Raw genomic sequence first — 56,017 nt, 5'->3', positions numbered from 1 at the left:
CGTGACGTGCCGCAGGTCGGCAAGCTGTTCGAGACGATCGGACCGCGCTACGCCGACCGTAACGGCGGCTACATCCGGATCATGAAGGCCGGCTATCGCCACGGCGACAACGCCGCCATGGCCGTGATCGAGTTCGTCGATCGCGACGCCGACGCCAAGGGCCTGGACTCGGGTCCGGTCTACGCCATCGAGGGCGACGACGAAGCGTAAGCTTCTGCCGTTGGGGCTTGAGAAAAGGGCGACCGGTGCAAACCGGCCGCCCTTTTTCTTTGGCCGCACCTCCGTCAGATTGGGTCGAACATAAGGAAGCATCGTCGTCGTGAGCGTTGAGATCGTTCCTTTCCGTCCTGACCACTCAGCGGCATGGCGCTCATTGAATGAGGACTGGCTGCTGGCCGGCGGCTATGTGCTGGAGGCCAAGGACCAGCTGGTGCTCGGCGATCCGCAGGGGGCAATCCTCGACAAGGGCGGCGTCATCTTCATGGCCGAGCGCGACGGCACGCCCATCGGCTGCTGCTCGCTGATGGCCATGGCCGGCGGCGGCTATGAGGTCGGCAAGATGGCGGTGGCGGAGGGTGCGCGCGGCCTCAATCTCGGCTGGCGGCTGCCTGAGGCGTGCGAGGCAGCGGCGCGGTCGGCGGGGAGCTCGTTCCTCTATCTGGAGACCAACCGCGCCCAGACGCACGCGATCGCCCTGTATCTTCGCTTCGGATTCGTCGACCTGCCGCCCCGGTCGACGCCCTATGCCCGCTGTAATGTCTGGATGGAGAAGCGGCTCTGACCGCTATTCCTTCGACAGGTCCTGTCGGGGAAACCACGCCAGTGCCGCACCCAGCGGGCCGAAGGTCCAGAGCGCCAGGCTGAACCACGCCTTGACGGTGAGGCCGTCAGGCAGAGCCGCTGCGCCGGGGCCACCCTCGATCGTGGTCTTGACGACGTCTGCCGCCGCACCCGGATTGATCAGGATCGCCAGCCAGGCGTCGGGCATGACGCCCATTGGCCCGAGCATCTGGGGCGTGAAAAACTGGGCCACGCCGAACACCAGCGGGGTGAACAGCGCCGCCAGCAGGGAACGCGTCACAACTGCCGCCAGCATACCCATCATCGTGAACTGAACGATGCGCAGCCACGACAGGCTGGCGAAGCCCAGGAACTGACCGGCCATCTCGCCTGTCATCGAGAACGTCAGCCGGCGTTCGAACACGCCGACCTTGATCAGGCTTTCGGCCACCGCCGCGACCAGCATCAGCGCCATCGCCGCCAGCGCCAGCCCGGCGACCGTCACCAGCTTGGCCAGCAGCAGGTTGGTGCGGCTGTTGCGTGCGCTGATCAGACGCCAGGTCTCCCAACGATAGTCGCCCGCGTACAGGGTCGCCGCGCCGATCAGGACGAACAGCAGCACCAGCGGATTGGCGAAATTGCCCGCCGCCGTGACCAGAGCCTCGCCCATGTCCAGTGCGCCGCGGGTCAGGGCTTCGCGGACCTCTGGCGGCATCTTGGTGTCGCCAAGGATCTTGGTTTCGCTGCCCTTGAGCACGAAATTGGTCAGGGCCCCGATTGCCACGGAGATGATCGGCACGAAGGCGAGGCTCCAGAACAGGGCGGTCCTGTTCTTCGACAGGCGGAAGCCTTCGGCGCGAATAGCGTCAACCAGCATGGATCGTCTCCGGCGCCTGCACGGCACCCGTCTCGGTGAAGAAGATGGCCTCGAGGTCCGTCCCGACCCAGCGCGCCTCGCTGATGTCGACCCCGGCCTCGACCAGGGCGCGGATCAAGGCTGGTCCGTCCGCGCGCGAGATGTCGGCCAGAACGGCGTCGCCGTCGCGAACGCCCCTGGTGCCCAGCACGGACAGAACCTTGTCGACCGGTCCGGCGGACACGCGCAGGCGTTCGCCGACGGCGGTCAGTTCGCTGACCGCGCCCTCGCGTACCAGCTTGCCCTTGTTCAGGATGGCGACGCGGTCGCAGACTCGCTGGACCTCCAGCAGCTGGTGGCTGGCCAGGATCACGGTCAGGCCGTCGTCATTGGCGAGGCTGCGGATCAGGGCCCGCATCTCCTGGATGCCGGGGGGGTCCATGCCGCTGGTCGGTTCATCCAGAATGATCAGCTCGGGCTTGCTGATCAGCGCCGCGGCGACGCCGAGGCGCTGCATCATGCCCACGGAGAAGCCCCGCACCTTGCGGTCCGCCGCCTCGGACAGCCCGACCCGCTCCAGCCAGTAGGGAATGTCCGCCGTGCCGGCGATGCCGTGCTCCAGCGCCAGCCAGCGCAGCACCTGCCTGGCGGTCAAATAGGGGGGGTAGCGCGGGGTCTCGATCATCGAGCCCGTCAGGCGCATGTGGGCGATGTCGCCGACCGGCCCGTTCATGATGGTCGCCGTCCCGTCCGTCGGCCGGATCAGGCCCAGCAGGATGCGGAACAGTGTCGACTTGCCGGCCCCGTTCGGCCCCAGCACGCCATAGACCCCGCCTCGCGGGATCGACAGGTCCAGCCCGTCGAGGGCGCACACGGTTCCGTAGGTCTTGGTCAGTCCACGGGTTTCGATCACGGTTGTCATGCCGTCAGCTTGGCCTTGTGCCGCCGGTTCGCGCAAGGCGTCGCTGCATTAAGCTTTCGCAACCCCGGCTTGCGGCGTCGCCATGCCGAAGGCGATCAGCTCGCCGTCGGGAGCCAAAACCAGAAGCTCCCTCTGGCCATAGGGCTTGTCCGCCGGTCCATGGACGTCGCCGGGGGGCAGGGTGTCGAGCTTCGGCTTCAGTTCGGCATAGAGGGCGTCCACGTCGCGTACGTCGATATAGTAGGCGAACCGCCGATGGGCCGGCACCGTCGCGCCGCTCTCCGCCTGCAGCAGCCGGAAGCCCACAGTCTCGCGATGGATGTAGGCGTAGCCCGGCTGCCGGAACGGGACAGCGAACCCGAGGATGTCCGTGAAGAAGTCCAGCGCCTTCTGCAGGTCCGCGACGTGCAGGAAGGGCGTTACCTGAAGGAAGTTGGTCATGGAGGCCTCCGCCGTGATGATACCACAGGGCTGACGGGCGCACCCGGGTCGGCTAGAAGGCCCGTCCCGTTGTCGAGCCCGCCATGTCCGCCCTGTCCCGTCTCCGCACCCACCGCGCCGCGCTCGCCTTCATCTTCGTGACGGCTGTGCTCGACATCGTGGCCATGGGGATCATCATTCCGGTCCTGCCGCAGCTGATCGAGGATTTCGTCGGCTCGAACGCCCGGGCCGGCGTCATCAACGGCGTTTTCGTCGCCCTGTGGGCGGGGATGCAGTTCATCTGCTCGCCGATCATCGGCTCGCTGTCGGACAAGTACGGACGCCGCCCTGTCATCCTGATCAGCTGCGCCGGTCTGGCCCTCGACTATGTGCTGATGGCGGTCGCGCCGAACCTGTGGTGGCTGGCGGTGGGTCGGATCATCGCCGGGATCACCTCGTCCAGCTTCACCACCGTCTATGCCTATATGGCCGACATCACCGCGCCGGAAAGGCGGGCCAGGGCCTATGGCCTGATCGGGGCGGCCTTTTCATTCGGCTTCGTGCTGGGGCCGGTGCTGGGTGGTTTCCTCGGTGAGTTCGGGCCGCGGGTACCGTTCTGGTTCGCCGCCGGCCTGTCGACCGTGGCCTTTCTTTACGGCCTGCTGGTGCTGCCCGAGAGCCTGCCCGTCGAGAAGCGGATGGCCTTCAGCTGGAAACGCGCCAATCCCGTCGGGTCGCTGATCCTGCTGCGCCGTCACCCCGAGCTCAGCGGCCTGTCGGTCGTGAATTTCCTGCTCTATTTCGCCCACCACGTCTTTTCGGCGGTGTTCGTGCTGTATGCGGCCTGGCGCTATGGCTGGGGCCCGCGCGAAGTTGGCCTTTTGCTGGCCCTCGTCGGGGTGCTGGACATGGCGGTGCAGGGCGTCCTCGTCGGGCCGGTCGTCAAGCGGCTGGGCGACCGGGCGACCATGGTGCTGGGTCTGGTCGGCGGCACGGTCGGGATCGCGGCCATGGGCTGGGCCCCGGACGGCCTGATGTTCATCCTGGCCATGCTGCCCAACGCCCTGTGGGGTCTGGCCATGCCGACGCTGCAATCCCTCATGACCCGCCGCGTCGGCGAGGACGAACAGGGCCAGCTTCAGGGCGCAAACATGAGTGTCGCCTCGATCGCCGGGGTCTTGTCGCCGCTGTTCTTCGGCTGGATCTATTCGCTGTCGGTGGGCGAGTTCGCGATCATCCAGATGCCCGGCCTGGCCTTCTATCTGGCCGCTGTGGTTCTGTTGCTGGCGGCGATCATCGGCTGGCTGGTCGGGCGGGGGGCGGAACGGCGCGACGCCCCGCCCGTTGAGGCCCCGCCCTCGCCTTGATCCGGTCGAAAAGCCGGTGCGGAATGGCGGCGCTCCAAAGCCCTTCTGACCAGACCGGATGACCATGACGCCCCGCACGCTCGCCATCGCCGCTGCCCTGACGCTCGCCGCCTGTGGCCAGCCCAACGATACAAAGGCCCAAGACGGGGTCTTCGCCGACAACCGCGTCGTTCCCGGCGACGCCATGACCATGAAGGCCAGCTTCGCGCCTGTGGTGCGCACGGCGGCGCCGGCCGTGGTCAATGTCTCCGCCCGCGGGGTGCAACGGGTCCAGGATCCGTTCTGGTCCATGTTCGGCCAAGGGGTCCGGGCCCAGCAGGTCGGTTCGGTCGGCTCGGGGGTCATCGTGCGCCCGACCGGTGTGGTGGTGACCAACTATCACGTCATAAACGGCATGCAGCAGATCAAGGTGGTGCTGAATGACCGCCGCGAATTCGACGCGCGGATCATCCTGGCAGACGAACGCTCCGACATCGCCGTGCTGCAGCTGGAGGGCGTCAGCGAGCGCCTGCCGACCCTCAACATCGACGATCGCGAGGAACAGCAGATCGGCGACCTGGTCCTGGCCATCGGCAATCCGTTCGGCGTCGGTCAGACGGTGACCAACGGCATCATCTCGGCCCTGAACCGGACCGAGACGGGCATTTCGGATTCCGGATCCTTCATCCAGACCGACGCGGCCATCAATCCGGGCAATTCCGGCGGGGCGCTGGTCGACATGGACGGCGACCTGATCGGCATCAACACCGCCATCTTCTCGCGCTCGGGCTCGTCGTCGGGCGTCGGCTTTGCCGTGCCGGCTGCGGCGGTGAAGCGGGTGGTGGATTCGGCTGTGGGCGGAGCCACCGCCGTGATCCGGCCGTGGCTGGGGGTGAAGGGCGACAGCGTCAGCGCCGACGTCGCCCGCAGCCTCGGCCTCGAGCGGCCGCAGGGACTGGTGGTCACCAAGGTCTGGCCGGGTGGACCCGGCGCGCGCGCGGGACTGCAGGAAGGGGACGTCATCACGGCCATCGACGGGGCCGAGATCAACGACCAAGGCGGGCTGAATTTCCGCGTCGGCACGCGCGAGCCGAACGACACGGTGCAGGTCGCGGTGCTGCGTGACGGGCGGACGGAGACGTTGAGCGCGCGGGTCCAGCGCCTTCCGGGGGATGCGGACGTCAAGGACGCGGCGGTAATCCAGTCCGGTGCGCTGGCGGGGGCACAGGTGCTGGCCCTCAATCCGGCGCTCGCCGACAGCCTGGGCGGCGATCCGTTCGCCACCGGGGTCATCATCGGCCAGGTGCAACGCGGGGCCTATGCCCAGCGCGCCGGTCTGCAGGGCGGCGACATCGTCCTGTCGGTCAACGGCCGCGCGGTCACCTCGGTCCAGCAACTGGGCAATATCGCGCGCGGTTCGGAACTGACCATCAGCCGCCGGGGTCAGCGGATCAGCGGCACGATCCGCTGACCGGTTCCCGAAGGATCTAGGTCGCGATCGGCGAGGCGATCGACCATGTGTGGCCGAACGGGTCCATCAGCCGCCCGTAACGGTCGCCCCAGAACTGATCCGCCAGGGGCATCAGCGGCACGCCGCCGACGCGGATGGCGCGGTTCCACCACTCATCGGCGTCATCGACCTGCAGATGCATGGCGACGCCCGTGGGGACGACATCGGCAGGGTGGCCGTATTCGGGGAACTCGTCGGACAGCATCATCAGCCCGCCGTTGATCACCAGCCGGCTGTGCATCAGCCGCTCGCCGTCATCGGCCAGATTGCGGAACAGCTCCTCGGCCCCAAAGGCGGCGCGATAGAATTCGACCGCCGCCTGGCCGCCGCGCGAGGGAATGGTCAGATACGGGATGACGCCGCCGGACGGGATCTGGTTCGGGTCGGCCATGTCTGTCTCCTCGGGCTGAGCGATACTAACGCGTGAAATGCCTGCCCGGAACGCCTATCTGTAGCCGTCCATGACCGACCTGTTTGAAGCCTCCGGCATCCACCCTCCAGACGCGCCGCTGGCCGACCGCCTGCGGCCCCGCACCCTCGACGAGGTGGTGGGTCAGGACCACCTGCTGGGGCCGGGCGGGCCGATCCGGCGCATGGTCGAGGCCGGGCGGCTGGGGTCGATGATCCTGTGGGGCCCGCCGGGCACCGGCAAGACCACCATCGCCCGCCTGCTGGCCCAGGCCGCCGGCTACCAGTTCCAGCAGATCAGCGCCGTCTTTTCGGGCGTCGCCGACCTGAAGAAGGCGTTCGAGGCCGCCCGGATGCGCCGCGCCGCCGGCCAGTCGACGCTGCTGTTCGTCGACGAGATCCACCGCTTCAACCGTGCCCAGCAGGACGGTTTCCTGCCGTTCGTGGAGGAGGGGATCATCACCCTCGTCGGGGCCACGACCGAGAACCCGTCGTTCGAGCTGAACGGGGCCCTGCTGTCCCGATCCCAGGTCTACGTCCTGAAAAGACTGGATGATTTCGCTCTCGATCAACTGTTGATTCGCGCTGAGGCGCAGGAGGGAAAGACCCTGCCTCTGACCCCCGAGGCGCGTCACGCGCTGGCGGCGCTGGCCGACGGCGACGGCCGCTACCTGCTGACCATGTCAGAGGTGCTGTTCGACCTGACGTCAACGGAGCCGTTGGATGTACACGCCCTTGCCGGCATCTTGCAGAAGCGTCCGCCAGCTTACGACAAGAGCAGAGAAGAACACTACAACCTCATATCAGCGTTGCATAAATCGGTTCGAGGGTCTGATCCGGACGCGGCGCTCTACTGGCTGGCGCGAATGCTGAACGGGGGCGAGGATCCGCTGTATCTGGCGCGCCGGATCGTGCGTATGGCGGTCGAGGACATCGGCGAGGCCGACCCCCTGTCGCTGCTGGTCGCCAATGCGGCCAAGGATACCTACGACTTCCTCGGCAGCCCCGAGGGCGAACTGGCGCTCGCCCAGGCCGTGGTCCACCTCGCTACCGCGCCCAAGTCGGTCGGCGTCTATGAGGCCTTCAAGGCGGCGAAGCGAGCGGCGGCGGAGACCGGCTCCTTGATGCCCCCGGCCCACATCCGAAACGCCCCGACGAAGCTGATGAAGTCGCTGGGCTACGGGAAGGGCTATCAGTACGACCCCTCGACGCCCGAAGGCTTCTCGGGCGCGAACTTCTTCCCCGACGGGATGGAGCGCCGCGTCTTCTACACGCCGAAAGGGGAGGGGCATGAGGCCAAGGTCAAGGAGCGGCTGGAACGCTGGGCGGCGATGCGGGCCGAGGCACCGGGGGAAGGCGAAGCCGGAGGCTAGCGTTGCGGCTGAGGCAGGCCGGGCGTAGCCTTTCCGCCGTCAACCTTGGGAGGGGTCAATGACGACCATGACTGTGAAGACGCCGTGGCACCTGTGGGTGGTCGGCGGACTGGCGCTGCTGTTCAACGCGATCGGGCCTTACGATTATGTGCGGACCATGCTGGAAGGCTCGGCCTATCTGGCCAGCGCCGGCATGACAGCGGCGCAGATCGCCCATTATGAGGCCTTGCCGATCTGGGTTCATGCCGCCTGGGCGATCGGCGTGTGGGCCGCCATCGCGGGTGCCGTCCTGCTACTGTTGCGGCGCAAACTGGCCCTGCCGGTGTTCGCGGTGTCGCTGGGTGCCTTCATGCTCAACATGCTGCACACCTATGGGCTCAGCGATGGCGGCCGGATCATGGGCCAGCAGATGGCTGTGACCAACGTCATGATCGCTGTCATCCTGCTGGTTCTGATCGGGTATTGCTGGATGATGTCCGGGAAGCGGGTCCTGCGCTGACAGCCGCGGGCGATCCAGCGTTGCCGCCGGGCCGTAATCCGGTCTAGCCTTTGGTCATCGGTCAACCTTGGGAGGGGAAGATGACTGGATTGAACAAGTCTGCGGTGCCGTGGCACCTGTGGGTGGTGGGCGTGATCGCCGTGCTGTGGAACGCCTACGGCGGCTATGACTACACGATGAGCATGACCCAGGGCGCGACCTATATGGCTGCGTCCGGTATGACGCCGGATCAGATCGCCTATTACGATACCATGCCGGTCTGGATGACGGCCGTCTGGGCGATCGGCGTATGGGGCGGGGTGCTCGGCTCGCTGCTGCTGCTGATGCGCAACAAGCTCGCCTTTCCGGTGTTCGCGGTGTCGTTCGGGGCCTTTCTGCTCAGCCTGCTGTACGTCTACGGACTCAGCGACAGCGGCAAGATGATGGGCTTCATGATGAAGGACGGGGTCAAGGTGGCCTCGTCGATGATCATCATCATGAACGTCGTCATCGCCGCCGGGTGCGCCTTCTTCACCTGGTACGCCTGGGCGATGAGCAAGAAGGGCGTGCTGCGTTGACCATAAGCCGGCCGGCGGCACCCTGGCACCTGTGGGTGGTCGGGGTTGTCGCCCTGCTGTGGAACGGCCTCTGGTGCTTCGACTACACCATGACGCAGACCCGGGGCGACGCCTGGCTGGCCAACATGGACCCGACCGCGCTCCAGATGGACTGGTTCCATGGCATGCCGGCCTGGACGGACGGTGCCTGGGCGTTCCATGTCTGGGGCGGCGCGCTGGGCGCGGTCCTGCTGCTGCTGCGGCGCAACTGGGCGCTGCCGGCGTTCGTCGCCGCGTTCCTCGGCTGGGCCGCGGGCGCGGTCTATACGTTCGGGCTGTCAAACGGAATGGAGGCCATGGGTGCGTACTGGCCGATCCTGATCGTCAAGGGCGGAGTCTGCGCCTTCTTCACCTGGTACGCCTGGACGATGGGCAAGACGGGCGTTCTGCGTTGAGGGGCTGACGGACGGTCGGTCTTTCGCCTATGCAGGCGCGGTGACCGACCGTTCGCCTGCCAACCTGTCCGAAGATGACATCGCCGCCGCCCGGTCATGGGTGATCCATGAGGACGAGGCCGTGATCGCCTTCAACAAGCCTGCCGGCCTGTCCAGCCAGGGCGGCCGCATCCAGGCCCACACCCTGGACGACCTGTTGTGGGCCTTTGCCCGCTCGAACGGCAAACGGCCCGATCTGGTGCATCGGCTGGACCGTGACACCTCGGGCGTCATTCTGGCGGCGAAAACAAAGCCGGCGGCGGGCTTCCTCGGCAAGGCCATTCAGGCGCGCCGGTTCAAGAAGACCTATCTGGCTCTGGTTTCGGCGGCCCCGGAGCCGCGCGCCGGAACCATCGACCGGCCGCTGCTGCGCCAGGAGATCGGCCGCGAAAGCTATATGCGCGCGGTCGAGGCCGACACGCCCGGTGCCCAGGCGGCGCTGAGCCGCTATCGCACACTGTCCGCGTCCGAAGACGGGGCGCTGGTTGAACTGGATCCGGCGACGGGACGGATGCACCAGCTGCGCGTGCACATGGCCGCGATCGGACGCCCACTGGCCGGTGACGCCCGCTACGGTGGGGCGCTGACCTTCGCGGGCCGCGCCGCGCCGCGCCTGATGCTGCACGCGGCGAAGCTGGTCTTTCCCCACCCGGAGGGCGGCTATCGCACCGTCGAAGCGCCCCCGCCCGAGGATTTCGAGGCGTTGAAGGCGGCGGCGGATCTCTGACGGCAGCGTATGCCAGCGGACACAGGAACCTCTGTCAGCGCCCGGCGCTATTTGAGACATACCCGGAGACCCGTCATGAACCGTTTAAGCCTGCCCCTGATCGTCGCTGCCGGACTGGCTATGTCCGCCTGCGCCAGTCTGGCCCCCTATGGCGCACAGATGTCGCCCGGCGGCCAGGGCTATGCCGAGCAACGCATTGAATCCAATCGTTTCCGCGTCACCTACAGCGGGGTCGGCGCGCCGGGGCCGGTGGCCGACATGGCGCTGTTGCGCGCGGCTGAGCTGACGACGTCGCAGGGTTATGACTGGTTTGAGGTCACACAGCGCTGGATCGACGGCCGTTCCGACAGTGCCGGCGGCCTGCAGCCCAGTCTCGGCCTCGGCTACGGGTCGGGCCGCTCGTCCGGTCGTTATGGCAGCTATTCGACGTCAGGCGTGGGCGTGGGGGTCGGCCTGAATTTCAGTGGTCCATCCCCGACCGCGACGACACTTGAGGTCGTGATGGGCAACGGCACCAAACCCGACCGCCCGGATGCCTATGACGCCCGCGGTGTGCAGGACGCCCTGCGGCGGTAGGATTTACAGCCGTGCATCCCCGCCTTCGCGGGGATGCACGGAGTGAGATGGACCTTACCGCCCGCCGCGCGTCAGCGCCCTGTATTCCACCAGCCGCTCCTTGTCGCGCCGCACCTGATCCGAGACGGCGTTGTCGACGTCCAGCGAGGCGTAGCGGACCCAGCCGTCGACCCCCAGCTTGTCCTGGATGGCGGCCACCGGCGTGCGCCAGCGGTAGTAGGACAGCCAGCTGACCAGCACGCCCAGCACGGCGGCCAGACCCTGCAGGGCGCGGAAGCCTGCTTCGCCGCTCGCAGGTGCCGGCTCAAGGGCCAGCACCACGAGGCCCACGATCAGCACCAGCGGCGTCATGATCCGTTGCGCCCAGCGCATCCAGTAGCGCTCGCGGCGCACCCGCCACAGCTCCATCTGGACGTGCTTTTCGAGATATTCCATGCGGGCCCCAAGCCACATGGTCAGCCGCGTCAGATACATGGCGCGCTGGCCCCAGGCCTTGCCGTCGTTGGCAAACTGGGTCTCGGCCTGGTCTGCCAAGGCGCGGGCGCTGGTGAACAGATTCTGCAGTTCACGGGTCCGCTGCACGATCTCGCGCGACAGTTCGTAGGAATCGTTCTCGAGCTGGAACCGGTACTGGATGAACAGCACGGCCTGCAGGCCCCAGTACAGGCCGAAGGCGGCGATCATCGCGCCGGCGGCGAGGGCGAGGCCCATGGGGGCCGATCCTGTCCAGCCGGTGAACAGGCCTGACCCGAGGATGGCCAGGGCGGCGAAGGCGGCCAGCGCCCCGGCCTGGCTCAGCCGCTTGATCGTCACATGCACCAGCAGGGCGCGGAACACGCGCCGGCCATAGCCGTGGATGCGGCTGCGGATATCGGTGTCGACCGGGAACCGCTCCTCGATCTGGCGGCTGTACAGGACGTGGAACCGGTCCGGCTTCCCGTCGGTCTCCCAGAACGGAAAGATGTCGAGCGGCTGGTTGAAATATTCGTCGATATGCGACGAGACGATCGCCTCCGCCTCGGGCGTGGAGGCGAAATACTCGCTTTCCTGAATCGGGCGCAGGATGCCGTCGCCGCCACGCAAGGGCGCGCGGCTGTGGCTCGGCGTCGCCTGCGGTATGGCCCGATTGGGGCTGTCCTCTGCGCCGCGTGGCGGGGGATTCGGCGCGGCCTGCAGCCGGGCGTCCTCGCCATGGCCGCCGTGGCCGCTGTCGTGCGAGGGGGCGTCGTGGCCGTGGTTGTGATCGTCGTGCGACATGGCGCTTCGGCGGTCCCTTGAATCGTCAGCCCTACAGTATGGCAGATCGCGCCGCCGGGCCGACGGCGTTCCCCTCGGACGCGAAGCGGCGCCGCTGGTCAGGTATCACCGTTAACCGGCATCCGGGGCAAGTGAAGTTTCAGACAGACGCCCCGTCCGTCCTTGCCCGCCATACCTTCGCTTCCCCGCCGAGTCCGGTATAAGCCCCGCAGCATGACACGTTTTCTGATCGTCGCAGCCGGGGGTGCCCTCGGCACTGTCGCCCGTTACGGGATCGGACGGCTGCTGCCGGCGACCGCCTGGCCCTGGGCGACGCTGACGGTCAATCTCGTGGGCGGTCTGCTGATGGGCCTTCTGGCCGGCTGGCTGGCCTTCCGCGGCGGCGTCCATGGCGAGTCCATCCGCCTGTTCGCGGCCGTCGGCGTGCTGGGCGGCTTCACAACCTTCTCGGCCTTTTCGCTGGAGACGGCCCTGATGATCGAGCGCCGTCAATTGGCCATGGCGGGTGGTTATGTCGCCGCCTCGGTGGCGCTTTCGGTGCTCGCCCTGTTTATCGGCCTGATGGTCGCCCGCCGCGCCTTCGGAGCCGCCCTTTGACCCCCCCTGAAACAAACGAACCGATTCAAGAGTCCGAGCCCGCTCCCAAGCGCGAGGTGCTGACGATCTATGTCGCCGAGGCCGAGGACGGTATCCGGCTGGATCGCTGGTTCCGCCGGCGCTGGCCGCACCTGTCCAACATCCAGGTGCAGAAGATGGCCCGCAGCGGCCAGATCCGCGTCGACGGTGCCCGCATCAAGCCCGAGGGCCGCCTGACCGCCGGTGCCGCCGTGCGCGTGCCGCCGATCCCCGACGACACCTCGCGTCAGGCCGGCGACGTCCACACCCTCAGCGCCCAGGACATCAAATTCGCCAAGTCGCTGGTCCTCTATGAGGACGACATGGTCATCGCCATCAACAAGCCGCACGGGCTGGCGGTGCAGGGCGGCACCAAGACCAGCCGCCATGTCGACCGGCTGCTGTCGGCCTGGGGGGAGGGGATGGACCGTCCGCGTCTGGTGCACCGCCTCGACCGCGACACCTCCGGCGTCCTGCTTCTCGGCAAGGGCCCCGAGGCGGCCAAGCGGCTGGCCGGGGCCTTCGCCCGGCGTCAGGCCAAGAAGACCTACTGGGCCATCGTCATCGGCAACCCCAAGCCCGCCGCCGGCCAGATCGACATGCCGCTGAAGAAGACCGGCATCAACGACTTCGAGATGATGCGCCCCGCCGACCGCAAGGATCCCCGCGCCGAGCCGGCCGAGACCGGCTTCGCCACCATCAGTCGTGCCGCCCACCGCGCCTCGTGGATGGCCCTGCGCCCCTTCACGGGCCGGACGCACCAGCTGCGCGCCCACATGGCCGGCATTGGTCATCCGATCCTCGGCGATCCCAAATACGGCGACGAGAAATCGAAGGAGCTTTCCGGCCCGCTGAAGCTGCAGCTGCATGCCCGGAGCATCGAGCTCGAGCATCCGCGGGGCGGCATGCTGAAGGTGGAGGCACCCCTGAGCCCCGAAATGCTCGCCGGCATGGCCCATTTCGGCTTCGAGGAGGCGGAAGGGGACGAGAGCGATCCGTTCGAAGGGGTGAGGCGGCAGCGTTGATCACGACGGCGTCCCAACTGCAGCAGGCACGCTCGCTGGCAGCCGAAGGCCGGATGCCGGAAGCCGTCGCCCTGTTGAAAGGAATCGGCCGCCTCGACGTGGCGCTGGATCTGCGCCGTTCCGAGGTCCGGACGCGCCCGACAAGCGCCGTGGCTGAACACAATCTGGCTGGGCTTCTGGGAGACATGGGTCACGCGCCAGAGGCCGAGCGCGCCGCAAGGCGGGCCTTTGCCAAGGGCGGTGACGCGCCGGAGACCTGGCTGGTTCTGGCGCGGGTCCTGGTGGCCCAGGGCCGGTTCGACGAAGGCGAAGCCGCCTATCGCCAGGCCTTGGCGCGTCGTCCTGCATATGCCGAAGCCGTTCGTGATCTGGCCCAGCTGATCTGGATGCAAACGGGCGACGCCGAGGCGGCCTTGCAGCCGTTCGGGGCGGCATTGGCGGTCGCGCCCGGTGCCGCCGACCTGCGCATCGCCCGAGCCACCGTCATGACGTATGTGGGGGTCACACCCGACGCCGTCCATTCGGCGCTCGGCGCGAATGGTGCCGACCCCGGCATCGAGCTTGCCGCCACCCAGGCTGCTCTCGGCTTCGACAAGAGTCGCGCCCTGGCCCATGCCCGTGCCGCCCATGCCTTGCGCCCGGATGTCCGCAGTGCCCTGGCGCTGGCCGAGGTCCACCTCGCGCGCGCGGAGCCCCATGCCGCCATGCCCTTGATAGACGCGGTGCTGGCGGCCCTGCCTGACGATCAGGCTGCCCTCAGCCTGCGGGCCGTCGGATGGCGGCAGGCCGGCGATTCCCGCGCGACCGCGCTGTATGACTACAGCTCAATGGTCGGGGGATGGACCATCGACACACCGTCGCCCTGGAAAACGTTGTCAGCCTATCTCTCTGATTTGTCGAAAAGTCTGCGTAGCCTGCACGGCCTGAAGACTCATCCCGTCGGCCAGAGCCTGCGTCACGGCACCCAGACGGCCGCCAGTCTCCTGCGCAGCCGCGACCCGGCCATCCGGGCTTTCTTCGGCGCGATTGACCGTCCGATACGCGCGTATATGGAGCGGCTTGGGACCGGATCGGATCCGTTGCGCCGCCGCGCGACCGGCGACTACCGGCTGTCCGGGGCGTGGTCCGTTCAGTTGAACCCTGGAGGTTACCACGCGGCCCACATCCATCCCGAGGGCTGGCTGTCGTCAGCCTGCTATATCGATCTGCCCGATGCGGTGGAGGCCGAAGGGCAGCAGGGCTGGATCGGCTTCGGGGGTCCCCCGTTCGCGCCTGATCTGCCGCATCAGCATTTCGAAAAGCCCGAACCGGGCAAGCTGGTGCTGTTTCCCTCCTACATGTGGCACGGCACCGTGCCCTTTGAGGGAGACCAGACCCGTCTGACCATAGCCTTTGATGTTGTCCCCGCATGACCCGGCCCCTCGCGGTCTTTGACATCGACGGCACCCTCGTGGACAGCCGGGCCTCGATCTTCGAGGCGGCGACCGAGGCGTCGCGGGCGCTGGGTCTGCCTGATCCTGAATACGACCGGGTCCGCAAGATCGTCGGCCTGTCCCTGCCGGTGGCCCTGCGCGAACTCGAGCCGCATCTGAACGACGCCGACCTCACCCGGTTCGTGGAGGCCTTCAAGGCCGTCTTCCTGCGCATGAAAAGCGATCCGGATTTTCACGAACCACTCTATCCGGGTGCCATGGAGACGGTCCGCCGCCTGCACCGCGACGGCTGGCGGCTCGCGCTGGCCACGGGTCAGTCGCGCCGCGGCGTGGCCCGCAATCTGGCCCGCGAGGGCTGGGCCGACCTGTTCATCTCGTCCCACTGCGCCGAGGACGGACCGGGCAAGCCCGATCCCGCCATGCTGCACGCCGCCATGGCCGCCTGCGACGCCGAGCCCGCGACCACGGTCATGATCGGCGACACCGCCCACGACATCACGATGGCGATCAGCGCCGGCGTCCTGCCGCTGGGCGTCGCCTGGGGCTTTCATACCGTCGAGGAGCAGCGGGCCGCCGGGGCCCGCCACGTCGCCGGATCCTTCGCCGAACTGACCCTGGTGCTGGACGGTTTCGCCGACCTGACCCGCGCCGCCTGAGACCCCTGATGAGCCACATCCCGCCGCTTGATCCCAATGTCGCCGCCCGCAAAGGCTTCCGCGAGTCCGAAGAGCGGCTGAAACGCTTCTGGACGGCCGTGGATGTGGCCGAAGGTGAGGACGGCTGGAGCGTCACCCTCGACGGGCGTACGCCGAAGACCCCCGCCCATGCGAAGCTGACCCTGCCGACCGAAGCCGCTGCCCGGCTGGTCGCGGCGGAATGGGCCGCCCAAGGTGAGTTCATCGACCCCGGAACCATGCCCGCCACCCGCCTGGCCTCGACCGCCATCGACCGGGTCAGCCAGGTGCGCGAGGCCGTGGCCGAGGAGATCGCCGCCTTCGCCGGCTCGGACCTGCTCTGCTATCTCGCCGACCATCCGACATCACTGGTGACCGAACAGGCCCGGGCCTGGGGTCCGTGGCGCGACTGGGCTGCGCGCACCCATGGCATCACCCTCGAATTGGCCGAGGGGATCGTCCACCGGCCGCAGGACCCGCAGGCGGTGGCCCGGACGCGCGCCCTGGCCTTGGCTCTGGATGACTTCGCCCTGACCGGCCTGGCCACGGCGACCCCCTTGCTCGGCTCGGCCGTGCTGGCCTTGGCCCTCCAGCAGGGCGAGATCGGCGGCGAGGCGGCCTTTGAACTGTCCCGTCTCGACGAGGCCTTCCAGGAACGCCAGTGGGGCGTCGATGCCGAGGCCGCCGAACGCACCGCCGCCCGCCGGGCCGAGGCGGTGATGCTGGACCGCTGGTTCCGGGCGCTGGGCTAAAGTTCCTTCCGCGACTCGGGAGGATTGCCACCTCCGCGCGCGGCTTCTAATCCCGTGGGCGACACACGGAAAGCGACCGGACCATGAACACCATCCTCGACCAGCTCGAAGCCCGCCGCGCGGCCGCCAGGCTTGGCGGCGGCGAGGCCCGCATCGCCAGCCAGCACGCCAAGGGCAAGCTGACCGCCCGCGAACGCATCGACGTGCTGCTGGACGAGGGCAGTTTCGAGGAAACCGACATGTTCGTGGAGCACCGCTCCCACGACTTCGGCATGCGCGACCAGCGTATCCCCGGCGACGGCGTGGTCACCGGCCGGGGCACCATCGGCGGCCGGCTGGTTTATGTCTTCTCCAAGGATTTCACAGTCTTCGGCGGAAGTCTGTCGGGCGCGCATGCGGCCAAGATCGTCAAGATCCAGACCATGGCCCTGACCAATGGCGCGCCGATTATCGGCCTGTTCGACGCCGGCGGTGCGCGCATCCAGGAGGGGGTCGAGAGCCTCGCCGGCTATGCCGACATCTTCCTGCAGAACACCCTGGCCTCGGGCGTCATCCCCCAGATCAGCGTCATCATGGGGCCCTGCGCCGGCGGCGACGTCTATTCCCCCGCCATCACCGACTTCATCTTCATGGTGAAGGACACCTCCTACATGTACGTGACCGGCCCCGATGTGGTGAGGACCGTCACCAATGAGGTCGTGACCCACGAGGACCTGGGCGGTGCCCGCGTCCATTCGCAGAAGTCCGGCGTGGCCGACGGCGCCTTCGAGAACGATCTGGAGGCCCTGTCCGAGGTCCGCCGCCTGATCGGCTTTTTGCCTTTGTCCAACCGCGAAAAGCCGCCGGTCCGCGACAGCTACGACGATCCCGACCGCGACGAGGCCAGCCTCGACACCCTGGTCCCGGCCAATCCGAACCAGCCCTATGACATCAAGGAACTGATCCTGAAGACGGTCGACGAGGCCGAATTCTTCGAGATCGCCCCGGACTTCGCGAGGAATATCGTCACCGGCTTCGGCCGCCTCGACGGCCAGACGGTCGGCGTCGTCGCCAACCAGCCGCAGGTCCTGGCCGGGGTCCTGGACATCGACTCCAGCCGCAAGGCCGCGCGGTTTGTGCGTTTCTGCGACGCCTTCGACATCCCGCTGGTGACCTTCGTCGACGTGCCCGGCTTCATGCCCGGCACGCGTCAGGAGTACGGCGGCCTGATCAAGCACGGCGCCAAGCTGCTGTTCGCCTATGCCGAGGCCACCGTGCCCAAACTGACCGTGATCACGCGCAAGGCCTATGGCGGCGCCTATGACGTGATGAGCTCCAAACACCTGCGCGGCGACGTCAACTACGCCTGGCCCTCGGCCGAGATCGCCGTCATGGGGGCCAAGGGTGCCGTCGAGATCATCTTCCGCAAGGAGGCGGGGGACCCGGAAGCCCTGGCGGCGCGCGAGGCCGAGTACAAGGAACGGTTCGCCAACCCCTTCGTGGCCGCGGGCCTCGGCTATATCGACGACGTGATCATGCCGCACGGGACCCGACGCCGGCTGATCCGGGCGCTACGGACGCTGAAGAACAAACAGCAGAGCAATCCGTGGAAGAAGCACGATAATATTCCGCTGTAGAGGATGTCCTGACCAACCTCCTCTTCCTCTGTTCCCGCAACCGCCTCCGCTCGCCCACGGCCGAGCAGGTGTTCGCGTCATGGCCCGGCGTCGAGACCGCCTCCGCCGGCCTGGCGCCCGATGCGGAGGAGCAGTGCTCCGCCGAACTGGTGGAATGGGCCGACATCATCTTCGTCATGGAGCGCGCCCATCGCGCCAAGCTCCAGCGCCGCTTCAGGGCCCGGCTGAAGCGTGCCCGGGTCATCTGCCTCGACATCCCCGACGACTACGCCTTCATGCAGACGGAGCTTGTGGCGCTGCTGGAGAAGAAGGTCGGGCCTTTCCTCTGACCCTTCTCCCCCGCCACGCCATCCTCGCAGGCAAGGCGGTGTGCCATGAAAGCGAGAAAAGCCTCGCGACCTCCCGCAAATAGTGATAACCAAAGGTTGTATCAACCTGATCCAAGGCCCGATCCAAGGGAGGTCATCATGCTCTATCAAAACATCGCGGCGCAGTTCTTCACCTCGGCCGACGACGACCGCGGGACCAGCGCCTATTTCGTCTATCCGGACGGCATTATCCGCGCCAAGACGGCGACACAGACCCTGCATGTACGGCCGGGCAACAACCTCTGCTTCATCCGCGCCGCTGACGCCGACACCGTGCTGGCTCGCGGCGTGGCCAGCGTGGCGCACAACGGCGGCGACGTGACCATCACCCTCGGCAACGCCGCCACGGTCGCGGGCAAGAAGGCTGCGGGCGGCGCCTATGACACCACGGTCGACTTCGTCCTCGCCGTCAACGGGAATTACATCGGCGGCCAGCATGTGGGCCACGAGATCACCGGAGCCTTTGACGCGGGGGGCAGCGGCATCACCCTGACCGACATCAACCGGGTCAAGGCGACCGAGGTGAATGGCACGGACACCGCCATCACCGGCGCCAACGGCGATGTGGACATCGACCATCAGTAGGTGGCGGGCAGGGGGCCCGGGTCTCCGTGCATCTCCGCGAAGGTGGGGACCCAGGTTTGGGCGGCAACGAGGCTGCCTGACTGAACCGACTGGCGCGATCTGGCGGCCGACCGGTTCCCCGAGAATGATCCCGACGGGTCTCCACCGGAAGAGCCGGACGCCTGCGACCGTTCCTGACGCACCCGCATGGCAGGCTGTCGCGTCCGGTCTTTGACAAGCGAACACGCCGACGGCGATTTCAGACGATTCAGACGATTCAGACCCGGTTTTTCATCTGGCGGGAGTCTGAATCTCCCCGTCAGCCGACCAGCGCCGCCCGCTCTTCCGGGGTCAGCATCCGCCACCGACCCTCGGGCAGATTGTCGAGCTTCAGTGGTCCGATCCGTACACGGATCAAGTCGATAACCTCGAGGTCGACCATCTCGCACATGCGCCGGATCTGACGGTTGCGGCCCTCGCGCAGGATGAATTTGAGTCGGAAGGACTCCATCCGGCTGACGTAGGCGGGCTTCAGCTGGCGGCCGTCCAGCATCAGGCCATGGCGCAGGATCTTGAGCTTCTTCTCGGTCACGTCGCCGGCGATGCGGACCAGATACTCCTTGTCCAGATCGGATTGTGGTCCGATCACGGCCTTGGCCACCACCCCGTCCGACGACAGCAGCAGAAGGCCGCGCGAATCCTCGTCCAGCCGGCCGATCGGGGGCAGGGAATGGTCGTCGGCGGGCACCGTTCCGGGACCGACCCGGTTGCCCTCGGTGACCAGCCGCACCGCCGGGAGCTTGTCGGGCTCGGGCTGGCCCGAAACATAGCCCAGCGGCTTGTGCATGACGATGGTGACGCCCTCGGCCAGGGCGGCGGTGGCCCGGTCGTTCAGGGTCAGGGTCTGGCCGGGCTCGAGCTTGCGGCCGGCGTCGGTGACCACCTCGCCGTCGACCGACACCAGGCCGTCGGCGATCAGGGCGTCCGCCTCGCGGCGCGAGCAGACGCCGGTCTGGCCCAGCCATTTGTTGATCCGGACCGGCTCGTCGCCGTCATAGGTTCTGGAAAACGCCATGCCGGTCCCTAGACGCAGGGCGGCACCGGGTCCAGCCGCGCGATCAGCGGCCCGGGGCGGTCGCCAGGGCCGCCCTGGCGATCTCGTCGTCCTGGGCCGAAGACGCCCCCGAGACGCCGATGGCCCCGATCACCCGGCCGTCGACCACGATGGGCACGCCCCCGGCGACCGGGATCATGCCGTCGATGGCCAGAAGCGCCATCCGCCCTCCGGCCAGCCGCTCCTCCGACACCGAGGTCGCCGTCCGGAACAGGGCCGCCGACCGCGCCTTGGCCTGGGAGACGGCGATGGAGCCGTACTGCACATCGTCCATCCGCCCGAAGGCGACCAGGGTGCCCGAGGGCTCGACGACCGCGAAGGCCATGCGGAAGCCGCGCGCCGAAGCGGCCGCGATCGCCCGGTCGATCAGCGCCTGCGCCGCCTCCAGCCCGATCGGCGCGCCATAGGGCGGTGCGGGTGCGGCGGGGGCCGCGGGCGCAACCGGCGCGGCCGGGGGCGTCTGATTCTGCGCGGCGGCGGGCGTGGCGAGCAGCGCCACGGCGAGGATAAGCGGTTTCATGATCGGGCCCCTGTCTGTGGGTCCTGACGTCTCACCCCGGCGCGCCGGGCGCAAGTCCGGCTCACACCCGGCGGAACAGCAGCATCAGATTGTTGGAGGGCATTTCTATCCGCATCGTGAAGGCCAGCCGCTCGTCTCTGGCCAGGGCCACGACCGCGTCCCGGTCGCGCAGGCCCCAGGCCGGATCGCGCGCCCTCAGGCTCTCGTCAAAGGCCGCGTTCGACGGGGCCAGTGGCACATTCGCCTCGCGATAGGGCCCGTACAGCGCCAGCAATCCGCCGGGCCGCAGCCCGCGTCCCGCCAGCGCCATCAGCCCCTCGGTCGCCGTCCAGGGGCTGATGTGGATCATGTTGATGCAGACCAGCGCCTGAAACGGGCCGTCCGGCCAGCTGGCCGTGTCCAGGACGTCCAGCGCGATCGGGGCGCACAGGTTGGGCAGGCCCGCCGCTCCGGCCCAGGCCGCGATACTGGCGCGGGCCTCGGCCGACGGATCGCTGGGCGTCCAGTCCAGACCGGGCAGGGCCGTGGCAAAGGCGACGGCGTGTTCGCCGGAGCCCGCCGCGATTTCGAGCACCACGCCCCGGTGCGGCAGATGGGCGCGCAGCACCTCGAGGATCGGCCCCGTATTGCGCGCCACGGCGGGCGAGGACCGGCCGCCGGCGGGAGTCGCGTCCATCGCATCCATCGTCTGCATGGCCGCCCGGATACAACGCCGGGGCCCGCGCGGCGACCGGAAATATGCAGCCGGTCCCGGGACCCTCGTCCGTGAAAGGTTGAATCATGCATCGGTTGACGCCGCGTCTCCTTAGGTGTCATTCCGGCCAAAACATTGCGTGATCAGTCACGCGGGGAAGGCCACGGCGGCGTCAGATCGCCGGGCGACGATCAGGAGAGTGCGCGTGACCCAGTCGATTCCCGGCCTGCATCCGGCCCCCACACGTCACGCCGGCCTGGTGGCCTGGGTCGAGCAGATCGCCGCCCTGACGAAACCCGCCCGCGTCCACTGGTGCGATGGCTCCGAGACCGAAAAGGCGGCCATCGTCGCCGATCTGATCGGCAAGGGCACACTGCGCGAACTGGACCAGGGCAAGCGCCCCGGCTGCTACTACGCCGCCTCGGACCCCAAGGACGTCGCGCGCGTCGAAAGCCGCACCTTCATTTGCTCGGCCGACGAGATCGATGCCGGCCCCACCAACAACTGGGCCGATCCGGTCGAGATGCGGGCCCGCCTGAACGGCCTGTTCGACGGCTGCATGGCCGGCCGCACGATGTATGTGGTGCCCTTCTCGATGGGCCCGCTGGGCTCCGAGCTCAGCGCCCTTGGTGTCGAGATCACCGACAGCGGCTATGTCGCCATCTCGATGGGCATCATGACCCGCATGGGCCAGCCGGTGCTGGACCTGATGGGCGAGGACGGCGTCTTCGTGCCGGCCGTGCACACCCTCGGTGCCCCGCTCGCCGAGGGCCAGGCCGATGTGCCGTGGCCCTGCAATGAAGACAAGTGGATCGTCCACTATCCCGAGACCCGCGAGATCTGGTCCTATGGCTCGGGCTATGGCGGCAACGCCCTGCTGGGCAAGAAATGTTACGCCCTGCGCATCGCCTCGGTCATGGCCCGCGACGAGGGCTGGCTGGCCGAGCATATGCTGATCCTCAAGCTGACCGATCCGGCAGGCCGCGCCAAATACGTCGCCGCCGCCTTCCCCTCGGCCTGCGGCAAGACCAACCTGGCCATGCTCCAGCCGACCATTCCGGGCTGGAAGGCAGAGACCATCGGCGACGACATCGCCTGGATGCGGTTCGGCGACGACGGCCGCCTGTATGCGGTGAACCCGGAAGCCGGCTTCTTCGGCGTCGCGCCGGGCACCAGCCGCAACACCAACGGCAACGCCCTTGCGACGATGGGCTCCAACACCGTCTTCACCAACACGGCCCTGACCGCCGACAACGACGTCTGGTGGGAAGGCCTGTCGAAGGTCGCCCCCGAAGGCATGACCAACTGGAAGGGCGTGCCTCACGACCCGGCCTCGGGCGAGCCTGCCGCTCACGCCAACGCCCGCTTCGCCGCCCCGGCCTCGCAATGCCCGACCATCGCGCCGGAATGGGAAGATCCGAAGGGCGTGCCGATCGACGCCATTCTGTTCGGCGGCCGCCGCGCTTCGGCCGTGCCGCTGGTGACCGAGGCCTTCGACTGGGAGCACGGCGTGTTCATGGGCTCCTCGGTGGCCTCGGAGGGCACGGCCGCAGCCGAGAACGCCATCGGCACCCTGCGCCGCGATCCCTTCGCCATGCTGCCCTTCTGCGGCTACAACATGGGTGACTATTTCGCCCACTGGCTGTCGATGGCCGGCAAGACCGAGGCGGCGAAACTGCCGCGCCTGTATTTCGTCAACTGGTTCCGCAAGAACGACGACGGCCAATTCGTCTGGCCCGGCTTCGGCGACAACGTCCGGGTCCTGAAATGGATTTCGGAACGTCTGGACGGCGAGGCCGAGGCCTTTGATACGCCCGTCGGCCGGGTCCCGACCCGCGACGCGCTGGACCTGTCCGGCCTGACCCTGTCGGACGCCGATCTGGCGACGCTGCTGGATGTCGACGCCGACGTCTGGGCCGAGGAGGCGGCGCTGATCCCGGAGTTTTACGCCCAGTTCGGCGACCGCCTGCCGCAGGCCCTCTGGGACCAGCACGCGGCCCTGACAGCCCGCATCGACGCCAGCCGTGCCGCCGCCATAGCCGCCGAATAGGACCGCGAAACTGCGCTCAAACGGCGAGCGGCCGCGCCGCTCGTCATAGCGCCCTTGCAAAGACGCTCCGGGCGGTCGATCAGATCGCTCGTGGCTTCCTCTCCAGATGTGATCGTCATCGGCGCCGGCGTGCTCGGCCTCTGCACCGCGGCGGAGCTTGGCGCGCGCGGCCATGCCGTGACGGTTATCGACCCCGGGGGTGCCAACGCCAGCTCGATCGCCGCCGGCATGATCGCGCCGGCGCTGGAATCGCTGCTCGACGATCTCTCGCCCGACCGCGCCGCCCTGCTGAAGCGGGCTCGAGACCTCTGGCCGTCGGTCGCCGGGAGTTATGGCCTCAAACTTCATCGTGACGGTGCGGACTGGCGAGGGGCAAATGCCCAGGCGGCGTCGGCCCGACTGCAGGCGCTGGGCTTCGACGCCCGCCCGTCGGAAAACGGCCTGACGACTTCGGATGACTGGCGGATCGATGTCGGACCGGCGCTGACGACTCTGGCGCGGGCTCCCGGCGTGACAATGGTCCGGGGTCGGGTCGCTCGCCTGTTGGGAGAAGGCCGCCGCTGGCGGGTCGAGGGCGGTGACGGGCGCGTTTGGTTCAGTTCGACAGTCGTTCTGGCCACGGGCGCGGACCCCTCCATCCCCGGTCTTGCCGACGGCGTCGCTGCGATCGTCTCGGGTGTGCAACCGATCCGGGGACAGCTGACCGCCGTCGTCACGGCCGCGCCGCCGCGGGTGGTCCGCGCGGCGGATGTCTATGTCGCGCCGGGCGAGGGCGGCGTGGTGATCGGCGCGACCATGGAGCCGGGCCGTCGCGATCTGGAACCGGATGCGGCCGAATCCCTGCGTCAGGTCAAAGCCGGTCTGGCCTTGCTGGGGGGGGATGGCGAGGCAGGCGCGGTCCGGGTCGGCGTCCGGGGTGCCACGCGAGACGGGCTGCCGCTGGCGGGACCCACCGGCGAGCCGGGCCTGCATCTGGCGCTGGCCCCCCGTCGCAACGGCTGGCTGATGGGGCCGCTGGTCGCGCAGGTCGTGGCCGACGGAATCGAGGGCAGGGCACCCGTGTCGGATGCCGCCGCCCTCGATCCGCTCAGGTTCGCCTGATCAGTCTTCCGGCAGGTTGAAGCGCAGACTCATGCTGACGCGCGACCCCTCGGCCGCGCCGTTGACCGTGCGCGGATTGACGCGGAAATAGCGCGACAGGCTCTGCGCCGCCCGGCCGAAGCCGTAGCTGCCCGGTGCTTCCCGCGTCACATTGCAGTCCGTGACCGCACCGTTCGGCAGGACCAGACAGTTCAGCGACGCCGAGCCTGACACCCCGCCGGCGAGGGCGCGTTCAGGATAGGCCCGCATCAGCTGCTCTGCCGAGGGCTGACGCGACCAGGTCGGGCTGGTGATGACCGGTGCCGGGGTCGCAACAGGCTCAGGTGCGAGGCTGTCGGGCGTGACGATGTCCACAGGCCGGTCCGTCGTGAATACGGTCGTCTCGCCTGTGGGCTTGTCAGAGGAAGCGGTTGAGAGCGTCTCCACCGGCGTCCGGGGCAGCGGCGTGTCATTGACGTCGGGATTCGGCGCCGGGGGCGTCCGGGCGGTCTTCACCGGTTCGGGCGGCTTCAGCCGATAGGTGATCACGTCCATGATCGGCCGCTCGGGCGGGGCTTCCGCTACCGGCATCTCGAAGCGCTGGTAATACAGCACGGCACCCAGTCCGACGTGGGCCGCCACCACAATCCCTGTTGCGATCCAGGTCGCACGGGAAGAACGCGGTCGTTTTCGGTCGTTGAAGTCGAGCGGATACACCCGTCCATGCCCGCCAGCGGTCGTCAACCTCATGGCCGTCACTCCCTGTCTCTCGCCGCGCCCACAGCGTCCCACGGCCAAGTTGAGCGCTGACGTTACGGCAAGTTTTAGGCATGTCTCGCCACGGAAAGGCCACGCGCAGCCATCGGGCGAAAGTTAAGGGTCTGTGGACGTTAATCTCTACGTTAGGATTTGATTAACCACGGTCCCCCAGCCTCATGAGTCATGAACCTCGGAGCGATTCCATCCTCGGGCGGAGTCGAGGCGGCCATCCGGCGCGCCTCGAACGCCACCGGCGTGGATGCAGATTTCCTGGTTCGGACGGCCCGCCGCGAAAGCGCGATGAACCCGTCCGCCAAGGCCCGAACGTCATCGGCCGCCGGCCTTTTCCAGTTTGTCGAACAGACCTGGCTTGGGACCGTGAAGGCCCACGGTGCCAAGCATGGATACGGCCAGTATGCCGATCTCATCTATCGCGGGGGCGACGGTCGCTGGCGGGTCGAGGGCTCGGCGCGCAATGTGGTGCTGGATTTGCGGTTTGATCCGCAGGCGGCCTCGACCATGGCGGCTGAACTGACGGCGTCCAATGCCGCCTATCTGCGCGGTCGGTCTGGCAAAGAGCCCGGGGCCGGCGATCTTTACGCCGCCCACTTCCTGGGACCGGCGGGCGCGGCGCAGCTGATGGACGCGATGGAACGCCGGCCCGGCAGCAGCGCGGCAGCGATCTTCCCGGAGGCGGCCTCGGCCAACCGCTCGATCTTCTATCGGGACGGCCGCCCGGCGACCGTGGCCGAGGTTCACGCCAACCTGCAACGCAGCGCCGGTGACGGTGCGCCGGCCGCCGCTGTCCGCCCCGATCAGGCCGCGCCCGACCTGAGCGAACGGGACCGCCAGCTGGCCGCCCGACTGGATCGGCTGAAGCAGGACCAGAGTCTGCTGTCGCTTTTGCTTGGGCAGGATGGGGACGGCAAGGCGGGCGGCTTCGGCGGTGCCTTCGGACCGGATAGCAACACGCGCACCTGAGGCCGAATCCGGCGATGGTGAACCGCCCGTTAAGGATGAGGGGCCAATGTTGACAGGCCACCCTTGGACCCGCCCATGACCGCCTATCGCGCCCGCCTTACCGAGATCGACATCCATCGCCTGATCAAGGCGACCGACGAGGACGAACGCGCGGCTGCGGCACACAAGCTGTGCCGCAGCATGGACAAGGCCGAGCTGGATGACGCCGATCGCGCCGCGGCGCAGAAGATTCTCAGAATGCTGTCCCAGGATGCGGCCGAACTGGTCCGCCGGGCCATGGCGGTGACACTGAAAGCGTCGGACCTCATTCCCCGGGACGTGGCCCGGCGGATGGCGGCCGACGTCGACAGCGTGGCTCTGCCGATGATCAATTTTTCGCCGGTCTTCACCGATGAGGATCTGATCGAGATCGTGCGGGCCGGATCGGCCGTGCGTCAGGTGGCGGTCGCCAGCCGGCCCAACGTGGGTCGTGATGTCGCCGAGGCCGTCTCAGAGGTCGGATGTGAGCAGTCCGTGCGGGCCCTCGCCGCGAATGACAATGCTGATGTGTCGGAATCCGCGCTCGGCCGATGCGTGGACCGGTTCGGAAGCTCACGCGAGATCGTGGCGGCGATCGCCTATCGTCAGGTTCTGCCGTTGTCCGTGACCGAGCGTCTGGTCGAGCTGGCGTCGGATGCCGTGCGCGAGCATCTGGTTACCCGCCACGCCGTGGCTCCCGAGACCGCCATTCGTCTGGCCGCATACGCCCGTGAACGCGCCACGGTCGACCTCGTCGACCAGGCCTCGAACCAGTCTGACCTGGCGCAGTTCGTGGCCAGCCTTAATGCGCGTCGGGCCCTGACGGCTTCCCTGCTGCTTCGGGCCCTTGCCCGGGGGCAGATGGCGTTGTTCGAACATGGGATGGCCGAGCTGGCCGGCACGCCGCTGGCCCGTGCCTCACTGATGATCCACGATGCCGGATCCCTTGGATTGAAGGCCGTCTACGATCGTGCCGGCCTGCCGCCCCGGCTCTTCCTCGCCTATCGCGCCGGCGTGGACACCTGGCGTCAGCTTCAGGCCGAGGGTGTGGATACGTCCGGCGACGAATTCCGCCACCGCATGCTGGAGCGGTTCCTGACCCAGCGCCCCAACGCCCCGCGTGAGGATCTGGCCTATCTGATGGAGCGGCTGGATCACGACCCGCTGGCGTCCAGGGCCCGGCTCAGCGCCGCCGCCTGACAGCAAGACGCCCGCCGGTAAGGCGGGCGTCAGAGTGTGTCAGAACGGGGATCGGGACCTAGCCGAGGTGATCGGTCACGCGGGCTTCAAGCGTCTCCGCCAGCGCCTTGCCGACCGGGTGATCGTCGGTCTGGATTCCGTCGCGAACGACGGCCTTGATGGCGTCGATATGGGCGTCGAGGATGAGAATCGGTGCGGCCATGCGTTTGACGGGGTCGTCCATCATCTTGCAGAGCGATCCGGCCAGCCGGGTCACCAAAGGATATTGATAGGTGCTCCCGAGGCCCTTGAGGTCATGGGCCCGGAAATACAGCGCCTCGGCCGTCCGGGGATTAAAGCCCTCGCTGCGGATGTCGGCCTGGGCCTTGTCCAGCTTGACGATCTCATCCTGCAGCCATTGGCCGAACTGGGACGACATGGCCTTGAGAGCGGCCTCGGCCTTGGCGATGGCACCGGCGTCTATCCCGCCGAAGGTTCCGCCGACCTTCATGCGAAGGGTGTTGGGCGGGCGAATGACCTGGGCCGGGTTGCTCACGGCAGACTCCTGAAGACGAACAGGTACACTGTGAGGCCACGTTCCTAAAAAACGGTGCATGCCTCAGGAGGCGAACTGTTCCGCCAGAACCCGTTCCTCAAACGAGCGTCCCGCGTCGAACAGCATCGTCAGGGCAATGTCGCGCCGCTCCCGAACTTCGACGCGGGCGACCCGGCGGACCTCGAAATTGTCGGCGGTGGCGCTGACCGGCCTCTTGTCTGCCTCCAGAACCTCGAAACAGACCTTGGCCTGATGCGGTAGCAAGGCACCGCGCCAGCGGCGGGGCCGGAAGGCGCTGATCGGGGTCAGCGCCAGAACGCGCGAATCGAGGGGGATGATCGGCCCATGCGCCGACAGATTATAGGCCGTCGACCCCGCCGCCGTGGACAGCAGGCAGCCGTCGCATGACAGTTCTTCCAGCCGCACGCGGCCATCCACGGAAATTTTCAGCTTGGCGCTCTGCCTGGTCTGGCGCAGCAGGGACACTTCGTTGATCGCCAACCCGCTATGGACCTGACCCGCCTCGGTCCAGGCGTCCATCTGCAGCGGATGAATCACGGTCCGTCCAGCGGTGGCCAGACGTTCCAGCAGTCCCTCTTCCTCATAGTCGTTCATCAGGAAACCGAGCGAGCCCTGGTTCATCCCGAAAACGGGCGCGCGCCGGTCCATGACTGCGTGCAGGGTTTCGAGCATGAACCCGTCACCGCCAAGGGCCACGACGACATCGGCCTGGTCAGGATCCACCGACCCATAGAGGGAAGCCAGCCGATTTCGAGCAGCCCGGGCCTCGGGCCGGTCTGAAGCCACGAAGGCGAGGCGCAGGTCGGGGGCGGTGGGGTAGCTCACCCGTCTACGCAAGCCGAGCCGGACGGTGAAGTCAAACGGCGGCTTGCAAATTTCCGAAGCTGTCGGCGATCAGGGCGCGGAAGGCACGGGCAGCCGAGGTCTGGGACAGTGATCCCCGAAGCCAGACGGCTTTGCCACGATCTCCTGGCAGGGACTGGTTCAGCGCCCGCAGCTCGATCAGCATGGTTGGGAATACAGAACGGTCGATGCCGACGGCGCTGCAGGCATAATACAGCGCTTCTGGCGACGGCGCGTTGAGGGCTTGGCGAATGTCGGGGGCAGAGAACCCTCCGAGGGTGGCGAGCCCATGGACGAACAGGCTCAGACGCTTTTCTCGAACGGCGCGGACCAGGAAGCCGGCCCGGAGCTGGCCGGCGGCCTGCAGCTTGTCGATCAGCCGCCGTTCCATCTCGTCCCGCTCAGCCTCATCGGCGGAGCTCTCTCTGGTGCGGGCCGGGCGCATTATGCCCTCTACGGCATCGTAGACCGCAATGCCGATGGCCGCCTCGTCGACGGTGAAGCGGGCGGATATCGACTGGCGCAAGGCGGCACCGACCCAATGGTACATCTGTTCTGCCAAGGCCTCGGTCAGGCGCGGGTGTCTGGTCAGGGGGCCTCGCAACGCGGCGATGCGGCGCGAGTGCTCGACCAGTCTGCGCATGCCTTCAACGCTCAGCTCCGCGGTTCGGTTCGTGGCCAAGGCAGTCAGCACCGCAGGCTCACCGCGTTCGATCACGGCGTCAGCGACCCGGCCGCTGATCCGGGGGCGACGAGCAACCGCGATCTGATGCTCGAGTGAGGCCTCGATCATCACGCGCAGCAGGTCTTCGTCCTGCAGTATGGGGCTCAGAGCCAGGATCGGGCGCGCGATTTCGATCTCGTCCAGGGCCAGGACATTGACCAGCGCGGCGGGCGCCCAGTCGGCCTGCGCCAGCTTTTCGGACAGCACCTTGCGAACCTCGCGCTCCGCCTGGCGCGCGAGCGTCAGAAAGATTTCCCCGAGAACCGGTGAAAGCTCGCCCGAGGGTGGGCTCGCGTCGCAGAGGGCTATGACCCCCAGCAGGAGACGTTGCCGCGCGTCCGGGCTGGCGTTGCGGGCCAGGGCCAGCAGGTCGCTGGCGCGAGGGGTGTCCGCTTCCGGGCGGGCTGCGGGAACCAGTTGGACGAGGACCACGGACGCCTCCGGTGAGCCGACGGAAAATCGACGTCCCTGATCCTTACGGAACCGGAGCCTAAGGCGCGGTTAACGGAAGCTGAATCTTGACGCCGGCGGCCCACGGCGCGAGCGTAAGCCAACACAAGGAAGACGATCATGGCCGACGGCGCGACAACCACGCTCAAGTCGAGGGTATCAGAGGCAGAATGGACCGCCCGTGTCGAACTGGCGGCCCTTTACCGCCTGGTCGCCCTGCACGGCTGGGACGACATGATCTTCACCCATATCTCGGCCCGCGTGCCGGGGCCCGAGCATCATTTCCTCATCAATCCCTACGGCTACTATTTCGAGGAAATCACCGCCTCATCGCTGGTGAAGGTCGATCTGGAAGGAAACGTCGTTCAGGACACCACCAATTTCATCAATCCGGCCGGCTTCACCATCCATTCTGCGATCCACGCAGCCCGCGAGGATGCGCATTTTGTGATCCACCTGCACACCGTGGCCGGGGTGGGCGTGGCGGCGCAGCAGGAGGGCCTGTTGCCGATCGGGCAGAACGCCTGCCTGCTGCAGCATCAGGTGGCCTACCACGGCTATGAGGGGGTGGCGCTGAACCACGATGAGCGTGAGCGGCTGGTGGCGGACCTCGGCAACAAGCCGCTGATGCTGTTGCGCAATCATGGCACGCTGGCGGTCGGCCAGACGGCGGCCCAGGCCTGGATCGGCATGTTCTTCCTCGAACGCGCCTGTGCCCAGCAGGTGGCGGCACTGTCGGGCGGACGCGAACATGTGCTGTTCGCCCCGGACGCTGCCCAGGCCGAGACCAAGGAGCAGGGCCGTGGCATCGGACTGATCTCTTCGCTTGCCTGGCCAGGTGCCCTGCGCATGCTGGACCGGAAATCCCCGGGCTACGACGCGTGAGCCGGACGCCATGAAATCGGCCGGGGGGCTGCTGGTCGGATTGGCGGCTCTGGCCATGGCCGGAGCCTCGTACGCGGGCCCCTGGGCCCAGCCCCAGGGGCGTGGGCAGGTGATCCTGAAATATGAGGATATGCGGGCCGATCGCGGCTTTGACATGGACGGCTCGCTGGCAGACTTGCCGGCGGACCGCCGTGACTCAGCCCTCGGGCTCTTCGCCGAATATGGCGTCACTGACCGCTTCACGATGCAGTTCAAGGGCGACTGGCAGTCCGGTGAGGACGCCTTCGTCGACTATGAGGGACGCGGTCCGATCGAGATCGGCGTGACATGGCAGGCCTGGCGCAACGACGATACCGCCATCAGCCTCTACGGGGGCTATGCCGACGGAGGCGAGGGCCGCAACGCCGGCTACGCCGCGCCCGGGCAGGGCGAAAGCGACTGGGAGGCGCGGGCCTCGGTCGGCCGGTCGTTCGGCGGCTGGAGCGGCGCATGGGCTCCAGACGGCGGCTTTGTTGAGTTTCAGGCGGCACGCCGGATGCGTGAGGGCCTGCCCGACGAAACCCGCGTCGACGCCACCGTCGGGGCCCATTTCGGTGCCGACTGGATGGTGCTGGGCCAGGCCTATGGTGGGCAGGCCGATGACGGCGGCCCACGCTGGCTCTCGGTCGAGGCGTCGCTGGTCCGCGATCTGGGCGACTGGAGTCTTCAGGCCGGATGGCGCGAGGCGGTTGCCGGTCGTGAGACGCCTCAGAGCGGTGGACCCGTGATCGCCCTGTGGCGACGTTTCTGACTGCGACATCTTCACCCGTGGCCGGGCGACGGAAACGGAAACAGCACCCGTTACAGGAACTGCAGTTGCGTAGACGGCGTGAGCCGCTAAGTCGGCTTGTTCCATCGCCAGAGAGCCTTACGCGTGATCAAACGCCATTTCTTCCTTGTCGCCGCCGCCGTCCTGCTGGGCCTTATGGTCGTGGCCGTCGTTCTGAGGATGGCCTTCGCGGATGATGAACAGGCGGGCGGCGGTCCCGGAGGCCGTGGCGGCCCCGGCGGCGGTCGCGGTCAGTCGGTCTCGGAAGCGGTGATCGGGTCGCGTTCCTTCACGGACGAGATCCGGGTGCTGGGCGTGGCGCGTGGCCGGCGCTCGGTCAACATCACCTCGTCGACCAGCGAACTTATTACCCGTGTCCTGTTCACCGACGGCCAGCGAGTCGCGGCGGGAACGCCTCTGGTTGAACTGCAGGCGCGTGAGGAAGATGCTGGCATCATCGAGGCCCGGGCCCAGGTGGCCCAGGCCCAGCGACAGTTTGACCGCTACAAGACCCTGGCCGAGCGGGGCATCGCCCCGCGCGTGACGGCCGAGGACGCCGAAACCGCTCTGGCCACGGCCCGGGCTTCGTTGAACGCCGCCCAGGCGAGACGCGGTGACCGGCTGATCCGGGCACCGTTCGCCGGTGTTCTGGGGTTGAGCTCGGTGACGGCGGGTACCCTGGTCAATCCGGGCGGGGTCATCACCACCCTGGACGATATCGATGTGGTCCGCGTCGATTTCCCGGTGCCCGAGCGGTATCTGGGGGTGCTGCGAACCGGGACACCGATCCGGGCGACGATCGACGCCTATGGCGATGAAGTGTTCGGCGGCCGCATTGCCCTGATCGATACGCGCGTCAACGAACAGACCCGCGCCGTCACCGCCCGCGCCGAAATCCCCAATCCCGGTGCGCGAATCCGCCCCGGCATGGCCGTCCGCGTCGCGGTCCAGCAGGGCCAGCGCACTGCGCCGGCCGCGCCGGAAGCCGCCCTTCAGTATGAAGGCGACGGTGCCTTCGTCTACCGGATCGCCAAGGGTGCCAAGGGCTCCACGGCCCAGCGCGTCGAGGTCGAGACCGGGTCGGTCGAGGGCGGCTTCGTCGAAATCCTCTCAGGTCTGAACGTCGGCGATCGCGTGGTCGGCTCCGGGCTTAACCGCATCCAGCCGGGCGCGCCGGTCAGTGTGGCGGGTCAGGGGGGGCGGCCGGGCGGCCGCCCGGCCGGTGCGGCACCGTCGCGGGGCACCGCTCAATGATGCTGTCGGATCTGGCGGTCCGCCGCCCGGTGTTCGCCGCGGTGGCCGCAATTGTGCTGTGCGTGATCGGTGCGGCGGCCTTCTTCTTCCTGCCTGTACGCGAACTGCCGGACGTGGATCCGCCCATCGTCTCGGTCAGCACCAGCTACGCCGGTGCGTCGGCCGAAGTCATCGAAAGCCGGATCACCGAGCCGATCGAGCAGCAGATCGCCGGTATCCAGGGCGTGGACAGGATCACTTCGTCCAGCCGCGACGGACGCTCGAACGTCTCGATCGAATTTTCGCTGGATCGGAATATCGACGCCGCCGCCAACGACGTGCGCGACCGGGTGTCCCGGGTCGTCGGACGCCTTCCGGATCAGGCCCAGCCGCCGGAGGTGTCCAAGGCCGACAGCGACAGCCAGCCGATCATGATCCTGTTCCTGCGCTCGAGCGGGATGAACCGGCTGGAACTGACGGATTACGCTGACCGCTATCTGATCGACCGTCTGGCGACCGTGCCGGGCGTGGCCCAGGTCCAGATCTATGGCGAGCAGCGCTATGCCATGCGCATCTGGCTTGATGCTGCTGCCCTGGCGGCGCGTGGCCTGACGGTCACCGATGTCGAAACCGCCCTGACGGCCCAGAACGTCGAACTGCCGGCCGGGCAGCTGGAGTCCGGCCAGAAGGACTACACCGTCCGGGTCGCCCGCACCTACGCCCGGGCCGAAGACTTCCGCCAGCTGCCGATCGGCACCCGCGGCTCGGGATCGGCCGCGGCGACCCAGACCGGCGCGGCCTCGTCCGCCACAGCCCTGCCCAGCGGAGCCACGGGCGCGATCCAGGGCCAGACCGGCTATGTCACCCGACTGGGTGACATAGCCCGCATCGTCGAAGCGCCAGCCGAGGATCGCCGCCTGTTCCGCGGCAATGGACAGGACCAGATTGGTCTGGCCATCACCCGTCAGGCCCAGTCGAATGACCTGGCAATATCCAAGGGTGTCGAAGACATGCTGGAACAGGTGCGACCCAGCCTGCCGTCCGGGACCGAACTGGTCGTCGGCTCCGATAATTCGGTCTTCACCTCTCACGCCATCGACGAGGTCTGGATCACCATCGGCATCTCCATGGCGCTGGTGGCGCTGGTGAATTTCATCTTCCTGGGGAGTCTACGGGCCGCCTTCATCCCGTCAATCGTGGCTCCCATCTGCCTGTTGTCGACCTTCATCGTTCTCGCCCCGCTGGGCTTTTCGCTGAACCTTTTGACCCTGCTGGCCCTGGTGCTGGCCATCGGCCTGGTGGTCGATGACGCCATCGTCGTGACCGAGAATATCCAGCGCCGTCTGGATCACGGTGAGCCGCCGCTGGTGGCTGCCGAGCGGGGCACGCGGCAGGTGTTCTTCGCCGTTGTGGCGACCACGATTGTCCTGCTGGCCGTGTTCGCGCCTTTGCTGTTCCTGCCGGGCTATGTCGGCCGCCTGTTTGTCGAGCTGGCCGCGGCGATCGCCTCGGCCGTGGCCTTCTCAGCCTTCCTCGCCCTGACCCTGTCGCCCATGCTGGCCTCGCGCATCCTGAAGCCGGCCTCCGGCGGTGGCTGGGTGGCGCGCAATGTCGACCGCGGTATGGAAGCGCTGCGAAACTCCTATGGAGATTCGCTCCAGGCAATGCTGGGCAAGCGGATCGCTGTGATCGGTGTGGTCGGCGTGGTTCTCGCCGTCGCCGGCGGCGCGGCGGCCATGTTCTTCGCCCTGCCCAACGAACTGGTCCCGGCGGAGGACCGCGGCCGGGTGCAGATCCGGGTCTCGGGCCCGGAAGGGGCCGGCTTCGACTACACCCGCAAGATCATGATGGGCATCGAACCCATTCTGGCCGAATACAAGGCCAGTGGTGAGGCGAGCAGTTACCTGATTTCCTCGCCGGGCTTCGGCGGCGGCAGCTTCAACTCCGGCAACGGCAGCCTGATCCTCAGCGACTGGGCCGATCGCGACCGGTCGGCCGATGACATCTCCAAGGAGCTGAACGGCAAGCTTCGCGGCCAGACCGACGCCCAGGTCAATGCCTCGGTCCCGGGTGCCTTCCAGCGGGGCGGCGGCGGCGGTGGCTCCAACGGCATCGAGATGGTCGTGACCGGCGCCGAATACGAGGACATCTACAACTGGCTGCAGCCCGTGCTGGCGGCCTCTCTCGAGAACCCCGGCTTCTCGCGCCCCCGGTTGAACTATGAGCCGAACGCTCCGCGACTGCTGGTCGAGGTCGATCCCGAGAAAGCCGCAGCGCTGGGCGTCTCCTCCCAGGCCATCGGACGGACCCTCGAAACCATGTTCGGGTCGCGACGCGCCACCACCTATCTGCGCGGCGGTCAGGAGTATGACGTCATCCTCCAGACCGAGCGGGACAACCGGCGCAGCGTCAGCGACCTTGAGGCCCTTTACGTCACGACCGGTTCGGGCCAACTGGTGCCTCTGTCAGCGGTCGTTACGACCAAGACCTCGGGCGACACGCCTGACCGGCGACGTCTGGACCGTCAGCGCGCCATCACGATCTCGGCCGACCTGAATCCGGGTACGACCCTCGCGGACGCCACCGACTTCATGACCAGGGTGTCGAAGGAACAGCCGCAGGGCGTGGTCACCACCCAATGGGGCGGGGCGGCGCGCGATCAGCAGGAGGCGGGCGGTGCCGTGGCCGCAGCGTTCGGACTGGCATTGCTGCTGGTCTTCCTGGTGCTGGCGGCCCAGTTCGAGAGCTGGATCACGCCGGCGGTCATCATGCTGACCGTGCCCCTCGCGGCCGCCGGTGGTCTGTTCGGTCTGATGATGGCCGGCTCCAGCCTGAACATCTATTCGCAGATCGGCCTGATCATCCTGATCGGTGTGGCGGCAAAGAACGGTATCCTGATCGTCGAATTCGCCAACCAGCTGCGGGATCAGGGGCGATCGATCCAGGAAGCGATCATTGAATCGTCGACCCTGCGTCTACGTCCGATCATCATGACCTCGATCGCCACGGCCTTCGGTGCCTTGCCACTGGTGCTGTGGCAGGGGGCGGGTGCCGGCAGCCGTCAGACCATCGGCGTGGTCATCTTCGCCGGTGCCATGTTCGCCACCCTGCTGACGCTGTTTGTGGTGCCCGTGATCTATGGCGTGCTGGCGCGGTTCACCAAATCGCCCGACTACACGGCCCGCAAGATCGAGGAATGGGAAGCGACCGAGGCGACGGCCAACCACGCGGTGCCAGCCGCGGCGGAATAGTCCCGGCAGTCGGTCGGGCCTCAATGCAGGCCCGCTCCGTTTGTGAGTCTCACATGGGTCAGGTCCGAAGGACTCGTCCTCGTGGTCGTTCGACCGGACCCATTGGCAATTCCGTGCGGCATCACGTCGGACTGGACGAAGGCCAGTCGCACCTGATAATCAGTGTCAACAGGCGCAGGCATGGTGCGCCGGCGGTTGCGAGCGTGATGTCCGATACCCTCAAACTCAGCCAGGCCAGACGAGGCGACCGCGGTGTGATCGTCCAGGTCGGCGGTCGCGGAACGGCGGATGAGCATGCTCTCGAGCTGGAGCGGCGGCTGCTGGAGCTGGGCTTCGTCGAGGGAGCCCGCGTCGAGGTGCTGCATGAAGGCCTGTTCGGTCGCGACCCCATCGCGATGAAGGTGGATGACATGCGCGTGGCCCTGCGTCGGCATGAGGCCGCCAGCCTGACCGTCCGGTTCGAACCCGTCGCATCGCCTGTAACCCGTTTCGCGCCGGAAGAGGCCGCCGCCTGATGGACATGGCGGTACGGAGCGCGCGTGTCGCGCTCGTCGGCAATCCGAACAGCGGCAAGACAGCACTGTTCAACGCCCTGACCGGTGCCCATCAGAAGGTCGCCAACTACGCCGGCGTGACCGTCGAGCGGAAGGAGGGCCTGATCCGCGCGGCTGACGGTCGAACCCTGTCCGTTCTGGATCTGCCCGGCACCTATTCCCTGCGGGCCCGCAGCCCCGACGAGGAAGTCACGCGCGATGCCGTCTTGGGCCGGCTGGCCGGAGAAGCACCGCCCGACGTAATCGTCTGCGTCGCCGACGCCACCAACCTGCGCCTGATCATGCGTCTGGTGCTGGAGTTGAAGGCCGTCGGTCGCCCGATGGTGCTGGCGCTGAACATGTATGACATCGCCCAGCGTCAGGGCTTGCGAATCGATCTGGAGCGTCTGGGGGCTGAGCTGGGCGTCCCGATCGTCCCGACCGTGGCCACCCGCAAACGCGGCATCGACGAACTGATCGCGGCGGTCGCGGCCACCTCGGATGCGGCCCTGCCGATCGCGGCCAGTTCTTGGGCCGCTCCCGATGCCGACGCGCTGCGGGGTGCCGCCCGCGAGGCCGAGCGGATCATGAAGGCCTGCGTCCGGGCACCCGAGCGGCCCGACACCCTGACGGGCAAGATCGATTCCATATTGCTCCATCCGGTCGGCGGGCTGGTGATCCTGCTGACCCTGCTGTTCGTGATGTTCCAGGCCGTCTTCGCCTGGGCAGCACCCCTGATGGACGGGATCGAGGGTCTGCTGGGGGCACTGGGTGTCGCCGTTGCGGCGATCATGCCCGACGGCATCTGGCAGAGCCTGATCGTCGACGGCCTGATCTCCGGCGTCGGCAGCGTCCTGGTCTTCCTGCCGCAGATCCTGATCCTGTTCCTGTTCATCATCCTGCTGGAAGACTTCGGCTATATGGCCCGGGCAGCCTTCCTGATGGACAGGATCATGGGCGGGGCGGGTCTGCATGGCCGCGCCTTCATTCCCCTGCTCAGCAGTTTTGCCTGCGCCATTCCCGGCGTGATGGCGGCGCGGGTCATCGACAGCAAGCGGGACCGCCTGACCACCATCATGGTCGCGCCACTGATGACCTGTTCGGCGCGCATACCGGTCTACACCCTGATCATCGCTGCCTTCATTCCGAACCAGCAGGTCTGGGGCTTCGCAAGCCTGCAAGGGCTGGTGATGTTCGGCCTCTACGCCTCCGGCATCATCAGCGCACTGGCCGTGTCCTTCTTGATCCGCAAGGTGTTCTGGAGAGGGGCGGTCGAACCCTTCATGATGGAACTGCCGTCCTACAAGACACCCGACATGAAGAGCGTCTTGTTCAATCTGTGGGTCCGGGCCCGGATCTTCCTTGAGCGGGCGGGGCGGATCATCCTGCCGTTGATGATCGTGGTCTGGGCCCTGGCGACCTTCCCCTATCCGCCGGAAGGGGCGACCCTGCCCGCGATCGACTACAGCTTCGCCGGCATGCTGGGCCATGCGCTGGAGCCGGTTTTCGCCCCCATTGGTTTCAACTGGCAGATGGTCATCGCCCTGATCCCCGGCATGGCCGCGCGCGAGGTCGCCGTGGCCGCCCTCGGCACCGTCTACGCCGTGGCCGACCCGGAGAGCACCGCCAGCCTGCTGGGTGCCACCCTGGCAGCGCAATGGTCGCTGGCCACGGGCCTGGCCTTCCTGGCCTGGTACGTCTTCGCGCCGCAGTGCGTGGCGACCCTGGGTGTGGTCAAGCGCGAGCTGAACTCATGGAAATGGATGTGGGTGATGGTCGCCTACATGTTCGGCCTGGCCTATCTGGCGGCCTTCGTCGTCTACCGGATCGCGGTGGCCCTGGGCGGCGGCTGACCGGAGGCGATGGTGCCGGCTGCAGGAATCGAACCCGCGACATCCAGTTTACAAAACTGGCGCTCTACCAACTGAGCTAAGCCGGCCGCCGCCTCGACGGGCGGCCCTTATGCTTGCGCGGCATCCGGGACGTCAAGGCTGGTCAATGCCTCAGTCATCCACCGCAAGCAGGGCCAGAAGGGCGAAACTGGCCAGCCAGTGCTCGCCCATATAGTCGCCGGTGACGTGGGGCAGGGCGGCGTCGAGGTGCATCTGTGCGGCTTCGAGCACGATCGGGCGTCGCGGGTCGCCTGTGTCCAGCGAGGACGCGATCTCGCGCCAGCACCAGGCCCGGCTCAGGTTGAGGCCGTCGAGGTGGGCGATCTTGCCGTCAGAGCGATCGCTGACCCCCACCGGCTGGAACAGGTTCGCCGGTTCGCGCCGATCCAGTCCGGGCAGGAAGGTGGCGAACCAATCAGCGAAAGCATCAGGCTGCATCACCCGCCGCATCAGCCCGGCTTCCATCAGGGCCGGCGACAGGAATTCGTCCTGCGATGGCTCCCACGCCTGACAGTCGCGGTCGGCGGAATGCCACTTCAGGGCGCGGTCACGGCACAGCGCGATCAGGGTGGCGTCACCGGCACCCTCGGCATGGTCCAGGGTCAGCCTGAGCGCGAAGGCGGTGTTGTAGTGGGTGCCGACGCGGACGGGGTAGTCCGCCAGAGGGAGGAAGTCCGTGAACCGTCGGGCGAAGGCGAGCGCCAGGGGCCGCAGGACGTCGGCCCGCGCATCCTGATGCCGTTCCAGCTCTGCCGCCAGCATCAGCAGCCAGGCCCAGCCGTAGGGACGTTCAAAGCCCCGACTGCCGGGGCGGTCCAGATAGGCGGTCTCGATGGCGACGTTCTCCGGCGTGAAGACCTCATCGGCCAGCGCCCTGATCCGCCCGGCCTCGGGCATGTCGGGAAACAGCCGCAGCAGGGTGAACAGCGTCCACCAGCCATGGACGCACGAATGCCAGTCGAAGCTGCCGAAGAAGATGGGGTGCAGCGCCCGCGGTCCTTGAACGTCGCCCGGCTCGCTCAGGACGTGGTCCATCTTGTTCGGATATTCGCGGACGACGTGGCCCAGCGCCGCCGAGGCGAAGCGGGAGGCGGTCGCGGCGTCGAGGCGGTGCGTCATCTCAGAACCTGAAAGCCAGCGCGTACATCAACGCGATGTTGATCCCCAACAGGATCAGGGCCGTGGGCAACTGGGCGCGGATCACGCCGTTCAGGGCCGCGTCGCGGTCGGGCAGCTCCAGCAGATTGGCGGGCACGACGTTGAAGTTGGCGGCCATGGGCGTCATCAGCGTGCCGCAGAAGCCGGCCAGCATGCCGATGGCACAGACGATCGCTGGATTGCCACCGAACTGCAGCACCACGAACGGAAGGCCGATCGCGGCTGTCATCACCGGGAAGGCAGCGAAGGCATTGCCCATGATGACGGTGAACAGGGCCATGCCGAGGCAATAGACAACGACCGCCACCAGCGGTGAGGTCAGCGGTACAGCCTGGCTGACCAGCTGGCCGACCACGCCGCCCACGTCGGACGCCAGAAACACCGCGCCGAGCGAGGCCAGCATCTGGGGCAGCAGGGCGGCCCAGCCGATGGAGTCCATCAGCCGTCGGCCCTCCTGCACCGGTGCCATGACCGGTGGTCTCAGCCATGCCATGGCGGCGAACAGGGCGATGACGCAGCCCAGACCCAGGGCGATCAGCGTCGTCTGGGTCGAGGACAGCAGCCAGGCACCGGCCCCGGTGTGCTTGGCCGCAAGCGTGCCGCCGACCGCGACCAGGGGCACGATCAGGGCCGGGATGAACAGGGCGTTGCCACGTCGCAGGGCCCCTTCGCGCCGTTCCGCCAGCGTCGTGGTCGGCGGATGGCCGACGCCCAGCTTCTTCAGTCCGCCGACGGCCACAAGGGCCAGCACCAGAATGCCGTTGCCGAGGCCACCCAGCCACGAGCCGAACAGCATCGACGCCGCGATCAGGCCCCAGAAGACGGCGCTGCGGATGCGCGTGGGGTGCGTCCGGTCGCCGAGGGTCAGGACCGCAAAGGCCCCGAACATCAGACCCACCAGAATATAGGCATGATCCAGGGTGATCATTTCCCGGCTCCCGCGTCGGCGGCCGCCGCGATCGCGCGCTTCACCGACCGGTCGAACAGCAGCAGGCGCGCGCCGTGGACCGCGAAGGCCGCGATGGCTGTAGGGATGGCCCAGACCGAGATCTCCAGTGGCTCGACGATGATCCCCGCCTGTTCGAGGAAGCCGACCATCAGGACGATGGAGCCAATGGCGATGAAGATGTCCTCGCCGAAGAACAGGCCGATATTGTCGGTCGCGGCCGACATGGCGCGAATCCGGTACCGCAACGCATCGGGCAGGGTGCCGCCGGCCTGAACCTCAGCCGCGCCCTCGGCCATCGGGGCCACCAGTGGGCGCACCATCTGCGGGTGGCCGCCCAGCGACGTCAGACCCAGCGCCGAAGTCGCCTGACGGACCAGCAGGTAGCTGATCAGCAATCGGCCCGCCGTCGCCGCCTTGACCCGCGCGATCAGCATCCGCGCGCGCTCCTGCAGGCCGGCGCGCTCCAGCAGGCCGATCACCGGCAGGACCAGCCAGGTGATGTGGAAATAGCGGTTGTCGTTGAAGGCGTTGCCGAACGCCGCCAGGGTCCTGATCGCCGCCTGACCGAGGGCGGGAAGATCGACACCGGGCGCGACCGCCGCCGCTACCCCGGTGACGATGGCCGCCAGCAGGATGACCAGCAGCGGATTGATGCGGGCGATAAAGCCCAGCACGACGACCGCGATCCCAAGAAGCACAAGCATTGGATTCTCTCCCCGGACAGATCGTTGCGCCGAACGCCGCGCTCAGGAAGCCTTTTTCGCGCCGAAGCCGCCGCCGCCGGGTGTCTCGATGACGAAGACGTCGCCGGGGGCCATCCGGACCTCGGCCGTCGAACCGAGCGTCTCGCCCGTTCCGTCCGCCCGTTCGATGCGGTTGAGGCCGGCCGCGCCGTCCTCGCCCCCGGTCGCGCCGAAGGGCCGCGTGCGGCGATGATTGGACAGGATCGCCGCTGTCAGGGGCTCGAGGAAACGCACCCGCCGGATCGCGCCGTCTCCGCCGCGATGGACACCGTCTCCGCCCGAGCCGCGCCGGATCGAGAATTCCTCCAGCAGGATGGGGAAACGGGTTTCCAGCACCTCGGGATCGGTCAGGCGGCTGTTGGTCATATGGGTCTGGACGGCCGACGCTCCGTCGAACCCCGGCCCCGCCCCCGAGCCACCGGAAATGGTCTCGTAATACTGGCGCGTGTCGTCGCCGAAGGTGAAATTGTTCATCGTCCCCTGGCTGGCGGCGAGAACGCCGAGCGCCCCGTAAAGACAGTCGACCACGGCCTGGCTGGTCTCGACATTGCCCGCGACGACGGCGGCAGGGTAGCGCGGGTTCAGCATCGAACCCTCCGGCACGATCAGCGAGATCGGCTTCAGACAACCCTCGTTCAGCGGAATGGCGTCGTCGACCAGGGTGCGGAAGACGTACAGGGTCGCAGCCCGCGTAATCGAAAGGGGGGCGTTGAAATTGTTCGGGCGCTGGTCGCTGGTCCCGGTGAAGTCGACCACGGCGCTGCGGTCCGTTGCGTCCACCTCGATGCGCACCTTGATGACCGCCCCGTCGTCCATTTCCAGGGCGAAGACGCCGGGCCTGAGGGCGGCAATGGCGCGGCGGACGGCTTCTTCGGCGTTGTCCTGGATATGGCCCATATAGGCGGTGACGACGGGGCGGCCGAACTCGGTGACCATGCGGGTCAGTTCGTCGGCACCGCGGGCGCACGAGGCGACCTGGGCCTTCAGGTCGGCCATATTCTGTCCGACGTTACGCGACGGATGGCGGCCCGAGGCGAACAGGGCGCGGGTATCGGCATCCCTCAGGCGGCCGGCGTCGATCAGCAGGAAGTCGTCGATCAGGACGCCCTCGTCCTCGACCGTCTTCGACGAGGGTGGCATCGATCCGGGCGTCGTGCCGCCGACATCGGCGTGATGGCCCCGGGCGGCCACGAAGAAGGCGGGTGCGTCGTCGGTCTCGAGGAAGACCGGCATGATGACGGTTATGTCCGGAAGATGCGTGCCGCCGTTGTAGGGGGCGTTCAGCATATAGACGTCACCGCGCTTCATGCCCCGGCCGTCGGCCGCATCAGCGCGCGAGCGGATGACGGTGCGAATGCTCTCGCCCATCGAGCCCAGATGGACCGGGATGTGCGGGGCATTGGCGATCAGGGCACCGGTGGCGTCAAAGACGGCGCACGAGAAGTCCAGCCGCTCCTTGATGTTGACCGAATAGGCCGTGGCCCTCAGCGCCTCGCCCATCTGCTCAGCTGCCGCCATGAAGCGGCTGTTGAAGACCTCGAGCATGATCGGGTCGGCATCCGTGCCCAAGGCGGTGCGAGCCGGCAGGGCTGTCACCCGGGCGAGGATCAGGTTCAGGGCGTCGTCGGCGGTCGCGCGCCAGCCGGGCTCCAGTATGGTCGTTCCGGTGTCCTCGAGGATGACGGCGGGCCCGTCGACCGCGGCCCCGGGACCGAAGGCGTTGCGGCGATAGACGGGGGTGTCGTGGTCAGCACCCGCCATCCGGACGGGGACGCGCGCGACGGCAGCCGGCATGCCTGCCTCGCCACGGTGGGCCGGCGTCGAAGCGGCCTGATCCGATGCTGCCACGGCTTCCGCCTCGAGCGTTTCCACGACCAGCGCCTTGTCCTCGGCGAAGAAGCCGAACCGCTGGCGGTGCAACGCCTCGAACGCCGCCTGCATTCCGTCGGCCGGGCCGAAGGGTACGGACAGCGGTGTATCCGAGCCGAGGAATTTGATCTCGGCGCGAACCCGGGTCGAGATCACGCCGTCCGCGAAGCCCTGGGCCCTCAGGAGCTCGCATGCTTCGGCGGCAAGCCCATTGGCCCGGAGGGTGAGCGCCGCGTCGCCATCCGGCACGAGTGGTGCGGCCACGGTGGCCTGGCGGATGGCGCGAACGTCGGCGAGGCCCATGCCCCAGGCGGAGAGCACGCCTGCGTAGGGGTGAAGCATCACGCTCGTCATCCCCAGCGCGTCGGCGACGAGGCAGGCGTGCTGGCCGCCTGCGCCACCGAAACAGTTCAGCACATAGCGGGTGACGTCATACCCGCGCTGGATCGAGACCGACTTGATTGCCTCGGCCATGTTCTGGACGGCGATGGTGACGAAGCCTTCGGCCAGGGCTTCCGGTGTCGTCTTGCGGCCTGTGGCGAGACTGACCTCGGCGGCCATGGCCTCGAACCTGTCCCGCACGGCCCCGGCATCCAGAGGCTGGTCCCCGTCCGGGCCGAAGACGGCGGGGAACTGGTCCGGCCGCAGCTTGCCCAGCATGACATTGCAGTCCGTCACCGTCAGCGGGCCGCCACGACGATAGGCGGCCGGGCCCGGCACGGCCCCGGCGGACTCCGGCCCGACCCGCAGGCGCGAGCCGTCGAAGCGACAGATCGAACCGCCTCCCGCAGCCACTGTGTGAATGCTCAGCATCGGGGCGCGCAGCCGGACGCCCGCCACGACCGCGTCCGAGGTCCGCTCATAGTCGCCGGCGAAATGCGACACGTCGGTCGAGGTGCCGCCCATGTCGAAGCCGATGACGCGGTCGAAGCCCGCCGCCCGCGCTGTCTCGGCCATGCCGACCACGCCGCCCGCCGGTCCGGACAGGATGGCGTCCTTGCCCCGAAACGCACCCGCGGCCGTCAGACCGCCACTGGACTGCATGAACAGCAGCGGCGTGGCCTCGCCCAGATCGGCCCCGACCCGATCGACATAGGCGCGCAGGATCGGCGACAGATAGGCGTCGGCGACGGTCGTGTCGCCGCGCCCGATCAGTTTGATCAGGGCCCCGACCTCATGGCTGACCGAGACCTGTTCGAAGCCGACCTCGCGGGCGATGTCCGCCAGCCGCATCTCGTGCGCCGTGAAGCGCCAGCCGTGCATCAGAACGACCGCAACGGCGCGAAGGCCGGCGGCATGGGCGGCCGTCAGGTCGGCGCGGGCCCGGGCCTCATCCAGTGATTGCTCGACCGTGCCATCGGCGCGGACGCGTTCACCGATCTCGATGACCCGGTCGTAGAGCTGTTCGTTGAGGACGATGTGGCGGGCGAAGATGTCCGGGCGGCTCTGCCAGCCGATGCGCAGGGCGTCGCCAAAGCCGCGGGTGATGGCCAGCACGACCGGTTCACCCTTGCCTTCCAGCAGGGCGTTCGTCGCCACGGTCGTGCCCATGCGGATGGCGTCGACCCGACCTTCAGGAAGGGGCCCGGGGGCGGCGTCCAGAATGAGCCTCACGCCCTCGACGGCGGCGTCGGCGTAGCGTTCGGGATTGTCCGACAGCAGCTTGCGGGTCTCGAGCCGCCCGTCAGGCGCACGGGCGACGATGTCGGTGAAGGTGCCGCCGCGGTCGATCCAGAAGCGCCAGCCGTCCGCCGATGGCACGCTCATGCGGCTGCTCCGTCGGGGTGGGCCCGGAAGGGGGGTGTTCTGGTCTCAGGCGCAGGGCCGGTGGCGGTGCTGGCAGTCATCCGACAGCTTTTCTCCGCTTGGCGGGGTTGGTGAGCTTAGATGGAGAGTCCACTCCGAGAGCAAGAGGCTGCGCGTTCGCAGAATGCCGATTAAGCGCAACCGAGTGAAGGCTGCGTCGGTCGTCGGCGGAAATCGGCACGGGGTTGGAGAGAATCTTCGCCAAGTCACCGATGCAGACAAAGGTTTGCAATGATAAGCTGTGACCAAGCTTCACCGGGGGTTGACGTACTCAATCTTTAGAGGAACGTTTTGCGTCTAGGGGGAGTCCAATCATGAAGATACTAGGTGCCTTTTTGGGCGCTGTGGCTCTCGTCGTGCCTAGTGCCGGCTTGGCGCAGGTCACCCAGTCGTACAGCTATGACGCCAACGGCCGGCTGACGCTCCGGCCGAACAGCGCGACCAATATGACGGTCATAACCGACGCGCGGGTCTATAATTTCGAGCTGTCATCGGCCTACGCTCAGGACACCGATACGCCCTTCACCGTGCGGTTCGCCTACCCCGAGGCGTCTGCGATTCCGGGAGCGGAATCCGATGCCCGCCTGAGCGTGGGGCGATACCGCCTGAGCGGTGCCCGGACCGTCCGTCCGGTCGCGGTCAGCGACGACGGCGTGCGCACATCGATCGAATGGCGCGATCAGCAGGCGATTCCGGCTGTCTTCGCCATTGACGAGACCGGCGACGAACTGCTCGTGGAGGGCCACATGCGCAATGGGCTGTATGTGATCGATGCGGTCCACCGGACGCTTGTGTTCCGGGTGGACGGGCGAACCGCACGCGCCAGCCGCTCCAGTACCCGGTCTCCCCGGTGACGGTCGATCCCCACAGCTCTCCCGCCCCGGGGACGAACACCGCGGACATCCGCCCGATCGTCGCCCGGCATCGCGGCCCCACGCCCGCGTGGCTGCTGATCGGCGGCGTCATCCTCGGCGGGGTCCTGTTGTTCGGCGTCCTTGACGGCCAGCGCCGCGCCGCCACGGCACCGTCCACCCAGGTCCGGACCGTGGATCGGGTGAATATGCCCACGGCCCTGCCGCCACTCTACCTGCCGGCGGAACCGCCCCCGCCGCCGCCTCTACCGTCAGGGCCCGAGGTCTTGATCGTGACGCCGTCGCCCGTCCCGGTCGTCGCGCAGAGTTCGAGAATGCCGGCCCCTGCGCCGGCCCCATTGCCTAATTATCCGGCACCGGCCTTCGCGTCCCCGGGACCGACACCGGCATCTGCCCAGGTTGCGGTGCAGGCAGGCGGCAATGGCGCGGTCCTCGTGGTCGACACGACCGCGTCCCCTGCGGGCGCAAGGGGCGAGGGCGCGACGGCGGATGACCAGGATCCCGTCCGCACGACCCGGCTGGCCCGCCGGGCGATGACGGTGCCCCAAGGCTCGCTCATCCCCGCGGTCCTGGAGACCGCGCTCGACTCCACGCGGCCGGGGCGGTGCTGTCAGTCCAACGACAACTTGTCTCCACTGAGCGTAGGTAGGGCAGGGGAGGCGACGCCTATCCGGCGAGCGTCTTCCACTCAGCCAGGGCGGCTGAGCGTTGGGCCTTGTATGTCTCTCTGCTGATGAGGTGGCGATCCTGGTTGAAGTGGTTGTGGAAGGCGGCGTGGACTGAGCTGAACTTCTGCAGCGTCTTCATCTGCCGGAACCTCAACATGGCCCGTTCTCGTCGTCTGAAGGGCTGGTGTGAGTTCTCAGCCCGGTTGTTGGCCCACCTGCCAACCTCCTGCTTTTCAGCGTTGCCGAGCTCCTTCATCGCCGCCTTGTAAGAGCGCAGCCCATCCGTGGTGATGGCCTTTGCGGGCCCGTGCCGCTTCATCAGTTTCTTCATGAACTTCAGGGCGGCCGGCTTGTCCCGGGTCTTGCTGGCAAAGGATTCCAGCACCTCACCCTCGTGATCCACGGCCCGCCAGAGGTAGTGCATCTCGCCGTTGATCTTCACGTAGACCTCGTCGAGATGCCATCGCCAGTGAGTGAAGCCCCGCATCTTCTGGACCCGCTTCCTGCGGATCTCGGCGGCGAACATCGGACCGAACCGGTTCCACCAAAGCCGCACCGTCTCGTGGCAGATGTCGATACCGCGTTCGGCCAGCAGGTCTTCCACGTTCCGCAATGACAGCGGGAATTTCACGTACATCATGACGACCGTCCGGATCACCTCCGGCGACGAGTCAAACCAGCGGAACGGATCGTGGGTCTTTTTTGGACGGGCCATTCTGCCCGCCTAAACGCTACGCCTTACCGAGCGGTGCATTTGAGCTGACAGAGCCCGGGCGTGGCATGGGACAGCGTTCTGAGCGCTCAAGACTATCGACGGGGTCTTCCGACGCAGGCAAGGCTAGTCGCGAGATGGAAGTTATCAACTCCGCCGGCCTGATCGGCTTGGCGACATGGTCATCGGCACCCGCTTCGAAGGCGGCGGTCACATGCTCGGCCATGGCGTTTGCGGACAGGACGACGATGCCCGTGCGCGCGCGATCCGACTCCCGTTCGAACATCCGGATTTTCCGAATGGCGGTCAGGCCATCCATCACGGGCATCTGCATGTCCATCAGCACGATGTCGTAGGGAGCCGCCTGGAACGCGCACAGAGCTTCGAGCCCGTCGTTCACCAAAGTGACCTCGACCCCGAGGGGCTCAAGTATCAGGGCGACTACCCGCAGGTTTGTCGCGTTATCGTCGGCGACGAGGATCCTCAACGTCCGGCCGCCAGTTTGGTCCATATCGGCCTCACCTTGAGTCCCGCCGGCCGGGGCCGTAGCGCCGGGGATGAACGGAAGGTCCGCCCAGAACTCGGAGCCCACCCCCGGGGTGCTCGAACATCCCATCGATCCGCCCATCAATCCCGCTAGATCACGGCTGATAGACAGCCCCAGTCCCGTGCCGCCGAACCGGCGTGTGATCGACCCATCAGCCTGCTGGAAACGGGCGAAGACGCTCGCGCCCGCGGCCGCGTCGAACCCAATGCCGCTGTCGGAAACCTTCAGTCTTATCCGGTCTCCGTCGAGAAGACGCGCGCTGACAGCGACGTGTCCTGTGGCGGTGAACTTCACAGCGTTGGAAATGAGATTGTTCAGGATTTGGCGGACGCGACCCGCGTCACCGACCACTACCCGGTCGGCCTCCGGAGGCAGGTCGAGAAGCAACCGAACGCCCTTCTCTTCGGTCTTGAGGCGATAGAGGGCGCCGACGGAACGGAGCAAGTCGCCCAAGTGATAGGGTCCGTCTTCCAGCGCCACCTCCCCTGCTTCGATCCGCGCGGTGTCCAGAATATCGGAAAGAAGACTGGTCAACGTTTCCGCAGAGGTGCGTATGACGTCCACCATCTCACGGTCGCGACCGGACAGCGGTGAGCTGGCGAGCAGGTGAGCCATGCTGACGACTCCGTTCAGCGGGGTTCGAATCTCGTGGCTCATGTTGGCGAGAAATTCGCTCTTGGCCCGATTGGCCTTCTCGGCCGCGAGCTTGCCGTCGCCGACGGTCCTGAGCGTCTTTGCGAGTTGGTGCGACGCGGCCACGGCGGCCATGACAAAAAGCAGACTGGCCCCCGCAACCTGGGCCGACCGCAACGCCGAAGCGCCGTCCAACGTGGTGGCGATCGCAAGCGCCGAAAAACAGAGAATCTGCGGTCCGATTGATGCCCATGTCAGATGCCTCGACCCCGCGCTCACAATCACGCCGTTTATTATGGCACCGGCGATGAGCAAGGCCGCCGATACAAGTCCAAGTTCGTAGGTGGTGAAGGCTTGGCGGACGGCGAAGGCCCCGAAGACGAGGTTATTCAGCGCAATGTAGCCGATAGCCGCCCAGCAGTAGGCCGTAGAGGCGACCCAGTTCTGGTCTCGGTCGTCGGCCCGGAAGGCTCGAAGCTCGATGAACTGGAGGGCGGCGTACAGAGCTAGCCAGGCCACTGCGAAGCCGAGCCCTGTCATAGTGAAGAAGAAGGTGGCAATGACGAACCCCAGCCCGACACGCATGCGCCATTGCCGTGCTCTTGAACCCATTGCGACGCATACGAGGCGGCGGTGATGGTATTTCATGGGGCTTCGCTCTCTTCGACCGCCACTCCGCGCGCAAATCATTGAAATCTCATTGCGATATGACGACGACCCGCCAAGTGCCGGCTTGGCGGAGCCGGTCTGTGCCCGACCGTTCAGCCGCGCAGCCCAAGCCGCCGACAGCATCGGCGTCGCCGGTGTTCCGGTGCTGGCAGTCGATCACCGTCGGTTGGCTTTCGCTGAATCCCGCTTATGCGCAAAAGGCGAGGGGAGGGCGTCTGCTTTTGGGCTGCAAGCTTTTGACCGCTCCCGACCCATTGCGGACATTCAGGTCCGCCGTCCGTCGCGGGGTGGCAGCCGGTTCCCGGCCGACCGGCCAACAGATCACCGCTTGACATGTTTCGATAGTTAGCTAAATATCATCGCATGAACGCGGTTTTCAAAGCCCTCGCCGACCCAACGCGCCGCAAAGTCCTTGAGCTTCTCCGCCAAGGGCCCCTGACGGCTGGCGCAATCTCGGCCAATTTCGAAGTCTCCAAGCCGACCATGTCTGCCCATTTCAGCGTTTTGCGAGAGGCAGGCCTCATCGATTCCTTCAAGCAGGGCACAAGCATCACCTATCGCCTGCAGCTTTCGGTCCTGGAGGACGCGCTGCTCGCATTCAGCCAACTTGTCGGCCTCGGCTTCAATCCCGCAGTCACTTCAGCCACGAAAGACTCATCGAATGACTAGAAACCGGCTTCTGAGCGCCGCTGTAGTGGCCTTCCTCATTCTGGGCGCCGCCTGGTTTTTGTCCACCGCCAGCAAAGCGGGGATCCTCGATGGCGACATGTCAACTCGCGCTCTTATGGCCGCCTCGGGATTAGTTATCGCTATCTTCGGCAACAGTGTTCCCAAACAGCTCAAGCGTCCCCGCACCTCCTTCGAGGCCGAACGTCGCATGCAGTCCGGGCTTCGCCGTGTAGGCTGGATCATGTCGCTCGCCGGGCTGGCGTTCGCACTGACCTGGATCGTCGCACCCGAAGCCATTGCCTGGTCTCTATCGCTTGGAGTTATGGCGCTCGGCTTCACACTCGCCGTCGCGACGATCCTGCGCTGCAGGACAAGCGGCCCAGCCGGGTCGTCCGAGATCGCCCCGCACTAACGACACTGCTTTCGCACAACCGCCTTCATCCACGCGCCGTCCTGCGTGCGCGCTCGACCACTCATGCTTGAAAGAACAGCTTCATGATCCGCTTCGACCACTGCCGCCGAAATATTCTCGCGGCCCTGATGGGCTTCGGCCTGGCCACGAGCCCGTTGGCGGCGCTGGCGCAGACACAGCCGGTCGGGCCAGCGCTTTGGGTCGTCCGGGACGAGGACTCCACGATCTACCTGTTCGGCACCATCCATTTTCTTCGCGCGAATATGAATTGGCGGACGGACGAGGTTCAGAGAGCGTGGGAGGCTTCGGATCGCCTGGTTCTGGAGGTCGCCGACCCGGAAGACCAGGCGGCGGTCGGCCCCCTGATACAGCAGTTTGGTCTTTCGCCGGACCGACCACTTTCATCCCTGCTGGGGCCGGACGACCTGCGACGTTTTACAGATGCCGCTGCGGCAATGGGTGCGGACGCCAAGCGAATGGACGCAATGCGGCCGTGGCTGGCCGGGGTTGTGCTGTCTTCGGCCAAGCTGTCTCGGGCGGGGTATGATGCCGGTTCCGGCGTGGACGTGATCCTGCGCGCTGAAGCGCAGGCGGCCGGCAAACCAATCACTGGGCTCGAGACACCGGAGGACCAGGTGCGGATGCTGGCGGGCTTCCCCGAGGCTGGCCAAGTCGCCTTCCTCAGCAACACGATCAGAGACTTCGACGCCGCGCCCGTCGAACTGGAGCGCCTTGCCGAGGCATGGGTGGTAGGGGATACGAATGCAGTTGCTGCAATAACCCTTCAGCCAATGAGGGATCAAAGTGAACAGCTTTACCAGACCCTGATCGTCGAGCGGAACCAACGCTGGGCGCGGCAAATCCAAGGTCTTCTTGAGAGTAGTGGCACGTCGTTTGTCGCTGTCGGAGCCCTGCATTTGTCTGGTCAGGACGGCGTGCCGGAGATCCTGAAGTCGAGCGGTGTTGAAGCAATCAGAGTTCCGGATGTCCGCTAGTCACCCTCAGGCGACAGTCAGCTCCCGACCCAAAGCAGACTTAGGGGGAGAGGGCTATCCACACCTGATCCCAGCGAGTTAAGTGCGCATCTGATTTCTAGGGATCAGACTCCAGCATCCCCCTGGGTACTGAAATCCGGCAGGTCATTCCCTCCGGTCGATACTCCATTACCACGTCAGCACGCATAGCCCTCGCAAACACCTTTTTGATAAGGCGCGAGCCGAACCCTTGGCGCATTGGCGGCTTCACAGGCGGTCCTCCTGCTTCCAGCCAATCGATAACAAGCACCTCGTCCTCTCCTTCGCCTTCGAAGGCAGACATCACAGTGAGGCATCCACCGAGATCGCTCAACGCACCATACTTCGCGGCGTTTGTCGCAAGTTCGTGGACGACCAGCGCCAGAAGTTGAGACGCCTTCGGCCCCAAGCGAACAGGCGGACCCTCGATCACCACATGCGCTCCAGCCGAAGTTTGGTATTGCTCCAGTTCCGCCAGAAGCAGCTCGCCTAGACTGGTGCTGTACCGCTCGCCAGACAGCAGGGAGTGCTGGGTGGCGGCCAGTGCATTCAACCGTCCTGTAAGTGACTTCTGGAACTCCTCCACGCTCCCCGCATCTGCGGCACTTATCGTAACAAGGGAGATGACGACCGAGAGTACGTTCTTCAACCGATGATCGAGTTCGCGCCCAACCGCCTCCCTGAGGTATTCCAACTCCTTTCGTTCGGTGACGTCACGGAGCACGACGGTCAGGATCGTCGTGCCGTCTATCGTCCGGCGCGACACCATCGCCTCAGAGGGAAAAACCTCTCCGTTCTTGCGCCGGCCCCGGACTTCACGGCGACGGCCCATCAATCGGTTCGCGGGACCCGCCATCAAAGCAAATGTGCGTACGTGGTGGCCGTGGACCAGTCGGTCAGTCTCCGGAAGCAGCATCTCGACCCGCTGGCCGATCACCTCCGCTGCACTATAGCCAAACAACTGTTCCGCAGCGGGATTGAAGACCAGTACGCAACCTTCTTCATCGGTACAGATGATCGCATCTGCGACCAGCGTCAGAATGTCCGCATTCAGCGCGGCTTGAGACTTTGGCCTCGCGAGGTCGAACGTGTCAGGCATCCCCGCCTCCCCGGCTGGATAACCTCACCACACCTTAGCTATCCGCGTTGTCTGATTTGATTGTCCACAGAGGCGCAGCGTCCCCCTTTCACGCCGCGCCGACATGCAGTGCGTCCGCTTCTGGCCCGTCCAGCAAGGTCCGCTTTCCGGCCTGATGGTGAGGGCTGATCCCGACCCATAACTGAAGTTCAGAACGTCTGCTTCCTGCCTATGCGCCCACAGGACCGGTGAAGAACCAGCACCCCCGCGCGACACCCTATTCGCGCATTAGGCGCACCAGTCTTGACCGTTCCGACCCGAACTGCGTTGTCTGAAGGCCTGTCATGGAGAATTCCGATGCGTCTTGTGACCTTCGCCGCCCTGGCCGCCGCGCCGCTGTTGATGCTCGGGGCCTGTACCGATCCCGCTCCGGCTCCTGCGCCGGCCCCGGAACCCGATCCCGTGCCGGCCGCGGCCATGGTCGGCACGCTGGATTTGAACCAGCCGTTCATCGCGCGCGGCAACGAGCCGTTCTGGGGCGTCACCTTCACGCCCACAACGATCGAACTGATCGCCATTGACGGACCCGCGCAGACCGCCCCCAATCCCGGCCCGGTGATGGGGACCGGTACGGCCACCTATACGGTGACGACCAATCTGAACAATACGCTTGTCGTCACCCTGACGGCAGACCCGACCTGTTCGGACGGCATGAGCGAGACGGTCTATCCGGCCGCTGCGACCATGGTCATCGGCGGGGTCACCAAGACCGGCTGCGCCATCGCTAACTGACGTTTGCGGTCAGATCCGGGCCCATCTGGCCGTCTGGTTTCTGAACCAGGTCAGCTGCCGCTTGGCATAGTTGCGCGTGGCCTGGCGCGTCGCCCCGACGGCGGCCGCCAGCGTCGTTTCGCCCGCCAGATGGGCGGCGAACTCCCGTACCCCGACCGCTTTCATCGCGGGCAGGGCGGGGTCCAGATCGCGGGCGACCGGTGCCCGGACCTCGTCCAGCGCCCCGGCCTCGACCATCTGCGCCGCCCGCAGATCGCAGTTGGCGTACAGAGCGGCACGCTCCGGCTCGATCACCAGACCGGTCCATGAGCCCGGTGCCAGCAGCGGCGTGGCTGTCCAATGTCTGTTTTCCGGCCTGATGCTTAGGACCGATCCCGACCCAAAGCGGACTTTGGACGGCCAACCCGACAGGCGTTCGGCCTTCGCAGTTCTAGTGGTGGGTGCCTGAGCGAACCCTCCGCCGTTTGACGCCCTCCTGCCGAGGCGGTCCGACGCAGATCACCGGAAGATAGAGGTTTTCCGTTGCCAGCAGGGCTTCGACGGCCGTCCTCGCCGTTTGGATTCGGTCCGGATCGGCTTCGACCGTGACTCCCAGCGGCGAGGCAACCGCTCGCCAGTCGGGCTCAGGACCGAGAGTGGCGCTGACGGCTGACTCGACCTCGCGCGGACAGATCACGCTTCCCGGCCAGCGCCACAGGTCCTCCAGCCGCCCCTCGACCGGATGCACGGCGGCGAGCGGCGAGCCGCAAGGGCAGGGCGCGGACAGGGGCTCCAGCAGGTCGGGCAGACGGACGCGGATCATCGGCTGGGTGGTGCGGCGCAGGTCGGTGACGATCGGCAGGAAGCGCGTGGTCCCCGGCACGGCCTCACGCTCGATGATCAGGACGTCCTCGTTGAGGTGCAGTATCCCCAAACGGCAGGCCGCGCCGAGGAAGCCCTCTGTCGCCTGATAGATGGGGTCGGGGCGGGCACCGAGGGCCCGGCCGATCCAGCCGCGCTCGGCCTCGCCCATCGGTTCGGCACCGTAGAACAGGCGGCGCAGCGGCCACGGCCGGTCCGTGCGTCGGGCGAGATCCGCCAGAACCTGGGGTGGGGCGATCAGGACGTCGGGGGCGAAGGCCCGCAGTCGCTCAAACCGCTCCGGCGCGGGAACCTCAAGGCCGACGAACAGGAAGCGGAAAAGCCCTGCCACTCCGACATCGCCATAGAGCCGGTTGTCGGCCCGCAAACAGAGGGCGATACGGGTGGGGCGCAACAGGGCGTCGACAGGGAGCAGACGGGCGAGGATATGGCCGATCCAGCCGGCGCGTTCCGCCGCGCTGGTCACGAACAGGCCGCGTCGTCCCGAGGAGCCGGTGGAGAAGCCGGCGACGATCCCCGGTCGGACCTCGCCTGATCCGCCGGTCTCTGCCGCAAGGGCGGCGGCCTCGGTCGCGGGCCGTGTCAGGCCGAGTGTGTTCCAGCCGTCGAAGGCCTCTCGCAGTGCATCGGGCGACAGGATCGAAAAGTCGGCCAGCGGGCGGCCAGCGAGGTCGCTGATCGCCGGTGTGCGGGCGATGACGGGGGTCATGGCGCGCCATAAGCGGCCCTGCCGTCTCTCGACGTCCGCCCGGGTGCGCAGGCTCCAGCCGCTCCTGCGGGCCGCGAGCCAGGCCCTCAGGACCGCGAGCCGTTCAGTCTGCACGGCTGGTCTCGGTCGCGACCTCACCGCAGTGGGAGGGTGTGAGGATGACTTCGGGATTACGCGCCCAAAGCCGATGCAGTGCGTTCAGCGTCCCGCGGTAGGGGCCGGTCTCTCCCAGCAGTGCGGTGGTCAGGCGCGGCGGAGGCACGTCGTCCCGCACAGCGCCGCTGGACCAGGCGGCGTCGGCGATCAGGAACCGGGTGCGGTCGTCGGTCTGGCGCACCAGCAGACCCCAGTGTCCGGGGCAGTGGCCGGGCAACTGGACCGCCAGCAGGGAGCCGTCTCCGAGCAGGTCCGCGCCCGTCTCGAACGGGGCCATCTCCGGGCCAAGCGCAACCTGCGGCCTGTCCTCGAAAAAGACCGCGCGAGCGTTGATGTCGGCCGGGGCGAGGGCGGCCAGCACGCCATGGCGGACGCGGGAGACCCGGCCCTTGCGCTGGACCTGCGCCAGCCCGGAGCGGGCGCAGAAGATGCGGGCCCGGGGAAAGCGGGTCAGGCCCGCGATGTGGTCGCCATGGAAGTGGGAGACGATGACGGCGCCGATGTCGTCCGGCGTGAAGCCGAAGGCGGGCAACTGGTCGGCGACTGCGTCGCCGGGCTCGAAACGGACCGGGGTGGTCCAACGGTAGAGGCGTTCGGGAAACGGCTCGGTGGCGGCGAAGAAGGCAGGATCATAGCCGGTGTCGAACAGCACCGGCCCCTCATCCGGATGGACGATTAGAGCGGCCAAGGCCGGGAAGACGGCAGGGGCGAAACCGGCGTCGCGGCGGGTCATGACGGCGGGATGCGAACAGGACCCGGCGCGCAGGATATGGACGCGGCAGCGTTTCACGACGCCGCCAGCCCGGGCGCGACAGTCAACGCCGTTTCGACCGCGTCATGCGCCGGTTCATAGCCGAGAAGCCGTCGCGCCTTGTCCAGGTCAAAGGTCTGTGTCCATGCCAGGGTGGACAGGGTGTAGGGCGTCAGCACGGGTTCGGGCCTTCCCGGCAGGATGCGGCACAGGGCATCGGCCCCGACCGACAGCGCCTGCCCCAGGACGAGCGGGATGGAGGCGATGCGAACCTCGACGCCGAGCGCCTGTCCCAGCCGACCGACGAGATCGCGGACCGGCAGCGCCCGCCCGCCGGTGATGTTGATCGCCTGCCCGCCGGCCGCCTCTCGGTGGACGTCGGCCAGCCGGATCGCGCGGGCCGCATCGCGGACATCGGTCATCTCGACCAGCGCACGCCCGCCGCGGAACAGCGGGAACCGCCCCCGCTTCACCAGCCGCAGGATGCGCGGCAGCAGCACCGCGTCATCGGGTCCGATAATCGCGCGGGGGCGGATGGAAACGGTGCGGAAGCCGGGCGCGTCCGCCGCGACGACGAGCCGTTCGGCCTCGCCCTTGGTGCGCGAATA

The 56,017-nt window shown here is 67.2% G+C and carries 55 protein-coding genes, 1 tRNA gene and 1 pseudogene (2 of these 57 cut by a window edge); 33 read left to right on the top strand and 24 right to left on the bottom strand.

Features of this window, described 5'->3' with window-relative positions; translation table 11 throughout:
- Positions 1–210, top strand: partial view of a 50S ribosomal protein L17 gene (gene rplQ / locus ACP7AS_RS10855; protein WP_300467175.1) — the 3' end only. The gene continues 210 nt to the left of window position 1, outside the view; the window shows 210 of its 420 coding nt (coding positions 211–420); the start codon falls outside the window, past its left edge; its stop codon occupies positions 208–210.
- 109 nt (positions 211–319) lie between these two features.
- Positions 320–781, top strand: coding sequence for a GNAT family N-acetyltransferase (locus ACP7AS_RS10850; protein WP_426028890.1), 462 nt, complete (start codon positions 320–322; stop codon positions 779–781).
- 3 nt (positions 782–784) lie between these two features.
- Here ACP7AS_RS10850 and ACP7AS_RS10845 read toward each other — a convergent pair whose 3' ends face one another.
- From ACP7AS_RS10845 to ACP7AS_RS10835, 3 genes are read right to left on the bottom strand one after another with little or no spacing between them, the layout of a single operon-like run.
- Entirely contained in the window at positions 785–1,657 is an 873-nt protein-coding gene (locus tag ACP7AS_RS10845; protein ID WP_426028889.1) for a hypothetical protein, read from the bottom strand.
- Positions 1,647–2,558, bottom strand: coding sequence for an ABC transporter ATP-binding protein (locus tag ACP7AS_RS10840; RefSeq protein WP_426028888.1), 912 nt, complete (start codon positions 2,556–2,558; stop codon positions 1,647–1,649). The genes ACP7AS_RS10845 and ACP7AS_RS10840 overlap by 11 nt, the downstream gene beginning before the upstream one ends.
- Before the next feature lie 48 nt (positions 2,559–2,606).
- Positions 2,607–2,999 (bottom strand): bleomycin resistance protein, encoded by a 393-nt coding sequence (locus tag ACP7AS_RS10835; RefSeq protein WP_426028887.1) that lies wholly within the window; start codon positions 2,997–2,999, stop codon positions 2,607–2,609.
- 83 nt (positions 3,000–3,082) lie between these two features.
- Between ACP7AS_RS10835 and ACP7AS_RS10830 the strand changes: the two genes are divergently transcribed.
- A complete protein-coding gene (locus tag ACP7AS_RS10830) occupies positions 3,083–4,345 on the top strand; it encodes a TCR/Tet family MFS transporter (protein ID WP_426028886.1) in 1,263 nt (420 codons plus the stop codon).
- A 64-nt stretch (positions 4,346–4,409) separates the two neighbouring features.
- A complete protein-coding gene (locus tag ACP7AS_RS10825; protein WP_426028915.1) occupies positions 4,410–5,795 on the top strand; it encodes a trypsin-like peptidase domain-containing protein in 1,386 nt (461 codons plus the stop codon).
- A 16-nt stretch (positions 5,796–5,811) separates the two neighbouring features.
- Here the strand turns inward: ACP7AS_RS10825 and ACP7AS_RS10820 are convergent, their stop codons facing one another.
- Positions 5,812–6,225: a VOC family protein gene (locus ACP7AS_RS10820; RefSeq protein WP_426028885.1), complete on the bottom strand. Its 414-nt coding sequence runs from the start codon at positions 6,223–6,225 to the stop codon at positions 5,812–5,814.
- 70 nt (positions 6,226–6,295) lie between these two features.
- Here ACP7AS_RS10820 and ACP7AS_RS10815 point away from each other — a divergent pair, with 70 nt between their 5' ends.
- The 6 genes from ACP7AS_RS10815 to ACP7AS_RS10790 all read left to right on the top strand — a co-directional run bounded on the left by ACP7AS_RS10815 (position 6,296) and on the right by ACP7AS_RS10790 (position 10,447).
- On the top strand, positions 6,296–7,615 hold the full coding sequence (locus ACP7AS_RS10815; protein ID WP_426028884.1) for a replication-associated recombination protein A: 1,320 nt from the start codon (positions 6,296–6,298) through the stop codon (positions 7,613–7,615).
- Positions 7,616–7,673: 58 nt separating this feature from the next.
- On the top strand, positions 7,674–8,114 hold the full coding sequence (locus ACP7AS_RS10810) for a hypothetical protein (RefSeq protein WP_426028883.1): 441 nt from the start codon (positions 7,674–7,676) through the stop codon (positions 8,112–8,114).
- 80 nt (positions 8,115–8,194) lie between these two features.
- Complete coding sequence (locus ACP7AS_RS10805) at positions 8,195–8,671, top strand: hypothetical protein (RefSeq protein ID WP_426028882.1); 477 nt, start codon at positions 8,195–8,197, stop codon at positions 8,669–8,671.
- Complete coding sequence (locus ACP7AS_RS10800) at positions 8,668–9,105, top strand: hypothetical protein (protein WP_426028881.1); 438 nt, start codon at positions 8,668–8,670, stop codon at positions 9,103–9,105. Before ACP7AS_RS10805 ends, ACP7AS_RS10800 begins: the two co-directional genes overlap by 4 nt.
- Before the next feature lie 40 nt (positions 9,106–9,145).
- A complete protein-coding gene (locus ACP7AS_RS10795; RefSeq protein WP_426028880.1) occupies positions 9,146–9,871 on the top strand; it encodes an RluA family pseudouridine synthase in 726 nt (241 codons plus the stop codon).
- A 75-nt stretch (positions 9,872–9,946) separates the two neighbouring features.
- Positions 9,947–10,447: a CC0125/CC1285 family lipoprotein gene (locus tag ACP7AS_RS10790; protein ID WP_426028879.1), complete on the top strand. Its 501-nt coding sequence runs from the start codon at positions 9,947–9,949 to the stop codon at positions 10,445–10,447.
- A gap of 54 nt (positions 10,448–10,501) precedes the next feature.
- Here the strand turns inward: ACP7AS_RS10790 and ACP7AS_RS10785 are convergent, their stop codons facing one another.
- Positions 10,502–11,704, bottom strand: a complete 1,203-nt coding sequence (locus tag ACP7AS_RS10785; RefSeq protein ID WP_426028878.1) for a hypothetical protein — start codon at positions 11,702–11,704, stop codon at positions 10,502–10,504.
- Between the two features lie 213 nt (positions 11,705–11,917).
- Here ACP7AS_RS10785 and crcB point away from each other — a divergent pair, with 213 nt between their 5' ends.
- From crcB to ACP7AS_RS10745, 8 genes are all read left to right on the top strand, one after another.
- Positions 11,918–12,301: a fluoride efflux transporter CrcB gene (gene crcB / locus ACP7AS_RS10780; RefSeq protein ID WP_426028877.1), complete on the top strand. Its 384-nt coding sequence runs from the start codon at positions 11,918–11,920 to the stop codon at positions 12,299–12,301.
- The gene (locus tag ACP7AS_RS10775) at positions 12,298–13,344 is read left to right on the top strand and encodes an RluA family pseudouridine synthase (RefSeq protein WP_426028876.1); all 1,047 of its coding nucleotides are present in this window, start codon (positions 12,298–12,300) and stop codon (positions 13,342–13,344) included. Before crcB ends, ACP7AS_RS10775 begins: the two co-directional genes overlap by 4 nt.
- Positions 13,341–14,756 (top strand): putative 2OG-Fe(II) oxygenase, encoded by a 1,416-nt coding sequence (locus ACP7AS_RS10770; RefSeq protein ID WP_426028875.1) that lies wholly within the window; start codon positions 13,341–13,343, stop codon positions 14,754–14,756. The genes ACP7AS_RS10775 and ACP7AS_RS10770 overlap by 4 nt, the downstream gene beginning before the upstream one ends.
- The gene (locus ACP7AS_RS10765) at positions 14,753–15,433 is read left to right on the top strand and encodes an HAD-IA family hydrolase (protein ID WP_426028874.1); all 681 of its coding nucleotides are present in this window, start codon (positions 14,753–14,755) and stop codon (positions 15,431–15,433) included. Before ACP7AS_RS10770 ends, ACP7AS_RS10765 begins: the two co-directional genes overlap by 4 nt.
- A gap of 8 nt (positions 15,434–15,441) precedes the next feature.
- The gene (locus ACP7AS_RS10760) at positions 15,442–16,203 is read left to right on the top strand and encodes an ATP12 family chaperone protein (RefSeq protein ID WP_426028873.1); all 762 of its coding nucleotides are present in this window, start codon (positions 15,442–15,444) and stop codon (positions 16,201–16,203) included.
- An 83-nt stretch (positions 16,204–16,286) separates the two neighbouring features.
- Entirely contained in the window at positions 16,287–17,819 is a 1,533-nt protein-coding gene (locus ACP7AS_RS10755) for an acyl-CoA carboxylase subunit beta (protein WP_426028872.1), read from the top strand.
- A gap of 68 nt (positions 17,820–17,887) precedes the next feature.
- Positions 17,888–18,148, top strand: a complete 261-nt coding sequence (locus ACP7AS_RS10750) for a low molecular weight protein tyrosine phosphatase family protein (RefSeq protein ID WP_426028871.1) — start codon at positions 17,888–17,890, stop codon at positions 18,146–18,148.
- A 138-nt stretch (positions 18,149–18,286) separates the two neighbouring features.
- Positions 18,287–18,772, top strand: a complete 486-nt coding sequence (locus tag ACP7AS_RS10745; RefSeq protein ID WP_426028870.1) for a hypothetical protein — start codon at positions 18,287–18,289, stop codon at positions 18,770–18,772.
- 298 nt (positions 18,773–19,070) lie between these two features.
- Here the strand turns inward: ACP7AS_RS10745 and ACP7AS_RS10740 are convergent, their stop codons facing one another.
- The 3 genes from ACP7AS_RS10740 to ACP7AS_RS10730 form a co-directional block, all read right to left on the bottom strand.
- On the bottom strand, positions 19,071–19,826 hold the full coding sequence (locus tag ACP7AS_RS10740; protein WP_426028869.1) for a pseudouridine synthase: 756 nt from the start codon (positions 19,824–19,826) through the stop codon (positions 19,071–19,073).
- 43 nt (positions 19,827–19,869) lie between these two features.
- On the bottom strand, positions 19,870–20,385 hold the full coding sequence (locus ACP7AS_RS10735; protein WP_426028868.1) for a GlcG/HbpS family heme-binding protein: 516 nt from the start codon (positions 20,383–20,385) through the stop codon (positions 19,870–19,872).
- A gap of 61 nt (positions 20,386–20,446) precedes the next feature.
- Positions 20,447–21,079: a DUF938 domain-containing protein gene (locus ACP7AS_RS10730; RefSeq protein ID WP_426028867.1), complete on the bottom strand. Its 633-nt coding sequence runs from the start codon at positions 21,077–21,079 to the stop codon at positions 20,447–20,449.
- A gap of 205 nt (positions 21,080–21,284) precedes the next feature.
- Between ACP7AS_RS10730 and ACP7AS_RS10725 the strand changes: the two genes are divergently transcribed.
- Positions 21,285–23,129 (top strand): phosphoenolpyruvate carboxykinase (GTP), encoded by a 1,845-nt coding sequence (locus tag ACP7AS_RS10725; RefSeq protein ID WP_426028866.1) that lies wholly within the window; start codon positions 21,285–21,287, stop codon positions 23,127–23,129.
- A gap of 90 nt (positions 23,130–23,219) precedes the next feature.
- Positions 23,220–24,230: an NAD(P)/FAD-dependent oxidoreductase gene (locus ACP7AS_RS10720; RefSeq protein WP_426028865.1), complete on the top strand. Its 1,011-nt coding sequence runs from the start codon at positions 23,220–23,222 to the stop codon at positions 24,228–24,230.
- On the opposite strand, the gene ACP7AS_RS10715 is transcribed toward ACP7AS_RS10720, so the two are convergent.
- Positions 24,231–24,851 carry an energy transducer TonB family protein gene (locus ACP7AS_RS10715; protein ID WP_426028864.1) on the bottom strand — a complete coding sequence of 207 codons (621 nt, stop codon included), beginning with the start codon at positions 24,849–24,851 and terminating at the stop codon, positions 24,231–24,233.
- Positions 24,852–25,151: 300 nt separating this feature from the next.
- On the opposite strand from ACP7AS_RS10715, the gene ACP7AS_RS10710 reads away from it, so the two are divergent.
- Together ACP7AS_RS10710 and ACP7AS_RS10705 are read left to right on the top strand one after the other, a co-directional pair.
- A complete protein-coding gene (locus ACP7AS_RS10710; protein ID WP_426028863.1) occupies positions 25,152–25,949 on the top strand; it encodes a transglycosylase SLT domain-containing protein in 798 nt (265 codons plus the stop codon).
- Between the two features lie 75 nt (positions 25,950–26,024).
- Entirely contained in the window at positions 26,025–27,167 is a 1,143-nt protein-coding gene (locus ACP7AS_RS10705; protein ID WP_426028862.1) for a DUF2336 domain-containing protein, read from the top strand.
- 58 nt (positions 27,168–27,225) lie between these two features.
- Here the strand turns inward: ACP7AS_RS10705 and ACP7AS_RS10700 are convergent, their stop codons facing one another.
- From ACP7AS_RS10700 to ACP7AS_RS10690, 3 genes are all read right to left on the bottom strand, one after another.
- Positions 27,226–27,702: an Hpt domain-containing protein gene (locus tag ACP7AS_RS10700; RefSeq protein ID WP_426028861.1), complete on the bottom strand. Its 477-nt coding sequence runs from the start codon at positions 27,700–27,702 to the stop codon at positions 27,226–27,228.
- 63 nt (positions 27,703–27,765) lie between these two features.
- A complete protein-coding gene (locus ACP7AS_RS10695; RefSeq protein ID WP_426028860.1) occupies positions 27,766–28,548 on the bottom strand; it encodes an NAD kinase in 783 nt (260 codons plus the stop codon).
- Between the two features lie 31 nt (positions 28,549–28,579).
- Positions 28,580–29,722: a DUF2336 domain-containing protein gene (locus ACP7AS_RS10690; RefSeq protein WP_426028859.1), complete on the bottom strand. Its 1,143-nt coding sequence runs from the start codon at positions 29,720–29,722 to the stop codon at positions 28,580–28,582.
- A 138-nt stretch (positions 29,723–29,860) separates the two neighbouring features.
- Between ACP7AS_RS10690 and ACP7AS_RS10685 the strand changes: the two genes are divergently transcribed.
- The 6 genes from ACP7AS_RS10685 (at position 29,861) to feoB (ending at position 38,303) form a co-directional block, all read left to right on the top strand.
- Positions 29,861–30,625: a class II aldolase/adducin family protein gene (locus ACP7AS_RS10685; RefSeq protein WP_426028858.1), complete on the top strand. Its 765-nt coding sequence runs from the start codon at positions 29,861–29,863 to the stop codon at positions 30,623–30,625.
- A 10-nt stretch (positions 30,626–30,635) separates the two neighbouring features.
- A complete protein-coding gene (locus tag ACP7AS_RS10680) occupies positions 30,636–31,415 on the top strand; it encodes a hypothetical protein (RefSeq protein WP_426028857.1) in 780 nt (259 codons plus the stop codon).
- Positions 31,416–31,538: 123 nt separating this feature from the next.
- Positions 31,539–32,687: an efflux RND transporter periplasmic adaptor subunit gene (locus tag ACP7AS_RS10675; protein ID WP_426028856.1), complete on the top strand. Its 1,149-nt coding sequence runs from the start codon at positions 31,539–31,541 to the stop codon at positions 32,685–32,687.
- On the top strand, positions 32,687–35,917 hold the full coding sequence (locus tag ACP7AS_RS10670; protein WP_426028914.1) for an efflux RND transporter permease subunit: 3,231 nt from the start codon (positions 32,687–32,689) through the stop codon (positions 35,915–35,917). The genes ACP7AS_RS10675 and ACP7AS_RS10670 overlap by 1 nt, the downstream gene beginning before the upstream one ends.
- A gap of 206 nt (positions 35,918–36,123) precedes the next feature.
- Positions 36,124–36,432 (top strand): FeoA family protein, encoded by a 309-nt coding sequence (locus tag ACP7AS_RS10665; protein ID WP_426028855.1) that lies wholly within the window; start codon positions 36,124–36,126, stop codon positions 36,430–36,432.
- Positions 36,432–38,303, top strand: a complete 1,872-nt coding sequence (gene feoB, locus ACP7AS_RS10660; RefSeq protein WP_426028854.1) for a ferrous iron transporter B — start codon at positions 36,432–36,434, stop codon at positions 38,301–38,303. The genes ACP7AS_RS10665 and feoB overlap by 1 nt, the downstream gene beginning before the upstream one ends.
- 10 nt (positions 38,304–38,313) lie before the next feature.
- On the opposite strand, the gene ACP7AS_RS10655 is transcribed toward feoB, so the two are convergent.
- The 5 genes from ACP7AS_RS10655 to ACP7AS_RS10635 all read right to left on the bottom strand — a co-directional run bounded on the left by ACP7AS_RS10655 (position 38,314) and on the right by ACP7AS_RS10635 (position 44,828).
- A tRNA-Thr gene (locus ACP7AS_RS10655) sits at positions 38,314–38,389 on the bottom strand.
- A 64-nt stretch (positions 38,390–38,453) separates the two neighbouring features.
- Positions 38,454–39,461: a DUF2891 domain-containing protein gene (locus ACP7AS_RS10650; RefSeq protein ID WP_426028853.1), complete on the bottom strand. Its 1,008-nt coding sequence runs from the start codon at positions 39,459–39,461 to the stop codon at positions 38,454–38,456.
- 1 nt (position 39,462) lies between these two features.
- Positions 39,463–40,428 (bottom strand): DUF979 domain-containing protein, encoded by a 966-nt coding sequence (locus ACP7AS_RS10645; protein ID WP_426028852.1) that lies wholly within the window; start codon positions 40,426–40,428, stop codon positions 39,463–39,465.
- Entirely contained in the window at positions 40,425–41,153 is a 729-nt protein-coding gene (locus tag ACP7AS_RS10640; protein ID WP_426028851.1) for a DUF969 domain-containing protein, read from the bottom strand. Before ACP7AS_RS10640 ends, ACP7AS_RS10645 begins: the two co-directional genes overlap by 4 nt.
- Before the next feature lie 42 nt (positions 41,154–41,195).
- Positions 41,196–44,828, bottom strand: coding sequence for a hydantoinase B/oxoprolinase family protein (locus ACP7AS_RS10635; protein ID WP_426028850.1), 3,633 nt, complete (start codon positions 44,826–44,828; stop codon positions 41,196–41,198).
- A gap of 353 nt (positions 44,829–45,181) precedes the next feature.
- Between ACP7AS_RS10635 and ACP7AS_RS10630 the strand changes: the two genes are divergently transcribed.
- Entirely contained in the window at positions 45,182–45,721 is a 540-nt protein-coding gene (locus ACP7AS_RS10630; protein ID WP_426028849.1) for a TrbG/VirB9 family P-type conjugative transfer protein, read from the top strand.
- A 684-nt stretch (positions 45,722–46,405) separates the two neighbouring features.
- Here ACP7AS_RS10630 and ACP7AS_RS10625 read toward each other — a convergent pair.
- The gene (locus ACP7AS_RS10625) at positions 46,406–47,122 is read right to left on the bottom strand and encodes an IS6 family transposase (RefSeq protein ID WP_426028848.1); all 717 of its coding nucleotides are present in this window, start codon (positions 47,120–47,122) and stop codon (positions 46,406–46,408) included.
- Between the two features lie 16 nt (positions 47,123–47,138).
- Positions 47,139–48,947, bottom strand: coding sequence for an ATP-binding protein (locus ACP7AS_RS10620; protein WP_426028847.1), 1,809 nt, complete (start codon positions 48,945–48,947; stop codon positions 47,139–47,141).
- A 384-nt stretch (positions 48,948–49,331) separates the two neighbouring features.
- Here ACP7AS_RS10620 and ACP7AS_RS10615 point away from each other — a divergent pair, with 384 nt between their 5' ends.
- The 3 genes from ACP7AS_RS10615 (at position 49,332) to ACP7AS_RS10605 (ending at position 51,044) form a co-directional block, all read left to right on the top strand.
- Positions 49,332–49,637, top strand: coding sequence for an autorepressor SdpR family transcription factor (locus tag ACP7AS_RS10615; protein ID WP_426028846.1), 306 nt, complete (start codon positions 49,332–49,334; stop codon positions 49,635–49,637).
- Entirely contained in the window at positions 49,630–50,049 is a 420-nt protein-coding gene (locus ACP7AS_RS10610) for a hypothetical protein (RefSeq protein ID WP_426028845.1), read from the top strand. Before ACP7AS_RS10615 ends, ACP7AS_RS10610 begins: the two co-directional genes overlap by 8 nt.
- A gap of 83 nt (positions 50,050–50,132) precedes the next feature.
- The gene (locus ACP7AS_RS10605; protein WP_426028844.1) at positions 50,133–51,044 is read left to right on the top strand and encodes a TraB/GumN family protein; all 912 of its coding nucleotides are present in this window, start codon (positions 50,133–50,135) and stop codon (positions 51,042–51,044) included.
- A 97-nt stretch (positions 51,045–51,141) separates the two neighbouring features.
- On the opposite strand, the gene ACP7AS_RS10600 is transcribed toward ACP7AS_RS10605, so the two are convergent.
- Entirely contained in the window at positions 51,142–52,161 is a 1,020-nt protein-coding gene (locus tag ACP7AS_RS10600; RefSeq protein ID WP_426028843.1) for a PAS domain S-box protein, read from the bottom strand.
- 336 nt (positions 52,162–52,497) lie between these two features.
- On the opposite strand from ACP7AS_RS10600, the gene ACP7AS_RS10595 reads away from it, so the two are divergent.
- A complete protein-coding gene (locus ACP7AS_RS10595) occupies positions 52,498–52,932 on the top strand; it encodes a hypothetical protein (RefSeq protein ID WP_426028842.1) in 435 nt (144 codons plus the stop codon).
- 9 nt (positions 52,933–52,941) lie between these two features.
- Here ACP7AS_RS10595 and ACP7AS_RS10590 read toward each other — a convergent pair.
- From ACP7AS_RS10590 to ACP7AS_RS10575, 4 genes and pseudogenes are all read right to left on the bottom strand, one after another.
- Positions 52,942–53,259, bottom strand: a pseudogene (locus tag ACP7AS_RS10590) (tRNA (adenosine(37)-N6)-dimethylallyltransferase MiaA); the annotation flags it as partial.
- A gap of 103 nt (positions 53,260–53,362) precedes the next feature.
- Positions 53,363–54,502 carry a cell division protein FtsA gene (locus tag ACP7AS_RS10585; RefSeq protein WP_426028841.1) on the bottom strand — a complete coding sequence of 380 codons (1,140 nt, stop codon included), beginning with the start codon at positions 54,500–54,502 and terminating at the stop codon, positions 53,363–53,365.
- Between the two features lie 103 nt (positions 54,503–54,605).
- Positions 54,606–55,448 carry an MBL fold metallo-hydrolase gene (locus tag ACP7AS_RS10580; protein ID WP_426028840.1) on the bottom strand — a complete coding sequence of 281 codons (843 nt, stop codon included), beginning with the start codon at positions 55,446–55,448 and terminating at the stop codon, positions 54,606–54,608.
- Positions 55,445–56,017, bottom strand: the 3' portion of a protein-coding gene (locus ACP7AS_RS10575) for an NAD-dependent epimerase/dehydratase family protein (RefSeq protein WP_426028839.1). The gene runs 417 nt beyond the window's last position; the window shows 573 of its 990 coding nt (coding positions 418–990); its start codon lies off the right edge, out of view — the gene reads right to left on this strand; its stop codon occupies positions 55,445–55,447. The genes ACP7AS_RS10580 and ACP7AS_RS10575 overlap by 4 nt, the downstream gene beginning before the upstream one ends.

Source organism: Brevundimonas sp. TWP2-3-4b2 (assembly GCF_049897345.1).
In the GTDB taxonomy this organism is placed as follows: Bacteria; Pseudomonadota; Alphaproteobacteria; order Caulobacterales; family Caulobacteraceae; genus Brevundimonas.
The sequence above is the reverse complement of the archived record's forward strand: the minus strand, read 5'-3'. Positions and strand labels throughout refer to the sequence as shown.

Coding starts and splice junctions, on each gene's coding strand:
- ACP7AS_RS10845 (WP_426028889.1), bottom strand. CDS start 1,657: ATGCTGGTTGACGCTATTCGCGCCGAAGGCTTCCGCCTGTCGAAGAAC.
- ACP7AS_RS10840 (WP_426028888.1), bottom strand. CDS start 2,558: ATGACAACCGTGATCGAAACCCGTGGACTGACCAAGACCTACGGAACC.
- ACP7AS_RS10835 (WP_426028887.1), bottom strand. CDS start 2,999: ATGACCAACTTCCTTCAGGTAACGCCCTTCCTGCACGTCGCGGACCTG.
- ACP7AS_RS10830 (WP_426028886.1), top strand. CDS start 3,083: ATGTCCGCCCTGTCCCGTCTCCGCACCCACCGCGCCGCGCTCGCCTTC.
- ACP7AS_RS10825 (WP_426028915.1), top strand. CDS start 4,410: ATGACGCCCCGCACGCTCGCCATCGCCGCTGCCCTGACGCTCGCCGCC.
- ACP7AS_RS10820 (WP_426028885.1), bottom strand. CDS start 6,225: ATGGCCGACCCGAACCAGATCCCGTCCGGCGGCGTCATCCCGTATCTG.
- ACP7AS_RS10815 (WP_426028884.1), top strand. CDS start 6,296: ATGACCGACCTGTTTGAAGCCTCCGGCATCCACCCTCCAGACGCGCCG.
- ACP7AS_RS10810 (WP_426028883.1), top strand. CDS start 7,674: ATGACGACCATGACTGTGAAGACGCCGTGGCACCTGTGGGTGGTCGGC.
- ACP7AS_RS10805 (WP_426028882.1), top strand. CDS start 8,195: ATGACTGGATTGAACAAGTCTGCGGTGCCGTGGCACCTGTGGGTGGTG.
- ACP7AS_RS10790 (WP_426028879.1), top strand. CDS start 9,947: ATGAACCGTTTAAGCCTGCCCCTGATCGTCGCTGCCGGACTGGCTATG.
- ACP7AS_RS10785 (WP_426028878.1), bottom strand. CDS start 11,704: ATGTCGCACGACGATCACAACCACGGCCACGACGCCCCCTCGCACGAC.
- crcB (WP_426028877.1), top strand. CDS start 11,918: ATGACACGTTTTCTGATCGTCGCAGCCGGGGGTGCCCTCGGCACTGTC.
- ACP7AS_RS10765 (WP_426028874.1), top strand. CDS start 14,753: ATGACCCGGCCCCTCGCGGTCTTTGACATCGACGGCACCCTCGTGGAC.
- ACP7AS_RS10760 (WP_426028873.1), top strand. CDS start 15,442: ATGAGCCACATCCCGCCGCTTGATCCCAATGTCGCCGCCCGCAAAGGC.
- ACP7AS_RS10755 (WP_426028872.1), top strand. CDS start 16,287: ATGAACACCATCCTCGACCAGCTCGAAGCCCGCCGCGCGGCCGCCAGG.
- ACP7AS_RS10745 (WP_426028870.1), top strand. CDS start 18,287: ATGCTCTATCAAAACATCGCGGCGCAGTTCTTCACCTCGGCCGACGAC.
- ACP7AS_RS10740 (WP_426028869.1), bottom strand. CDS start 19,826: ATGGCGTTTTCCAGAACCTATGACGGCGACGAGCCGGTCCGGATCAAC.
- ACP7AS_RS10735 (WP_426028868.1), bottom strand. CDS start 20,385: ATGAAACCGCTTATCCTCGCCGTGGCGCTGCTCGCCACGCCCGCCGCC.
- ACP7AS_RS10730 (WP_426028867.1), bottom strand. CDS start 21,079: ATGCAGACGATGGATGCGATGGACGCGACTCCCGCCGGCGGCCGGTCC.
- ACP7AS_RS10710 (WP_426028863.1), top strand. CDS start 25,152: ATGAACCTCGGAGCGATTCCATCCTCGGGCGGAGTCGAGGCGGCCATC.
- ACP7AS_RS10705 (WP_426028862.1), top strand. CDS start 26,025: ATGACCGCCTATCGCGCCCGCCTTACCGAGATCGACATCCATCGCCTG.
- ACP7AS_RS10685 (WP_426028858.1), top strand. CDS start 29,861: ATGGCCGACGGCGCGACAACCACGCTCAAGTCGAGGGTATCAGAGGCA.
- ACP7AS_RS10680 (WP_426028857.1), top strand. CDS start 30,636: ATGAAATCGGCCGGGGGGCTGCTGGTCGGATTGGCGGCTCTGGCCATG.
- ACP7AS_RS10670 (WP_426028914.1), top strand. CDS start 32,687: ATGCTGTCGGATCTGGCGGTCCGCCGCCCGGTGTTCGCCGCGGTGGCC.
- ACP7AS_RS10665 (WP_426028855.1), top strand. CDS start 36,124: ATGTCCGATACCCTCAAACTCAGCCAGGCCAGACGAGGCGACCGCGGT.
- feoB (WP_426028854.1), top strand. CDS start 36,432: ATGGACATGGCGGTACGGAGCGCGCGTGTCGCGCTCGTCGGCAATCCG.
- ACP7AS_RS10650 (WP_426028853.1), bottom strand. CDS start 39,461: ATGACGCACCGCCTCGACGCCGCGACCGCCTCCCGCTTCGCCTCGGCG.
- ACP7AS_RS10645 (WP_426028852.1), bottom strand. CDS start 40,428: ATGATCACCCTGGATCATGCCTATATTCTGGTGGGTCTGATGTTCGGG.
- ACP7AS_RS10640 (WP_426028851.1), bottom strand. CDS start 41,153: ATGCTTGTGCTTCTTGGGATCGCGGTCGTCGTGCTGGGCTTTATCGCC.
- ACP7AS_RS10635 (WP_426028850.1), bottom strand. CDS start 44,828: ATGAGCGTGCCATCGGCGGACGGCTGGCGCTTCTGGATCGACCGCGGC.
- ACP7AS_RS10630 (WP_426028849.1), top strand. CDS start 45,182: ATGAAGATACTAGGTGCCTTTTTGGGCGCTGTGGCTCTCGTCGTGCCT.
- ACP7AS_RS10625 (WP_426028848.1), bottom strand. CDS start 47,122: ATGGCCCGTCCAAAAAAGACCCACGATCCGTTCCGCTGGTTTGACTCG.
- ACP7AS_RS10620 (WP_426028847.1), bottom strand. CDS start 48,947: ATGAAATACCATCACCGCCGCCTCGTATGCGTCGCAATGGGTTCAAGA.
- ACP7AS_RS10615 (WP_426028846.1), top strand. CDS start 49,332: ATGAACGCGGTTTTCAAAGCCCTCGCCGACCCAACGCGCCGCAAAGTC.
- ACP7AS_RS10610 (WP_426028845.1), top strand. CDS start 49,630: ATGACTAGAAACCGGCTTCTGAGCGCCGCTGTAGTGGCCTTCCTCATT.
- ACP7AS_RS10605 (WP_426028844.1), top strand. CDS start 50,133: ATGATCCGCTTCGACCACTGCCGCCGAAATATTCTCGCGGCCCTGATG.
- ACP7AS_RS10600 (WP_426028843.1), bottom strand. CDS start 52,161: ATGCCTGACACGTTCGACCTCGCGAGGCCAAAGTCTCAAGCCGCGCTG.
- ACP7AS_RS10595 (WP_426028842.1), top strand. CDS start 52,498: ATGCGTCTTGTGACCTTCGCCGCCCTGGCCGCCGCGCCGCTGTTGATG.
- ACP7AS_RS10585 (WP_426028841.1), bottom strand. CDS start 54,502: ATGACCCCCGTCATCGCCCGCACACCGGCGATCAGCGACCTCGCTGGC.